General features: G+C 67.6%; 61 protein-coding genes and 1 pseudogene (1 of these 62 only partly in view). 9 read left to right on the top strand and 53 right to left on the bottom strand.

Going from position 1 to position 54933, the window contains the following annotated elements:
* The 10 genes from WC326_13450 to WC326_13405 all read right to left on the bottom strand — a co-directional run.
* On the bottom strand, positions 1-370 hold the 5' portion of the coding sequence (locus tag WC326_13450; protein MFA7332069.1) for an SPOR domain-containing protein. It extends 929 nt beyond the left edge of the window; only the first 370 of its 1299 coding nucleotides appear in the window; the start codon lies at positions 368-370; its stop codon lies off the left edge, out of view.
* 12 nt (positions 371-382) lie between these two features.
* Positions 383-2332, bottom strand: coding sequence for a transglycosylase domain-containing protein (locus tag WC326_13445; GenBank protein ID MFA7332068.1), 1950 nt, complete (start codon positions 2330-2332; stop codon positions 383-385).
* Positions 2329-3084: a hypothetical protein gene (locus WC326_13440; protein MFA7332067.1), complete on the bottom strand. Its 756-nt coding sequence runs from the start codon at positions 3082-3084 to the stop codon at positions 2329-2331. The genes WC326_13445 and WC326_13440 overlap by 4 nt, the downstream gene beginning before the upstream one ends.
* Positions 3085-3177: 93 nt before the next feature.
* Positions 3178-3507, bottom strand: coding sequence for a DUF2442 domain-containing protein (locus WC326_13435; GenBank protein ID MFA7332066.1), 330 nt, complete (start codon positions 3505-3507; stop codon positions 3178-3180).
* 27 nt (positions 3508-3534) lie between these two features.
* Positions 3535-4425, bottom strand: coding sequence for a DUF58 domain-containing protein (locus WC326_13430; GenBank protein MFA7332065.1), 891 nt, complete (start codon positions 4423-4425; stop codon positions 3535-3537).
* A gap of 1 nt (position 4426) precedes the next feature.
* Positions 4427-5398, bottom strand: a complete 972-nt coding sequence (locus WC326_13425; GenBank protein MFA7332064.1) for an AAA family ATPase — start codon at positions 5396-5398, stop codon at positions 4427-4429.
* 17 nt (positions 5399-5415) lie between these two features.
* A complete protein-coding gene (gene yihA / locus WC326_13420; GenBank protein ID MFA7332063.1) occupies positions 5416-6018 on the bottom strand; it encodes a ribosome biogenesis GTP-binding protein YihA/YsxC in 603 nt (200 codons plus the stop codon).
* Positions 6019-6174: 156 nt separating this feature from the next.
* Complete coding sequence (locus WC326_13415) at positions 6175-9870, bottom strand: AAA family ATPase (GenBank protein MFA7332062.1); 3696 nt, start codon at positions 9868-9870, stop codon at positions 6175-6177.
* Positions 9867-10607 (bottom strand): 2,3-diphosphoglycerate-dependent phosphoglycerate mutase, encoded by a 741-nt coding sequence (gene gpmA, locus WC326_13410; GenBank protein MFA7332061.1) that lies wholly within the window; start codon positions 10605-10607, stop codon positions 9867-9869. The genes WC326_13415 and gpmA overlap by 4 nt, the downstream gene beginning before the upstream one ends.
* Positions 10608-10621: 14 nt before the next feature.
* Positions 10622-11989: an NAD-dependent succinate-semialdehyde dehydrogenase gene (locus WC326_13405; protein ID MFA7332060.1), complete on the bottom strand. Its 1368-nt coding sequence runs from the start codon at positions 11987-11989 to the stop codon at positions 10622-10624.
* A 186-nt stretch (positions 11990-12175) separates the two neighbouring features.
* Here WC326_13405 and WC326_13400 point away from each other — a divergent pair, with 186 nt between their 5' ends.
* Genes WC326_13400 through WC326_13375 form a run of 6 tightly spaced genes read left to right on the top strand, consistent with a single transcriptional unit; the run spans position 12176 to position 18541 of the window.
* On the top strand, positions 12176-12664 hold the full coding sequence (locus WC326_13400; protein MFA7332059.1) for a cytochrome c: 489 nt from the start codon (positions 12176-12178) through the stop codon (positions 12662-12664).
* Between the two features lie 23 nt (positions 12665-12687).
* A complete protein-coding gene (nosZ, locus tag WC326_13395) occupies positions 12688-14661 on the top strand; it encodes a Sec-dependent nitrous-oxide reductase (protein ID MFA7332058.1) in 1974 nt (657 codons plus the stop codon).
* 55 nt (positions 14662-14716) lie between these two features.
* Complete coding sequence (locus WC326_13390) at positions 14717-15772, top strand: nitrous oxide reductase accessory protein NosL (GenBank protein ID MFA7332057.1); 1056 nt, start codon at positions 14717-14719, stop codon at positions 15770-15772.
* Between the two features lie 41 nt (positions 15773-15813).
* Positions 15814-17025 (top strand): nitrous oxide reductase family maturation protein NosD, encoded by a 1212-nt coding sequence (locus WC326_13385; GenBank protein MFA7332056.1) that lies wholly within the window; start codon positions 15814-15816, stop codon positions 17023-17025.
* Positions 17022-17759, top strand: coding sequence for an ABC transporter ATP-binding protein (locus WC326_13380; GenBank protein ID MFA7332055.1), 738 nt, complete (start codon positions 17022-17024; stop codon positions 17757-17759). The genes WC326_13385 and WC326_13380 overlap by 4 nt, the downstream gene beginning before the upstream one ends.
* A complete protein-coding gene (locus WC326_13375; GenBank protein ID MFA7332054.1) occupies positions 17756-18541 on the top strand; it encodes an ABC transporter permease subunit in 786 nt (261 codons plus the stop codon). Before WC326_13380 ends, WC326_13375 begins: the two co-directional genes overlap by 4 nt.
* A 3-nt stretch (positions 18542-18544) precedes the next feature.
* On the opposite strand, the gene WC326_13370 is transcribed toward WC326_13375, so the two are convergent.
* Complete coding sequence (locus WC326_13370; GenBank protein ID MFA7332053.1) at positions 18545-19012, bottom strand: hypothetical protein; 468 nt, start codon at positions 19010-19012, stop codon at positions 18545-18547.
* Positions 19013-19088: 76 nt separating this feature from the next.
* Entirely contained in the window at positions 19089-20045 is a 957-nt protein-coding gene (locus WC326_13365; protein MFA7332052.1) for a polysaccharide deacetylase family protein, read from the bottom strand.
* A gap of 103 nt (positions 20046-20148) precedes the next feature.
* Between WC326_13365 and WC326_13360 the strand changes: the two genes are divergently transcribed.
* Positions 20149-20679: a YgjV family protein gene (locus WC326_13360; protein ID MFA7332051.1), complete on the top strand. Its 531-nt coding sequence runs from the start codon at positions 20149-20151 to the stop codon at positions 20677-20679.
* Positions 20680-20694: 15 nt separating this feature from the next.
* Here the strand turns inward: WC326_13360 and WC326_13355 are convergent, their stop codons facing one another.
* The 41 genes and pseudogenes from WC326_13355 to WC326_13155 all read right to left on the bottom strand — a co-directional run bounded on the left by WC326_13355 (position 20695) and on the right by WC326_13155 (position 53888).
* On the bottom strand, positions 20695-21165 hold the full coding sequence (locus WC326_13355; GenBank protein ID MFA7332050.1) for an SET domain-containing protein-lysine N-methyltransferase: 471 nt from the start codon (positions 21163-21165) through the stop codon (positions 20695-20697).
* Between the two features lie 13 nt (positions 21166-21178).
* Positions 21179-21949, bottom strand: coding sequence for a 3'-5' exonuclease (locus tag WC326_13350; protein MFA7332049.1), 771 nt, complete (start codon positions 21947-21949; stop codon positions 21179-21181).
* A gap of 175 nt (positions 21950-22124) precedes the next feature.
* Positions 22125-23981, bottom strand: a complete 1857-nt coding sequence (locus WC326_13345) for a tetratricopeptide repeat protein (protein ID MFA7332048.1) — start codon at positions 23979-23981, stop codon at positions 22125-22127.
* 106 nt (positions 23982-24087) lie between these two features.
* On the bottom strand, positions 24088-25785 hold the full coding sequence (locus tag WC326_13340; GenBank protein MFA7332047.1) for a carbon starvation CstA family protein: 1698 nt from the start codon (positions 25783-25785) through the stop codon (positions 24088-24090).
* 33 nt (positions 25786-25818) lie between these two features.
* Entirely contained in the window at positions 25819-26385 is a 567-nt protein-coding gene (locus WC326_13335) for a hypothetical protein (protein MFA7332046.1), read from the bottom strand.
* Positions 26372-26983 (bottom strand): hypothetical protein, encoded by a 612-nt coding sequence (locus WC326_13330; protein MFA7332045.1) that lies wholly within the window; start codon positions 26981-26983, stop codon positions 26372-26374. The genes WC326_13335 and WC326_13330 overlap by 14 nt, the downstream gene beginning before the upstream one ends.
* A gap of 51 nt (positions 26984-27034) precedes the next feature.
* On the bottom strand, positions 27035-28693 hold the full coding sequence (locus tag WC326_13325) for a hypothetical protein (GenBank protein ID MFA7332044.1): 1659 nt from the start codon (positions 28691-28693) through the stop codon (positions 27035-27037).
* 383 nt (positions 28694-29076) lie between these two features.
* Positions 29077-30120, bottom strand: coding sequence for a hypothetical protein (locus WC326_13320; protein ID MFA7332043.1), 1044 nt, complete (start codon positions 30118-30120; stop codon positions 29077-29079).
* Between the two features lie 97 nt (positions 30121-30217).
* Positions 30218-30619, bottom strand: a complete 402-nt coding sequence (locus tag WC326_13315) for a DUF2177 family protein (GenBank protein ID MFA7332042.1) — start codon at positions 30617-30619, stop codon at positions 30218-30220.
* Positions 30620-30658: 39 nt separating this feature from the next.
* The gene (locus WC326_13310; GenBank protein MFA7332041.1) at positions 30659-31633 is read right to left on the bottom strand and encodes an FAD-dependent oxidoreductase; all 975 of its coding nucleotides are present in this window, start codon (positions 31631-31633) and stop codon (positions 30659-30661) included.
* Between the two features lie 70 nt (positions 31634-31703).
* Positions 31704-32087, bottom strand: coding sequence for a DoxX family protein (locus tag WC326_13305; GenBank protein MFA7332040.1), 384 nt, complete (start codon positions 32085-32087; stop codon positions 31704-31706).
* Between the two features lie 68 nt (positions 32088-32155).
* The gene (gene nhaA / locus WC326_13300) at positions 32156-33370 is read right to left on the bottom strand and encodes a Na+/H+ antiporter NhaA (GenBank protein MFA7332039.1); all 1215 of its coding nucleotides are present in this window, start codon (positions 33368-33370) and stop codon (positions 32156-32158) included.
* Positions 33367-34428: a TerC/Alx family metal homeostasis membrane protein gene (locus WC326_13295; protein MFA7332038.1), complete on the bottom strand. Its 1062-nt coding sequence runs from the start codon at positions 34426-34428 to the stop codon at positions 33367-33369. The genes nhaA and WC326_13295 overlap by 4 nt, the downstream gene beginning before the upstream one ends.
* A 132-nt stretch (positions 34429-34560) precedes the next feature.
* Positions 34561-36102, bottom strand: coding sequence for an SDR family oxidoreductase (locus WC326_13290; protein MFA7332037.1), 1542 nt, complete (start codon positions 36100-36102; stop codon positions 34561-34563).
* Entirely contained in the window at positions 36072-36458 is a 387-nt protein-coding gene (locus tag WC326_13285; GenBank protein MFA7332036.1) for a VOC family protein, read from the bottom strand. The genes WC326_13290 and WC326_13285 overlap by 31 nt, the downstream gene beginning before the upstream one ends.
* 89 nt (positions 36459-36547) lie before the next feature.
* Positions 36548-36982, bottom strand: coding sequence for a VOC family protein (locus tag WC326_13280; protein ID MFA7332035.1), 435 nt, complete (start codon positions 36980-36982; stop codon positions 36548-36550).
* A gap of 49 nt (positions 36983-37031) precedes the next feature.
* Positions 37032-37214, bottom strand: coding sequence for a transcriptional regulator (locus WC326_13275; GenBank protein MFA7332034.1), 183 nt, complete (start codon positions 37212-37214; stop codon positions 37032-37034).
* 90 nt (positions 37215-37304) lie between these two features.
* The gene (locus tag WC326_13270) at positions 37305-37826 is read right to left on the bottom strand and encodes a hypothetical protein (GenBank protein ID MFA7332033.1); all 522 of its coding nucleotides are present in this window, start codon (positions 37824-37826) and stop codon (positions 37305-37307) included.
* A 135-nt stretch (positions 37827-37961) separates the two neighbouring features.
* Positions 37962-38231 (bottom strand): DUF3303 family protein, encoded by a 270-nt coding sequence (locus WC326_13265; protein ID MFA7332032.1) that lies wholly within the window; start codon positions 38229-38231, stop codon positions 37962-37964.
* Positions 38232-38375: 144 nt separating this feature from the next.
* Positions 38376-38690, bottom strand: a complete 315-nt coding sequence (locus tag WC326_13260) for a HigA family addiction module antitoxin (protein ID MFA7332031.1) — start codon at positions 38688-38690, stop codon at positions 38376-38378.
* A 20-nt stretch (positions 38691-38710) separates the two neighbouring features.
* The gene (locus WC326_13255) at positions 38711-38992 is read right to left on the bottom strand and encodes a type II toxin-antitoxin system RelE/ParE family toxin (GenBank protein MFA7332030.1); all 282 of its coding nucleotides are present in this window, start codon (positions 38990-38992) and stop codon (positions 38711-38713) included.
* Between the two features lie 104 nt (positions 38993-39096).
* Positions 39097-39759, bottom strand: coding sequence for a dihydrofolate reductase family protein (locus tag WC326_13250; GenBank protein ID MFA7332029.1), 663 nt, complete (start codon positions 39757-39759; stop codon positions 39097-39099).
* A gap of 179 nt (positions 39760-39938) precedes the next feature.
* Complete coding sequence (locus WC326_13245; GenBank protein MFA7332028.1) at positions 39939-40424, bottom strand: OsmC family protein; 486 nt, start codon at positions 40422-40424, stop codon at positions 39939-39941.
* A 419-nt stretch (positions 40425-40843) separates the two neighbouring features.
* Positions 40844-41794, bottom strand: coding sequence for a two-component regulator propeller domain-containing protein (locus WC326_13240; protein ID MFA7332027.1), 951 nt, complete (start codon positions 41792-41794; stop codon positions 40844-40846).
* 136 nt (positions 41795-41930) lie between these two features.
* A complete protein-coding gene (locus WC326_13235) occupies positions 41931-42209 on the bottom strand; it encodes a type II toxin-antitoxin system RelE/ParE family toxin (GenBank protein ID MFA7332026.1) in 279 nt (92 codons plus the stop codon).
* The gene (locus tag WC326_13230; GenBank protein MFA7332025.1) at positions 42206-42478 is read right to left on the bottom strand and encodes a ribbon-helix-helix protein, CopG family; all 273 of its coding nucleotides are present in this window, start codon (positions 42476-42478) and stop codon (positions 42206-42208) included. Before WC326_13230 ends, WC326_13235 begins: the two co-directional genes overlap by 4 nt.
* Positions 42479-42723: 245 nt before the next feature.
* Positions 42724-43284, bottom strand: a complete 561-nt coding sequence (locus tag WC326_13225) for a hypothetical protein (protein MFA7332024.1) — start codon at positions 43282-43284, stop codon at positions 42724-42726.
* A gap of 148 nt (positions 43285-43432) precedes the next feature.
* Positions 43433-43903, bottom strand: a complete 471-nt coding sequence (locus WC326_13220) for a hypothetical protein (protein MFA7332023.1) — start codon at positions 43901-43903, stop codon at positions 43433-43435.
* A 116-nt stretch (positions 43904-44019) separates the two neighbouring features.
* Positions 44020-44688 carry a DUF2461 domain-containing protein gene (locus WC326_13215; protein ID MFA7332022.1) on the bottom strand — a complete coding sequence of 223 codons (669 nt, stop codon included), beginning with the start codon at positions 44686-44688 and terminating at the stop codon, positions 44020-44022.
* Between the two features lie 41 nt (positions 44689-44729).
* Positions 44730-45332 (bottom strand): cysteine hydrolase, encoded by a 603-nt coding sequence (locus WC326_13210; protein ID MFA7332021.1) that lies wholly within the window; start codon positions 45330-45332, stop codon positions 44730-44732.
* A 41-nt stretch (positions 45333-45373) separates the two neighbouring features.
* On the bottom strand, positions 45374-45781 hold the full coding sequence (locus tag WC326_13205; GenBank protein MFA7332020.1) for a DUF3224 domain-containing protein: 408 nt from the start codon (positions 45779-45781) through the stop codon (positions 45374-45376).
* A 49-nt stretch (positions 45782-45830) separates the two neighbouring features.
* Positions 45831-46664: a tetratricopeptide repeat protein gene (locus tag WC326_13200; GenBank protein ID MFA7332019.1), complete on the bottom strand. Its 834-nt coding sequence runs from the start codon at positions 46662-46664 to the stop codon at positions 45831-45833.
* 66 nt (positions 46665-46730) lie between these two features.
* Positions 46731-47798, bottom strand: coding sequence for a ribosome small subunit-dependent GTPase A (gene rsgA / locus WC326_13195; protein ID MFA7332018.1), 1068 nt, complete (start codon positions 47796-47798; stop codon positions 46731-46733).
* A gap of 14 nt (positions 47799-47812) precedes the next feature.
* A complete protein-coding gene (locus WC326_13190) occupies positions 47813-48250 on the bottom strand; it encodes an SRPBCC domain-containing protein (GenBank protein MFA7332017.1) in 438 nt (145 codons plus the stop codon).
* 183 nt (positions 48251-48433) lie between these two features.
* Complete coding sequence (locus WC326_13185; GenBank protein ID MFA7332016.1) at positions 48434-48985, bottom strand: DUF4256 domain-containing protein; 552 nt, start codon at positions 48983-48985, stop codon at positions 48434-48436.
* Between the two features lie 92 nt (positions 48986-49077).
* The gene (locus WC326_13180; GenBank protein ID MFA7332015.1) at positions 49078-49671 is read right to left on the bottom strand and encodes a dihydrofolate reductase family protein; all 594 of its coding nucleotides are present in this window, start codon (positions 49669-49671) and stop codon (positions 49078-49080) included.
* Positions 49672-49817: 146 nt separating this feature from the next.
* Positions 49818-50303 (bottom strand): VOC family protein, encoded by a 486-nt coding sequence (locus WC326_13175; GenBank protein MFA7332014.1) that lies wholly within the window; start codon positions 50301-50303, stop codon positions 49818-49820.
* 152 nt (positions 50304-50455) lie between these two features.
* A complete protein-coding gene (locus WC326_13170) occupies positions 50456-51841 on the bottom strand; it encodes a hypothetical protein (GenBank protein ID MFA7332013.1) in 1386 nt (461 codons plus the stop codon).
* Between the two features lie 34 nt (positions 51842-51875).
* Positions 51876-52190, bottom strand: a pseudogene (gene sugE / locus WC326_13165) (quaternary ammonium compound efflux SMR transporter SugE).
* Between the two features lie 117 nt (positions 52191-52307).
* A complete protein-coding gene (locus tag WC326_13160; GenBank protein ID MFA7332012.1) occupies positions 52308-53474 on the bottom strand; it encodes a serine hydrolase in 1167 nt (388 codons plus the stop codon).
* 72 nt (positions 53475-53546) lie between these two features.
* Entirely contained in the window at positions 53547-53888 is a 342-nt protein-coding gene (locus WC326_13155) for a transcription initiation protein (protein MFA7332011.1), read from the bottom strand.
* Positions 53889-54096: 208 nt separating this feature from the next.
* Between WC326_13155 and WC326_13150 the strand changes: the two genes are divergently transcribed.
* Both WC326_13150 and WC326_13145 read left to right on the top strand, forming a co-directional pair.
* A complete protein-coding gene (locus tag WC326_13150) occupies positions 54097-54324 on the top strand; it encodes an AbrB/MazE/SpoVT family DNA-binding domain-containing protein (protein MFA7332010.1) in 228 nt (75 codons plus the stop codon).
* 8 nt (positions 54325-54332) lie between these two features.
* Positions 54333-54728, top strand: a complete 396-nt coding sequence (locus WC326_13145) for a type II toxin-antitoxin system death-on-curing family toxin (GenBank protein MFA7332009.1) — start codon at positions 54333-54335, stop codon at positions 54726-54728.
* Positions 54729-54933: the final 205 nt, after the last annotated feature.

Raw genomic sequence — 54933 nt, 5'->3', positions numbered from 1 at the left:
CCGGCGCCGCGCGCCAAGCGTCCAGCAGCCGCTCCTCCCAGCCGGTGCGGGCGGTCCGCGTCAGGCCGGTTTGCTGCTGCAGCAGTTCGTGGAAAGCCGCCAGGCCGGCGGGATCGCGACGGTCCAGCGCCTCCCAGGCCTGGGCCAGCCGATTGGGGTGGCGCGTCCGCGAGCGCTTGAAGAGCAGCAGGGGCGCGGGCAGGGCCAGCACCAGGCCGCCGATCAGGGTCAGCGGACTGCCCCGGACCAGCAGGCTGGGCAGCAGCATGCCCACGAGCAGATAGAGCAGCCAGGCCGCCACCGAATAGGAGAGCAGCACCTTGCCGGCCAGGCGGGCCAGCTCCAGCAGATGATCGATGCGTCCCCTCATGGCGTCACCATCTCAATAGTCAATCGGCCGCAGGGCCAGGCGGATGCCGCCCGGCGTCTCCCGTCCGCTCCAAAGATCCACGTCGTGGAACTCGACGCCCTCCGGAACGGCAAAGGTGCCCTGGCGGCCCAGGATCCCCTCCACCCGCGGCAGGATGCCCTTGAAGACCTTCAGGCCGCCCGTGGCGCCCGTCACGCCGTGCTCGCGCGAGAAGCGCATGGGGTGGTTGTCGCGGTTGCCCACCCAGCTCACGCAGACCAGCCGCGGCATCACGGCGCAGAACCAGCTGTCGCGATAGTCGTCCGTGGTGCCCGTCTTGCCGCCCAGGTCGCCCGAGACCCGCACGGAGAGCAGGTCGCCGCCCGTGCCGTAGCGCACGGCGCCCTTGAGCATGTCCAGCACCAGGTAGCATTCCACCGGATCCAGCGCCTGGCGCTGGCGCGGCTTGTGGCGCATCACCTCGCGTCCGAAACGGTCCACCACCCGGCGCACGGCGTAGGCGTCGGAGCGGATCCCGCGGTTGACGAAGACCGAGTAGGCCTGGGCCAGCTCCAGCGGCCTGACGGGGTAGGCGCCCAGGGCCATGGAGGGCTTGTTCTCCAGCGGCGCCGTGATCCCGGCCAGCCGCGCCGTGCGGATGGTCTCCTTCATGCCCTGCCGAACGGCGGCGTTGGCCACCACCACGTTGAGGCTCTTCATCAGGCTGTAGATGTAGGTCTGGCGCCCGCTCTGGCTGTAGTCCCAGTTGCGCGGCGTCCAGTTCATGTCGCTGAGCTGGTAGCTCTGCACGCTGTCCACCACCAGGTCCAGCGGCGACCAGCCCTCGCGCAGCGTCGAGTAGTAGAAGAAGGGCTTGAAACTGCTGCCCGGCTGGCGATTGGGACTCAGCGCGCAGTTGTAGGAGCTCTTGATGTAGTCGCGGCCGCCCACCAGCGCCAGGATCTCGCCGTTGCGCGGATCCACGGCCACCACCGCCCCGTCCAGCTGGGTGGCGTTGCTGCCCAGGCGCTTCTCCAGATCGGTGCAGAACTCGGTCACCGATTGCTGGGCCACGTCCTGCAGCCGGGCGTCCACGCTGGTGTGGATCTCCAGCCCGGCGTAGGGAATGGTCTCGGGCTCGAGGCCCAGCTTGCGGTACTCGTCCTCCAGGTCGGCCAGGATCCAGTCGCGCAGGTGGCCCGCGTTGTTGCGCTTGCCGGGCTTGACGCGGATCGGGCTGGCCTTGAGCCGCGCCACCTCGTCGCGCTCCAGGTGCCCCGTGCGGCCCAGCCGCGCCAGCACCCAGTTGCGCCGCTCCCGGCAGGCGGCCGGGTTGGAGCGCGGGTTGTAGCGCGTGGGGGCGTTGAGGATCGCCACCAGCGTGGCGGCCTCCACCACCTCCAGGTCGAGGGCGGACTTCTCGAAATACTCCTGGGCCGCGGCCTCCACGCCCATGCTGCCCGCGCCGAAGTCCACCGTGTTGCAGTAGGCCTCCAGGATGTCGTGCTTCTCGTAGCGCGACTCCATCGCCAGCGTGAGCAGCATTTCGCGCAGCTTGCGGTCCACCTTCTTCTCGAAGGAGAAGAACATGTTCTTGGCCAGCTGCTGGGTCAGCGTGGAGCCGCCGCTGCGCCGGCCCGGCAGGAACTGGGAGAGCGCCGCACGCAACAGGGCGGTCTTGTCGATGCCGTGGTGCTCGAGGAAGGCCTCGTCCTCCGTGGCCAGCAGCGCGTTGACGAAGAAGGGCGAGATCTGCTCCAGCGAGACGGGCAGCGAGGAGCCGATCCGGCTCAGCACCAGGCCGTTGCGGTCGAGGATCGTGGTCCGACGGGGCGGCTCCAGGTCGGCCAGTTTCTGCGGCAGGTAGGGCAGCTGGTGCTGCACCAGCGAGGTGTAGACCAGCATGAGGAGCAGGCCCAGACCCAGCACGCCCATCAGCGAATAGAGCGCCAGACGCAGGGAACGCAGCAGGTCGCGGTTCATTCGCGTTCCTCCTCGCCGCTGCGGATGGGCAGCCCCGTGTCCTTGCTGATCACCACGCCGCCCGGGCGCAGCCACTGGGTCTCGCCGCCCGCGCGGAACTCCAGCAGCAGGATCTCGCCCTGCGCCTGCCAGACGCGGCGCACGCTCAGCCCCGGCACCTGGCGCAGCCGACTCAGCAGCTCGCGGTGCTCGGGCACAAGGGCCGACTCCTCCTGGCGGTCGCGCACCTCCGTCAGCGCGGGATCCGCCAGCGCCAGCCCCGTGTCCTGCTCGGCCACCTGGCCCAGCCCCAGCGGCAACAGCTGGATCTGCAGCAGGTCCACCTCCGTGCCGTCCATCCGGTTGCGGGATTCGTCCAGGAAGGAGAAGCGCGCGTGGACGCCGTGCCGGTTGACGGTCACCGCGCGCAGGCCGCGCCGGGTGAGGTCCTCCAGCGCGTCGGGCGCGATCAGCTGGTCCTGCTGCCAGCTGGACAGGCTGCCGTAGAACTCCCGGAAGCGCGCCAGGCCCATGTCCAGCTCGGAGTGGTTCATCAGGTAGATGCGCAGCTGGCTTAAGGTGGCCACCCGGGCGCTCTCCTCGGCCTGCCGCTCCAGCACCGTGGAGCGGCTGACGGCCTGGCTGTCGCTCTCCTGCAGCAGGTCCAGGCGGTCGTGGGCGCGCCCGGTCTCCGGCCGCACGTCGTTGCTGACCTGCAGCCAGCGCCCCAGGATGATCTCGGGCAGCGGGCTCCAGAGCAGCACGATCAGCACGGCGACCCAGGCCCCGTCCCGCAGGAGGCGGCGTGCTTCTGGTTGATTGAAAAGCGACGTCAATTCGTCTCGACCTGTTGTTTCGTCACAAGATCAGCGGGTCGCAGCGCGCGGCTGGCGTGGACGGGTCGTGGACTGTGCCGCTCTCGAGTCGATCCATTTCTGGAAGGAACTCTGGCTCTCACCCGAAGGCCGGCCCTGCAGGATGTTCTCCACGCTTACGCTCTCGTCCAAGTCCACCCAGTGGACCCCGGCACCTTTGGCGATCAGACGCCAATGCGCCCGCTCCTTGACCGTGGCCGCCGCCACCCGGGGATACCAATCGATGGGCAGCAGATTCGTGCGCCCGTCGCTCAACTCCACCTGGATGGCATGCGCAGAGGTCGCCACTTTCAAAATTGTCGGAAGAGTCCGCTCATCCATGGACGTACTCATCCCAGCCCATCCTTCTCAGCCCGCCACGCGCTTGCGCTTGATCAGGTATTCCAGCAGCGCATGGTCCACCTCGCGGCCGGTGCTCAAGGTGGCAAAATCGATGCCCTCGCCCAGACAGCGGCCGCGCAGGCTCTTCACGAAGGCCGCCACGCGCTCGTTGACCTCCTTGGCCACCAGGCGCGGATCGGCGGACAGCTCCTCGCCGCTCTCCAGGTCGCGGAAGCGCCCGCCCTCCAGCCGGCCGAAATCCAGCTCCGCCGGATCCAGCGGCTGCAGGACGATGACTTCGTGGCCCTGGTGGCGGAAGTGCTTCAGGCCGCGGATCAGCGCGCTCTCGTCGTCCAGCAGGTCGCTGATCAGGATCACCAACCCGCGCCGGGTGAGCGACTCGGCCATCCGATGCAGGACGGCCTCCGTGCGCGTGCCGCCGGCGGGCTTCCAGCCCTCCAGTTCCTTCAACAGCAGGCGCAGGTGGCCGCGCGTGCTGCGGGGCGGGATGAGCTTGCGCAGCTCCTCGTCGAACAGGACCAGGCCCACGGCGTCCTGCTGGCGCACCATCAGGTACATCAGGCAGGCGGCCAGGGCCGCGCCCCAGCTGAACTTGCTGAGCAGGCCCGGGCTGCCGAAGCCCATGGACGCGCTGCCGTCCAGCAGGATGTGGCAGCGGAGGTTGGTCTCCTCCTCGTACTGCTTGATCTGGAAGCGCTCGCTGCGCGCGAACAGGCGCCAGTCGATGTGGCGGATCTCGTCGCCCCGCTGGTAGGGGCGGTGCTCGCTGAACTCCACGCTGAAGCCGTGATAGGGCGAGCGGTGCAGGCCGGTGATGAAGCCCTCCACCACGGAGCGCGCCACCAAGTCCAGGCTCTTCAGCTTGCCGATCCGCTCCGGCGTGAGCAGCGTGGCCATCTCAGGCGAGGGTCTCCAGCAGACGCCCGATCAGCGCGTCGCTGGTCACGCCCTCGGCCTCCGCGGCGAAGTTGGTCAGCACGCGATGCCGCAGCACGGGCAGCGCCACGGCGCGCAGATCCTCCAGGTCCGGCGTGGGCCGGCCGTGCAGGATGCCCCGGCACTTGGCACCCAGCACCAGGTACTGGCTGGCGCGCGGGCCGGCGCCCCAGCTCACCTGCTCCTTGATCCAGGCCGGCGCATCGGGATTGCCCGGCCGGGTGCGCGAGGCCAGCCGGACGGCCTGCTCCACCAGGTGGTCGGAGACCGGCGTGCGGCGCACCAGCTCCTGCAGCTGCAGGATCTGCTGGGCGCTGAGCACGGAGCGCGGCAGCTCGCCCGAGGAGCCCGTGGTGGACTTGACGATCTCCAGCTCCTCGGCGAAGCTGGGATAGTCCACGCGCAGCATGAACATGAAGCGGTCCAGCTGGGCCTCGGGCAGGGGATAGGTGCCTTCCTGTTCGATGGGGTTCTGCGTGGCCAGCACGAAGAAGGGCTCCTCCAGCGGGTAGGTGGTCCCGCTCACGGTCACCTCGTGCTCCTGCATGGCCTGCAGCAGGGCGGACTGGGTCTTGGGCGGCGTGCGGTTGATCTCGTCGGCCAGGACGATGTTGGCGAAGATCGGCCCGTGGAAGAAGCGGAAGTGCTTGGCCCGCGAGTTCTGGTCCTCCTCGATCACGTCCGTGCCCGTGATGTCGCCGGGCATCAGGTCCGGCGTGAACTGGATGCGGCTGAATTTCAGCTCCAGCACGCGGGCCAGCGTGGAGATCAGCAGGGTCTTGGCGAGCCCCGGCACGCCCACCACCAGGCCGTGGCCGCGGCAGAGCAGCGTGATCAGCAGATGCTCGATGACCTCGGACTGCCCCACGATGCTGCGGCGGATCTCCTGCAACAGCTGCTCGCGCGCGTCCTGCAGCGCGTGGACGGCCTCCATGCCGCCGGAAAAGTCCCTCACCTGGCGTGTCCTTTCTTCAGCCATGCCCCCAGAAATCCAAGCAGATCGTCGCGCCCGCTCTTGGAGCGCGCGGAACTGGTCAGAATCTGGAGAATCGGCAGGGATTTCAGCTGCTCCTTGAGCGCCTGCAAGGCCGCGTACTGGGCCTGGCGACCCAGTTTGTCGCCCTTGGTCAGCACCACCACCACGGGCACCATGTTGTGGCAGAGCCACTCCAGGCTCTCCAGGTCCTGCTTGGCCGGCCGGTGGCGGATGTCCAGCAGCTGCACCACGATGCGCGAGCGCGGGGTGCGGATGTACTCGTCGATGAGCTTGGCCCAGTCCTGGCGCAGGACCTGGCTGGTCTTGGCGTAGCCGTAGCCCGGCAGATCCACGAAGTAGAGGGTCTCGTTGACCAGGAAGTAGTTGACCAGCCGGGTCTTGCCCGGAGCGGCGCTCACCTTGGCCAGGGCCTTGCGCCCCAGCAGCATGTTGATCAGGCTGGACTTGCCCACGTTGCTGCGCCCGGCGAAGACGATCTCGGGCCAGGGCGGCTCGGGAAGGTGGTTCGCGTTGGCCACGCTGACCAGGAAGTCCGCCTGTTTGATCTCCAACGCCATGGCTGCCGCTCTCCTTGCTCGCCGTTCATAAGTCGTCCCCGGGCCGGCGCAGCGCGCGGCTCGGCCCCGGCCAGGGGCTGCGTGGGTCCGGATCGGGATCGTCGCTGTGCGCTGGAAGATCGGGATCGGCGGGCAGGGAAAGGGCCGCTCGCCGCCTCAGGCCTCCACGGCCAGGTATTCCGCCAGGACGGGCAGCCGCGCCTTGAGCCGGGCCAGGAACTCGCCGCGCAGCTCGTCCTGCCCCTCCAACAGCTTCAGCCGCTGACGGGCCGCATCCATGAAGCGGCGCTCGAAGTGGCCGCGCAGGGGCTCGGTCCAGGCCGCGCCGCCGGGCAGGAAGGAGCCGCGGTACAGGCCCAGGCAGTCGTCCAGGTGCCGTTCCACTTCCGGCGCGCGCCCCTTGCGCTGGGCGTCCTGGGCGCGTGTCCAGGCCCGCTCGAAGTCCAGCGCGTCCACGGACAGGCCCAGATCCTCCGCCACCGCGTAGCCCTGGCGCTCCTGGAAGCGGATGGCCTCGGGACTCTGGGGCAGCAGGGCCTTGCGCAGCCGGCTGATCACCACCCGCAGGCTGGACTCGCTGAGCAGCGGCCGGCCCTCCAGGGTCAGGGCGTCCAGGATCTCGTCGCGCCCGAGGCGCTCCCGCCCCTGCCAGGCCCGGATGGCCAACAGGGCCAGCAGTTCCACGCCCACCCGGGTCTTCAGGGTGGCCGGATCCAGCTCGCGGCCGTCCAGCAGCAGGCGCACGGGGCCCAGCACCTGCAGGCGCAGGCCGCGGCCCGGCGCGCGCTCCTCCTGGTCGGACAGCCAGGTCTCGAGGCGCTCCAGCTCGCGCTCCAGCCGCGCGCGCTCAGCCGGCGACTCGTCGCGGCGAGGTTCGCGCAACTCGGCCAGGGTGTGCCGGACGAAGGCGCAGCGCTCGGACTCCGCCACCTCCAGCCCGGGCAGCCGGAAGGGCCGGCCGTCCTGGGCCAGGTTCGCCAGGGCCCAGGCCCACAGGCAGGCCAGCCGGGGCGGACAGGGGCGGGGGGGCGGCCAGGCCGTCAGCCCGGGCCAGCGCCCCAGCAGGTGCAGGACCAGCTGGCTGCCCGGCTGGGTGGAGAGCTGGCAGCAGGTTTCCAGCAGCGCGGCGGACGCCGCGTGGGAGTCGCCGCGCCGGCAGGCCAGGGCCACGCGGAAGGCGGCGGCCTGGGCCGCGTCCTGTTCCACGTCCGCCAGCCCCTCGGCCACGGCGTCCGCCACGGCGTCCTCGCCCGTCACCAGGGCCAGTTCACCGATCAGGACCTGGAAGCGCACCAGATCGTATTCGCGGCGTTCTCGGGCGGCGGCCACGGCGGGCAGGTAGTCCGCCGCCCGGCGCGCGGGATCGGGACCGTGCAGGTGCGCAAGGGCCCGGTCGCGCATGAGGCAGAAGATCAGCATCTCCACGTCCCCGCGACCCAGCCCGCGATACTGCTCCACCATGGCCTCGCAGGCCGCGGCGGCCACGGCCCAGTCGCCGCCGGTCTCCGCCTGCTGGACGCGCACGTGGGCCCGGCTGTAGCCCAGGGCCAGGTTCAGCTCCGGGGCGCGCTCATCGGCCATGAAGGATTCGGCGCGCTCCAGCAGGCGCGCGGCCACCTCCGTGCGCAGCAGGCGCCACTCGATGCCCAGGGCGGTGAGCACCACGGCCCGCTGGGTGTAGGTGGTGGCCGGCTGTTCCAGCAGGGTGCCCAGCTCTTCCACCAGCCGGGCGGACTCGTCCAGCCGGCGCTGGCGCTTCAGCAGGTTGAGCAGGAAGAGCGCGGCCTCGGCGGCGGGCGTCCAGCAGCGGCGGCGCAGGAAGGAGGCCAGGTTCTCGCGCAGCATGCGCTCGGCTTCGTCGTGGCGTCCGACCAGCGCCAGCACGCGGGCCAGGTAGTCGCGCTGGCGGGCCACGGAGACGCTCGCCATCCGGCGGGCCTGTTCCACCATCGGCTCCTGCCAGGGCTTGAGCAGGGGTTGGCCGGCGAACAGGTGGGCCAGGTTGTGCAGCTCGAAGAAGACGCTCAGCTGCTGCGCGGCGCTGAGCAGACCGGACTTCTCCCGCAGCAGGTTCTCCAGCGCCTGGAACCGTTCGCGGGCGTCGAGCCCGCCGGCGGGCGCGGCCAGACAGCGCAGCACGTCCGCCCAGGCCGCCTGTTCGGGCAATAGGTCCAGGCCCGCCAGGCGCTGGAACTCCGGCGCGGCGTCCTCCCAGTCGGAGTTGGAGTAGCGCCGCTGCAGGCGCGTCAGCAGCAGGGCGGCGCGCTCGGGCTCGCTCAGGTCGCCGCGGGCCTCCATGCGCTCCACCCAGGGCAGCAGGTCCCCGGGACGGTTGAGGATCAGCGAGTGCCGCGGCATGTGCTGCAGGACCAGCAGGCGCGTCGCGGCGTCCAGCCGCTCGAAGTCCGCCTGCTCCAGCCACTCGGCCAGCGCGGCGACCGCGTTGATGGAGAGACTGGCCAGCACGCCCGTGCGGACGGCCAGCGAATAGTCCCCGCGTGATACGGCCAGGTCGCGCAGGTCGCCGGCCAGGCGCAGCTGCAGTTCCAGGTTGGCGTCGTCCTCGGCCAGATCGGAGAGCAGGCCGCGCAGCTGGACAACGGCCTCTTCCCGGGCGGGCAGGTCGGCTGATTCCCGGGCGACGCGCCCCAGCAGCCCGGCCCGCAGCACGCGCTGGTCGCGGTCGGATTCGTCCAGGCCGGCCGCCACCTGGAGCAGGAAGTCCCGGCGCTCGGCGGGTTCCAGCCACTCGCCGGCCAATTCGTTCCAGAGGGAGTGGGCGAACTCCCAGCGGTCGGGATCCGCCTCGTCCGGCAGATGGCGCAGCACGCCCTGGCGCTGCAGCTCCTCCGCCAGCGGTTCCCAGATCCCATCGCGCCCGGGCGCCGCGCGCCGCAACGGCTCCAGGCTGGCCGGCAAGCCCACCGCGCGCAGCCAGGTCAACAGAAAGCGCGCCGCCGGCTGGCGCTCCAGCAGGGGCGCCAGCAATTCGTCCACCAGGCCGCCGCGCAGGAGTCGGGACAGCTCGTCCGGCGCCCCGCAGCGCCAGCCCTCCAGCGTGGCGCGCACCAGGCCGCCGCGGCGCGCGTGGCGCAGCAACAGCACGGCCAGGAAGGGCAGTCCGCCTGATTCGGCCAGCAGCCGCTCCAGCAGCGGCTCCAGGCTCCGAGGCGCCTCGGGGTCCAGCTCGCCGGCCACCAGCTCACGCAGACCTTCCGGATCCAGCGGGCCCACCTCCACGCTCAACAAGCCGGGCACCTCACCCAACAGGCGGCGCCACTCCGCCGCGAAGGGCAGCGCGTCCAGCTCGCGGCAGGCGATGAGCAGGGTCACGCCCAGTTCGTCCAGCGCGGGATGCGCCAGCAGGCCCTCCAGCAGGCTGCGGCTGGTCTCGTCGACGAATTGCAGGTCGTCCAGGATCAGCAGCAGCGGCCGATCCTGGGAGAGGCGGCCCAGCAGCGTGACCAGGCTCTCCAGCACGGGCATGAACTGGAACTGGCCGGGCTCCTGGCGCGCCTCCAGCCGGCCCAGCAGCGCGGGGCTGAGTGCGAACAGCCGGCGCAAGCCGGGCTCTTCGTAGAGGGCCAGCAGGCCGGAGGGCGTGAGTTGGCGGCCCAGCCGCTCCAGCAGACCGCCCAGGGCGCCGCCCGCGGCCCCGTCCCGGCACTGGCAGACGTGGCTCAGCACCAGGATGCCCGGGGACAGGCTTTCCTCCAGCGCCTCCAGCACGCGGCTCTTGCCCACGCCGGCCGGTCCCGTCAGCGCGATCAGGCGTGCCGCGGGATCCTCGACGTGACGCAGGAGCCGCTCCAGCAGTCGGCCGCGTCCGGGCAGGACGACGGCTGGTCTCATCCGGTCTGCTTGGCCACGGCCTCCGCCGCCTTGCGGGCGGCCTCGGCGTCGCCCAGGTAGCGGCTCGAAAGCGGCCGCAGGTCGTCGTCCAGTTCGTAGAGCAGGGGAATGGCCGTGGGGATGTTCAACCCGGTGATCGCCTCGTCGCTGATCCCGTCCAGGTGCTTGACCAGCGCGCGCAGGCTGTTGCCGTGCGCGGCGATGAGCACGCGCTGGCCCGAGCGGATGGCCGGCGCGATCTGGCCGTTCCAGAGCGGCAGGAAGCGCTGGATCGTGTCCTTGAGGGACTCGCAAGCGGGCAGCTCGGCGGCGGGCACGCCCGCGTAGCGCGGGTCGAAGCGCGGATGGCGCGGATCATCCAACTCCAGCGGCGGCGGCGGCGTGTCGAAGGAACGGCGCCAGATCTGCACCTGCTCCTTTCCGTGCCGTTCCACCGTCTCCTTCTTGTCCAGGCCCTGCAGCGCGCCGTAGTGGCGCTCGTTCAGGCGCCAGCTGCGTGTGACGGGAATCCACATCTGATCCATCCCGTCCAGCGTGATCCAGAGCGTGCGGATGGCGCGCTTGAGCACGGAGGTCCAGGCCTGGTCGAAGACGAAGCCCTCCTCTTTCAACAGTTGTCCCGCCGCGGTGGCCTCGCGGATCCCCTCGGGGGAGAGGTCCATGTCCGTCCAGCCCGTGAAGCGGTTTTCCAGGTTCCAGGCGCTTTGCCCGTGGCGCAGCAGCACCAGTTTGTGCATGGGGTTCCTCCCGGTCAGGCGATATAGATCGATTTGCAGTTGACGAATTCGCGCAGACCCTCGTCTGCCAATTCCCGGCCGAAGCCCGAATCGCGGATGCCGCCAAAGGGCAGGCGCGGATCGGAGCGCACCAGCGCGTTGACGAAGACGGCCCCGGCGGGCAGCGCCGCGCGGGCCAGCGCCTCGCCGCGTTCCAGGTCGCGCGTGAACACGGAAGCGCCCAGGCCATAGCGGCTGCGCGCCGCCCAGGCCAGGGCCTCGGTCTCGTCATGCGCCCAGCCGAGCGCGGCCACCGGACCGAACAGCTCCTCGTCGAAGGCCGGCTGGCCCGGCGCGACGTCCGTCAGCACGCTGGCCGGATAGCCGTGGCCCGGCCCTGCCGGGATCGTGCCGCCGCAGAGCAGGCGCGCCCCCGCCGCCACGCTGCGCCGCACCTGGTCGTCCAGCCCCGTCCGCAGATCGGCGCGGGCCAGCGGTCCCAGCCGGCACTCCTCGTCCAGCGGGTCGCCCAGCGCGTGCGCACGCATCTTCTCCAGCACCAGCGGCTCGAAGTCCCGGCGCAGGGCCAGCGGGGCGATGAAGCGCTTGCTGGCGATGCAGCTCTGGCCGTTGTTGATCATCCGGCTGGCCACCAGCGTCGCAGCCGCCAGCTCCAGGTCGGCATCCAACAGGACCACGCCCGGATCGCTGCCACCCAGCTCCAGCACGCACTTCTTCAGGTGCCGGCCCGCCAATTCGGCCACGCGCCGGCCGGCCTGGGTGGAACCGGTCAGGGTCACGGCGGCCACGCGCGGATCGCCGATCAGCTCGGCCACGGCCTCCGGCTCCAGCCGCAGATTGGGCAGCAGGTCCGCCGGCAGCCCGGCTTCGCGCAGCAGCGCGCACAGGTCCTCCGCACAGCCCTGGGTCGTGGGCGCGTGTTTCAGCAGCACGCCGTTCCCCGCCGCCAGCGCCGGCAGCGCGGCCCGCACCACCTGCCAGAGCGGGAAGTTCCAGGGCATGATCGCCAGCACCAGCCCCAGCGGTTGTTGGCAGACAAAACTGCGCCGGGCCTCGGTGGCCACCACCCGGTCCGCCAGCACGCGCGCCGCGTGCCCGGCCAGCCAGCGGCAAACTGTGGCGCATTTGCGCGCCTCGGCCAGGCCCTGGCTCAGCGGCTTGCCCATCTCTTCGGCCATCCGCACGGCCAGCGGCCGGGCCCGCTCCTCCAGCAGATCCCCGGCCCGCTCCAGGATCTCCAGCCGCTCCATCAGGGGACGCGCCGCCCATTCCGGTTGGGCCGCGGCGCTGCGGGCGAGCTGCGCCTCCAACTCCCCGGCCTCGAGCCGGGGCCAGCGGAACAGCTCCCGGCCGGTGAATGGATTGAGGCTGATGAACGACATGCCGGCCCCGGATTTTCTGGGTGCCAATGTAGGATCTCCGAACAGGGCCCACACGTCCACCCAGGTTCGAATCCCCCGCGGAAGCGGGCGATTTTCTAACTACTACCTGTGGGTATTGATTTATTCCACGGCTCCCGTTTAATTAGGACGTCGATGTCCTGATATCACGAATTCGTGGAGAGCCTCATGCGCATTTGCCTGCTGATCCTGGCTGCCGGCCTGGCACTGACCCTGGGCTGCGGTCCGTCTTCCGACCCCCCAGCCGAGTCGGGCACCACAACAACAGCCGATCCCAGCGGCCTCAGCGGCGACGAGCTGGAGAACGGCATCGGGCCTGTCAAGGCGCCCGTGGAGCTGGGAGCCCTGGATCCCGCCCTGGCGGCCAAAGGCCAGCTCATCTTCGAGCAGAAGTGCCTCTCCTGCCACAAGCTCGGGGAGCGCTTCATCGGCCCGGCCCTGGGCGACGTGCTCAGCCGGCGCACGCCCCGCTACGTGCTCAACATGATCCTCAACCCGGACGAGATGGTGAAGCGCCATCCCGAGGCCAAGAAGCTGCTGGCCGAATATCTGGCCCCCATGGCCCAGCAGAACCTCAGTCCGGACGACGCCCGGGCCGTGTTGGAGTACATCCGTTCAGCGGGCAGCACCGGGACCGCCAGCCCGGCCGGCCGCTGAGCCACGTTTACAAGGGAGGATGGATGAATCGCACCTCGATCCGCCGGCGGGCGCTGACGGCCCTCGCCCTGGTGGCCCTGGGCGGGACCGGCCTGCTGTCCCAGTCCTGCGGCAAGTCCGACCGCAACCTGATGGGCGACGCGGACGCCGCGGCCAAGGTCTATGTCGCGCCGGGTTCGCACGACGAGTTCTACCTGTTCTGCTCCGGAGGCTTCAGCGGCAACCTGACCGTCTACGGCCTGCCCTCCGGGCGGCACCTGAAGGACATCGCGGTCTTCTCGCAATACCCGGAAAAGGGCTGGGGCTACGCTGAGGAGACCCTGGCCATGTTCAACACCTCCCACGGCTTCGTGCCCTGGGACGACAGCCACCATCCGGAGCTGTCCCAGACGGACGGCGTGCCCGACGGCCGCTGGCTGTTCATCAACGGCAACAACACGCCGCGTGTGGCCCGCATCGACCTGACCACCTTCGAGACGGCGGAGATCATCGAGATCCCCAATTCCGCCGGCAATCACGGCTCGCCCTTCATCACGCCCAACAGCGAATACGTGGTGGCCTCCACGCGCTTCAGCGTGCCCATTCCCCAGGAAGACGTGGCCATCAAGAGCTACGCGGAGAAGTTCAAGGGCACCATCAGCTACATCAGCGTCGATCCCGCCAACGGCCACATGGCGCTGGCCTTCCAGATCCTCGTGCCGGGGTTCAACTACGACTTGTCACACAGCGGCAAGGGCCCGTCCCACGGCTGGTCCTTCTTCACGTGCTACAACAGCGAGCAGGCCAGCTCGCTGCTGGAGGTGAACGCCTCGCGCAACGACAAGGACTTCGTGGCGGCCGTGAACTGGAAGAAGGCCGAGGAGTACGTGGCCCAGGGCAAGGCGCGGGAGCTGAAGGCCAACTACGTCAGCAACCGGATGGACGAGAAGTCGCGCATCGCCGCCAGCGTGACACACAACTCGGTCAAGGTTCTGGACCCCGCCGATTGCCCGGGGTTGATCTATTACCTGCCGACGCCCAAGTCGCCCCACGGCGTGGACGTGGACCCCTCTGGCGAGTACATCGTGGCGGGCGGCAAGCTGGCCACCGTCATCCCCGTCCACTCCTTCAAAAAGATGCTGGCCGCCATCGAGTCCAAGGCCTTCGACGGCGAGATCGACGGCATCCCCGTGCTCAAGTACGACGCGGTCATCGCCGGCGAGGTCAAGGATCCCGGCCTGGGCCCGCTGCACACCGAGTTCGACGGGCAGGGCTACGCCTACACCTCGTCCTTCATCAGCTCCGAGATCGTCAAGTGGAAGATCGGCAGCTGGGATGTGGTGGACCGCATCCCCACCTACTACTCCATCGGCCACCTTTGCATCCCGGGCGGGGACAGCGCCAAGCCCTGGGGCAAGTACGTCGTCGCGCTCAACAAGATCACCAAGGACCGCTACCTGCCCACCGGGCCGGAGCTGGCGCAGTCGGCGCAGCTGATCGACATCAGCGGCGACAAGATGAAGCTGCTGCTCGATTTCCCGACCATCGGCGAGCCGCACTACGCCCAGGCTCTCCCCGCCGAGCTGCTCAAGGAAAAGAGCGTGCGCTTCTTCAAGATCGAGGAGAACACGCACCCCCAGGCCACCAAGTCGGAGAAGGACGCGCGCGTGGAGCGCAAGGGTCGCGAGGTCCACGTCTACATGACCTCCGCGCGCAGCCACTTCGCGCCGGACAACATCGAGGGCGTGCGGGTGGGCGACACCGTGCTCTGGCACGTGACCAACCTGGAGCAGGACTGGGACGTGCCCCACGGCTTCGCCGTGCTGGGCGCCCACAACTCCGAGCTGCTGATCATGCCCGGCGAGACCCGCACCCTGCGCTGGGAGCCCACGGCCGCCGGCGTCTATCCCTTCTATTGCACCGACTTCTGCTCCGCGCTCCATCAGGAGATGCAGGGCTACATCCGCGTCTCCCCGGCCGGCTCCGCCACGGAGCTGGCCTGGAGTCTCGGCAACTGAGCGGCGGCGCGACGGGGGTCTGCGGACCCCCGTCCGTCCCGCATCGGAGGACCCCATGAACCCCCGCTCCCGGCTGCTGTTCGCGGCCGCCTCGCTGACCCTGCTGCTGGCCCTGCTCTTTCCGCTCTGGACCATCTCGCTCTCCGCCCCCCAGTATCCGGAGGGCATTGGGCTCAAGATCTGGGCGCACCAGATCACGGGCCAGCGCGAGCAGGACCTGCACAACATCAACGGCCTGAACCACTACATCGGGATGAAGACCATCGAGCCGGACAGCATCCCCGAGCTGCGCATCCTGCCCGTGGCGCTGACCGGGATGGCCGCCCTGGGCTTTCTGGGCGCCTGGCTGGGCAGGCGCTGGCTGCTGGGGCTCTGGCTGGGCCTGCTGCTGGCCGGCGGCGCGGCCTCGCTGGTGGACTTCTGGCTGTGGGAGTACGACTACGGCCACAACCTTGATCCCTCCGCCGCCATCCAGGTGCCCGGGATGACTTACCAGCCACCGCTGATCGGCACGCGCCAGCTGCTCAACATGCGCACCACGGCCCTGCCTGGGCTGGGCGCGCTCTCCCTGGGCCTGGGCCTGGGCCTGGGCGTCGCCGCCTGGACCGCCTCACGCCCGGGTCGACCGGCTCCCGGCCCCAGGCCGAATCACGTCCGGATGGCCCTGGTGGCCGGGCTCCTGCTGCTCGGGTTGGTGGGCGGCAGCTGCCAGGCAGGCGTGCGCGAGATCCGCTACCGCCAGGACACCTGCGCGCGCTGCCGGATGATCGTGATGGATTCCCGCTACGGCTGCGAGCTGGTGACCCGGCGCGGCAAGGCGCTGATCTTCGATTCCGTCGAGTGCCTGGCCGCCCACACGCTGGAAGTGCCGGACGACGCCCGGGAGGCCCGCGCCCTGCTGGTCACGCACCACGCCCGACCCGCCCGGCTGGCGGCCGCCGACAGCAGCCTCTACCTGCGCTGCGCCGAACTCCCCAGCCCGATGGGACTGGGCCTCAGCGCCTGCGCCGACCGCCGCGAGGCCGAGGAATTGCGCCGCCTGCACGGCGGCGAACTGCTCAACTGGTCCCAGGTGCTGACCTACGTCCGCGGCGCCTGGAAGATTCCCTGAGCCCGATGGGATCAAGTCTACACCGCACACGGGCCCGCCGGATGCTGGCGCTTCTTCTGCTGCTCTTGTTGGCGCGGGCAGGGGAAAGCCGGATCTGGCGGGCCTCTCCTGCCACGGGCCTTGGCCGGGTGGTGGCCGGGGCCGCCGCGCGGGATACGGTGCGGATCGCGCCCGGGGTGTATCACGAAGACAGCGTGCGCGTGAACCGGCCGCTGACGCTGCTGGCCAGCCCGGGCGCCGTGCTGGACGGCGGCGGAGGCGGACACCTGCTGATCGTGCGGGCCGACGACGTCCTGGTCCGCGGCCTCACCCTGCGCGGGGCGGGCCTCAGCTACCGGGCGGACTACGCCGCTCTGCTGGCGGAAAACGCCGCCGGCCTGGTGGTCGAGGGCTGCCGCTTCGAGGACAACTATTTCGGCATCTACCTGGCGCGCTGCCGGAACTCCCGCCTGGCCGGCAACACGCTGCACGCCCAGGGTGGCCGCGAAACTTCGGCGGGCAACGGCATCCACCTCTGGCACTGCCGCGCGGTGGAGGTCACGGGCAACAGGATCAGCGGGCACCGCGACGGCATCTATCTGGAGTTCGTCCGCCAGGCCCGCCTGCAGGACAACCACAGCCACGCCAACCTGCGCTACGGCCTGCACTTCATGTTCTCGGACTCCTGCCGCTACCAGCGCAACGAGTTCGACGGCAACGGGGCGGGCGTCGCGGTGATGTACTCGCGGCACGTGGAGATGCGCGGCAACGATTTCCACGACAACTGGGGTCCGGCGGCCTACGGCGTGCTGCTGAAGGAGATCAGCGACAGCCAGATCCACGGCAACCGTTTCCGACGCAACACCACGGGCCTGCACGTGGAGGCCTCCAATCGGCTCCACGTCACGGGCAACGAATTCCTGCGCAACGGCTGGGCCTTGCGCCTGCTGGCCAATTCCACCGAAGGCTTGTACGAGGACAACCGTTTCGCGGCCAACGCCTTCGACGTGGCCACCAACGGCCGGCAAAACTTCAGCCGCTTCCGGCGCAACTACTGGGACCGTCACCGCGGCTACGACCTCGACCGCGACGGCTTCGGGGACGCCCCCTTCCGCCCGGTGAGCGTGTTCGCCCACGTGGTGGAGGACCAGGGGCCGGCGCTGGTCCTGCTGCGCAGCCTGTTTGTGGACTTGCTGGATCTGGCCGAGCGCGCCTTTCCCCTGCTGACTCCCATCACCCTGCGGGACGAACAGCCGCGCATGAGGGAGCCATGATCCAGGTGCGCGGGCTGGTCAAGCGCTTCGGCCGGGTGGAGGCGCTCAAGGGTGTCACGCTGGGCTGCCCGCGCGGTTGTGTCACCGCGCTGGTGGGGCCCAATGGCTCCGGCAAGACCACGCTGATGAAAATCCTGCTGGGGCTGGTGCGACCGGACGCGGGCGAGGTCCTGGTCAACGGCCGCTCCGTGGCCGGGGACCCCGCCGCGCGGCTGGACATCGGCTACATGCCGCAGCTGCCGCACTACCCCGACAACCTGAGCGTGGACGAGCTGCTGGAGCTGATCCTGGGCGTGCGCGCTGCCGCGGCGGGCGGCGTTCCCGGCGCCAGCTGGGCGAACGAACCCACCCTGCCCGACACGGTCTTCGACCTGGCCGCCGTGCACGACCGCCGGCTGCGCGGGCTCTCCGGCGGCACGCTGCAGCGCGTGGGCGCGGAACTGGCCTGGCGCAGCGGCGCGCCGCTGCTGGTCCTGGACGAGCCCACCGCCGGCCTGGACCCGCTGGCCAGCAGCCACCTGAAGGACCGCCTGCTGGCGGACCGCCGCCAGGGCCGCACGGTGCTGGTGAGTTCCCATGTCCTGGCCGACCTGCAGGAGCTGGCCGACCACGTGGTCTTCCTGCTGGAGGGACGGGTGCGCTACCAGGGTTCGTTGGGCGAGTTGCTCGAGCTGACGGGCGAGCCGCGCCTTGAGCGGGCGGTGGCGGCCCTGATGCGGAGGACGGACGCGTGACACAGGCCGGAATCATCCTGCGTTCCGCCCTGCGCGACGGCCTGCGCAGCCGCATCGTCTACGGCTTCGGCGCTTTCTTCCTGTTCGCTGGCTGGATGATGGTGCGCCTGGGCGGCGCCGGCGACAAGGCCCTGCTCAGCCTGCTCAGCCTCAGTCTGGCCCTGGTGCCACTGGTAAGCTTGGTCTACGGCGCCAGTTATCTCTACCAGTCACGGCGCTTCATCGAGCTGCTGCTGGCCCAACCCGTCCCGCGGCGCACGCTTTTCCTGGGCCTCTACGCGGGACTCAGCCTGCCGCTGACCCTGGCCTGGCTGCTGGGCTGCCTGCTGCCCCTGCTCTCCGCGGGCCGCGGCCTGGACGTCCCCGGCCTGCTGCTGCTGCTCGGGGCGGGATCCGCGCTCTGCCTGGTCTTCTGCGCCCTGGCCTTCTGGATCGCCGTCCGGGTGGAGAACCGCCTGCGCGGGCTGGGGTTGGCCATCGTGCTCTGGCTGCTGCTGGCGGTGGCCTACGACGGTCTGGTGCTCATGCTGGGCTATCTGCTGGCGGACTGGCCGCTGGAGGGCCCGGTGCTGGCCCTCTGCCTGGCCAACCCCATCGACCTGGCGCGCGTGCTGGTGCTGCTGCACTTCGACCTGGGCGCCATGATGGGCTACACGGGCGCGGTCTTCCAGCTCTTCTTCCAGGGTCCGCTGGGCATGGGGCTGGCGGCCCTCACCCTGCTGCTCTGGATCCTGCTGCCGCTCTGGCTGGCCTGGCGCGCCTTCTCCCGCCGGGATTTCTGAGCTCTACTTGAACCAGAACCGCACGCCCAGCGCGCCGTTCAGGCCCGCTTCGGTGTCGGGAATCAGGTCCACCACGGGCACGAGCTCCAGGAAGATGTCCAGCTGCGTGTCCGGCGGATACCAGGACACGCCCAGCGGGACGCGCACGCCCAGCTTGTCCTTGCCGTCGTCGCCGGAGCCCTCGCGCAGCCGCAGGCGGCCGCCCAGTCCGTAGTAGAAGGGCAGGCGGCCCTTGATGCCGCTGTCCGCAAGCAGGCCGAAGTTGTGGATGAGGTAGTCGGCGTGCACCTGCAGGTCGGTGTCGCCGCTCAGGCTGTAGGCCAGGCCCAGATCCACGGCGTGGGTCTTGTCCAGCCAGCTCTTGGCGGTCAGCCCGCTGGGCTCGCCCACCATCACGCCCAGGCCCAGCAGTTCGGCCTGGGCCAGACCGGCGCCCGCCAACAGCAGGGCCGCAAAACGCAGGAAGTTCATCGTTCGTCCTCTTCTAAGTTGACTCCAACCTGGGGCCGGACCGGCCAGCCGCCTGTGACACAGCGCACAGCGGGCATCACAGTCCGGCGGCCGCCCGCACCCAGTCCGGGGCTTCGGGCATCTCGCCCGGCTCCTGCCCGCGGCTGAGCGCCCAGCGCTCCAGCCAGGACATGCCACGCTTGCCGATGTAGGTGTCGGGCAGCGCATAAGCGGAATCCTTCAACGCTTCATCCAGCCCGATGATCCCGTACCCCCGCCGCCGAAACATCCCCGCCAGCGGACCCAGCCGCTCGGCGTTCAGCCAGTTGGCGTGCAGGAGCAGCACTTGGGCGGGCTCGCGGCCCAGCGTGCGCCGGGCCTGCTCCTCGAAATGGACCACCACGCCCTCCATGTAGCGCAGATAGTCCGCGGCGATGGAGTCCATGGCCGCCGAATCCCGGCGTTCCCGGGCCAGATCGTAGGCGCGGGCGTGCACGTACTCGTCGTTGTCGAGAGTCACGGGCGCCACCCGGAAGCCGTGCTCCGCCAGGAAACCCTCGAAAGCCGCCTTGCTGGCGGAGTCCGGCCCGGTGTTGAGGTAGGGGTGGCGGAACCAGTGCAGGGGCCGGCCGTGCCTCTGGCAGAGTCCGCGCAGGATCCGTTCGCCCGCCAGCACGTCCAACTGCATGCTGTCCAGCGGCGTCTTCCAGAACCAGCGGTGCGAGCGCGTGTGGTTGCCCAGCTCCAGGCCCGCCGCCAGCCAGGGCTCCAGCAGCGCGGCTCCGGCGGCCGCGTCCAGCCCCAGGTCCGCCAGCTTGCCTTCGTTGACGAAGCCCACGGCCGGGATGCCCTCCGCCGCGATCCGCCCCACCAGGGCCGTGGTCAGGGCCTGCGTGTTCTCCAGCCCACGGGGCCGGGCTGCCGGCAGGTCGTCGAAGGTGAAGGCCACTTGGCGGACGGGGTCCGCGACCGGTGCCGGCCCGGCGCTCCAGGCCAGGCCGCCCAGCCCGAGCACCGTCATGAACCCCAGCAGATTGCGTAGAAACCCGCCCATTTCTTCCTCCGTGGACAGGGCGACACGGCCCGGATTGGGCCGCCGCCCGTCATTGCCGACATTGCCCGCGCCGGAACACACACTCAGCCGATGGGACCACACCTTGAACCTGGCGGACACGCCACCCATCGCCATGCTGCTGGGTCTGACGGGCGTGGCGCTCAATCTGCTCTGGCCCCTTCTGCGCGGCCGGCGCAAGATGCTGGTCCTCCAGGCCCTCTCCGGCCTCTGCTTCCTGCTGCATTACGCGCTGATCGAGGCCTGGACGGGCAGCCTGATGAACGGCCTGGCCACCCTGCAGGCCCTGGCGGCCATCCCGCTGGGCACCCGGCCGGGCTTCCGCGTGGCCTACCTGCTCACCCTGCCCGCCATCGCCCTGGGACTGGCGCTGACCTGGATGGGCTGGCCCAGCGTGTTCGCCTCGCTGGGCATGGCCGGGATTAGCCTGGGCCGCTACCAGACCCGCGTCCTGCCCTTCCGCCTGATTCTCCTGCTCACGATTCCCTTCTGGACCGGACACAACCTGCTGGTGGGCTCGCTGCCGGGCCTGCTCTCCGACGCCCTGGTGAGCGTCAGCAGCCTGGTGGGTTTGTGGATTCTGGTGCGGGAACGTCGCGCCGCCGCCGCGGCCTGATCCGACCCGGGCCGCTCAGCCGCGCCGCGTCCGCCGGGGGGCCAGCAGCGTGCCCCGGCAGCCGGGGGCGCCGCAGCGGCAGGGATAGCGGGCCTCCACTTCCTTCGTGCGCGGCCCCGTCCGTGACAGGCGGTAGTCGTAGCACAGCTCCTCGCCGGGCTGGATGGTGCGCAGGGTGCAGATGAAGATCCGCCCCTCCAGGTTCAGCGCCTCGCAGTTGGGCTCGCAGGAGTGGTTGAAGAAGCGCGCGTCGCTGCCGTCCACGCCGCCGTCGATGACGGTCCGGCGATCCACCGTGAACAGCAGCACGTGGGCCGACTCGTCGCGCTCGTCGTCGTAGCGGCGGACGGATTCGGCGGGCGAGATGCGCTCCCCGGTGTATTCCAGCACGTGCATGCCGCGCCGCAGGCGGCGCAGGGCGAAGATCCCGCGCCCGGCGATGGGCGAGTCGCGCACTTCGATGGGGGGTCGGGCAGGTCGGGGCATGCGTCCTCCCGGCTCAGCTCTCGTCCGCCGGAGTGCCCGCCGCGCTCCGCCGACGGCGGCGGAAGCGGTGCCGGGACGGCGGCTTGGGAACGGGGATCTCCACCGGAGGCGGAGGCGGCGTCCCCAGCTCGTGATACACCCGGGCGGCGGCGTAGGCGTCGTTGGCGGCGTAGAGCAGCTGGCGCTCCGAGAGCCGCGGCTCGCCCCAGTTGGACGTGGTCATGCGCCGCGACTTGTGGAACTGCTGCCCGAAGACAATGGCCACGGCGTTCTTCACGCCCAGGGAGCGGCCGTAGCCCCGGCGCCGGAAGATTTCGTCCAGATCCAGCACGGCCTGCGGACGGCAGCCCAGCCGGGCCTCCAGCTGCGTCAGGTCCGTGTCCAGGCCAAAGCCCACCTTCAGCAGGTCCGGCCGGGCCAGCAGCGCGCGCACGGCCTCCAGGCACTCGGCGCGCTTCAATTGGAAGAGGAAGGCCCCCTCCAGCGTGGCGAACTGCACCAGGTGCGGACCGCTGGAGCTCTCGCCCCGGGCGAAGGTCGGCTTGGACTCCGTGTCGAAGCCCAACCACGCGTGCCGGCTCAACTCCGCCAAGGCGGCATGGGCCTCTTCGGGCGTGGCGGGAACCCGCACCTCGTCCATCTGGAGACCCACGAAGGGCTCCAGCTGGGCCAGTTCCTCGCGGGTGGGACGGCACCAGTCCTCGCCGACACTTGGCGACGGCGGGACCGCCGCGGCGGCTGTCCGGGCTGGCTGGGGGGTGGAATGGGGTGCGGCGTGCTCCAAAACCTGCTCCAAAGGGGCCGGACGATCCGGCGTTCCGCGGGTGAGAGTCCCCGCCATCGGCTCAAGGCGTGGGTCATCTTAGGGATCGGCGTGGGGGATGTCCAGCGCACCACCGGCCCCGGAGGCTCCGGCCGCGCCGCGGGCCGCTTTGACAGCGGGCGGACGGCCACCGCGCTCAGCGGGCCTCGTCCTCCTCGTCCGGCGCCAGCTCCGGATAGAGCTTGCGCATGCAGCCCGGACAGAGGCCGTGGCTGAATTCCGCTTCCGTGTGGTCCTTGATGTAGTCGGCAACGTTGTGCCAGAAGCCCGCGTCGTCGCGGATGTTCTTGCAGCTGGCGCAGATGGGCACCAAGCCCTTCAGGGTCTTCACCTGGGCCAGGGCCGCTTCCGCCGCCTGCTTGGCCTCGTGCAGCTCCTCGAACAGGCGCGCGTTGTGGATGGCGATGGCCGCCTGCTGGGCCAGCGCCACCAGCACGCCCAGGTCCTGGGGGTCGAACTCGCCGCTGCCGCGACGCTCCCGCCAGACCAGCAGGGTGCCCAGCGACTCGTCGCCCAGGCCCAGGGCCGCCGCCGCCATGGCGTAGTCCGCCGGGCGTTCCCCTTCGTGCTCGTTGGTGTCGGCCAGCACCAGGATCCGCGCGTCCTCGCCGGGATGGTTCACCACTTCCGCCCGGCCGTCGCGGCAGACCGCCCCGGCCAGCGAGCCCTCCAGCGGCACCACCAGACCCGAGAGCTCCTGCACGTGCCGGCCCGACACGGCGATGGCCCGCAGGGACACGCCGTCGGGCTGCAGCAGGTAGATGACCGAATCGCCGGCGCGCATCAACTCCCGGCTGCGCTCGTTGATCCGCTCCAGCACGGTCTGCAGGTCCAGCGAGGCCGTGATCTCGCGCCCCATGGCGGCCAGGCCCTCCATTTCCAGGGCCTTGCGCCGCTGGCCCTCGGCCTCCCGGCGCTGGACTTCGGTCTCGTGGAGGATCTGCAGGTTCTTCACGCGCTCCTGCTCGGCCGCGCTGAGGACCTGGTTCTTCAGCTCCAGGTGGCGGCGCAGTTCGGCCAGGGCCTCCGGAATGCGTCCCTGCCGCTCCAGCGCCTCGGCGCGCAGCTCGTGGCAGGTCACGCGCTCCGGATCCATGTTCTGCCGGTCCAGCATGGGCTGCACGTCGTCCAGCTGGGCCAGCGCGGCCTCCGGCTCGCCTGCGGCCAGCAGCAGGCGCGCCAGATTGAGCTGGGCGGGGGCCAGGTTGCGCAGATCGTGGTTTTCGCGGGCCTTGCGGATGGCGTCCACCAGCAGCGGCCGGGCCTCTTCCAGCTGGCCGCAGCGCAGCAGCAGGCCACCCAGCGTGTCCAGCACCATCAGTTCCATCCCCGGCCGGCCCAGGCCCCGGGCGATTTCCAGCGCGTGGCGCGCCCAGTTCAGCGCCTCCTCTTCCTCGCCCTCCCGCGGAAACATGGCCAGGTTGTTGTAGATGAAACACTCGCCCTGCAGGTCGCCCAGTTCGCGATGCATGGCCAGGGCCTGCTGGAACAGCCGGTGCGCCGTGGCCAGATCCCCAGTGGAGCAGCAGATCAGCGCCATGTTGTTGAGGTTGCTCGCCTCGCCCGGCCGATTGCCCTCCTGCAGGCAGATCTGGTACAACTGCTGGAAACAGCCCAGGGCCTCGGAATAGCGCCCCATCAGGGCCTGGGCCCGGCCGGAGTTGCTCAGGATGATCTTCGAGTACTTGCTCCACGTGGGCAGGTGTTCGAACCGCCGGGCCTCGCCGGCCGCCGCCAGACAGGCGGGCAGCTCGCCGCGCTTGTAGTGCAGTTCGGCCTGCCAGGCGCACTCTTGTAGCCGCAGCTCGTCGTCCAGCACGGGCGCGGCCAGCGCGAACGCGTGTTCCATCTGTTCGCAGGCGCTGGTCGGATCGGCGCGCATGACGGCCCAGGCTTCATTCAGCAGGGTTTGGACTTGCTGCCGCAGCGTGGCGGCGTCCTCAACCGGAAGCGGGGTCGCCGGTTCGGAATTGGGCGGGGGGGTGGAATCCATGCTGCCTTTCCTGACGCTGGACGGCGCTGCGCGGACCTGCCGAACACGGCTGGAACATAGGGATCGCGCCCCATCAAACGGGGGAGTCCCGGACGGGCGCGGGGGTTCAGGCGGCGGACGCCGCACCCGGGGCCAGGGCCGGCGGCCGGGCCCGGCGCAGGGCGCTCCAGGCCTCCACCAGCAGCCACACGGCCAGCACCAGCAGCACGCTGCCCATCACGCCGCTGATCACCACGTCCGCCGTCATGCTCGTGCCCGCAGCCAGGGCGCGCGCGAAAGGCAGGATCTGGGTCACCAGCGCCCAGAGCGTCATCCCCAGCATGAAGGCCATCGGCAGCAGCGTGTAGATGGCGTTGCGCCCGGAGCGCATCAGCCAGACGCTCACCGCCAGCAGGGTCAGGCTGGCCAGCAGCTGGTTGGAAGTGCCGAAGATCGGCCAGGCCGCCACGTAGCCCTTCTCCTTCGTCAGCATCAGGAAGACCAGCGGCAGCAGCAGGGTCAGGCCCGTGGCCAGCAGGGCGCCGCGCGCGCTCTGCCAGCCAAACAGCTCCTGCAGGATGTAGCGCGCCAGCCGCGTGCAGACGTCCAGCGTGTCGTAGACGAAGGTCGAGAAGGCCAGCAGGGCGAAAGAGAGCGCCAGGTGGAAACTCACGCCCACGTGGCCCAGGTAGCCGGCGATGCCCTTGGCGAAAATCAGGCTGGGCTCGGCCTTCAGCGCCTCGTCGCCGGGCGCCAGGATCATCACCGTGGCCAGCGCCAGCACGGCCACCAGGCCCTCCAGCAGCATGGCGCCGTAGCCCACGGCCTTGGTGTCCGATTGCTGGCGGATCTGCTTGGACGTGGTGCCGCTGCTGATGATCCCGTGGAAGCCCGAGCACGCGCCGCAGGCCACCGTGATGAAGAGGATCGGGAAGAGCAGCTTGCCGTTGAACGCGCTGGCCAGGCCGTCCAGGTTGAGCGCCGGATACTGCGCGGGCTGACCGCCGAACAGCGTGCCCAGCAGGGCCACGCCCATCACCAGGTAGAGGAACCAGCCGCCCAGATAGCCGCGCGGCTGCAAAAGCAGCCACATGGGCAGCAGCGACGCCACCAGGCAGTAGGCCAGCAGGATCAGCTCCCACTGCTTGACGCTGATACCCAGCAGCGCGGTACTCAGACCCTCTGGCAGCTGCGTGCCCAGCCAGATGGTGAGCAGCACCAGCGGGATGAACAGCGCCGTGGTCCAGGTCAGGTTGGTCTTGAAGCGGTAGAGCAGCACGCCCATGGCCAGCCCCAGCAGCAGGTAGAGGCCGCTGCTGACGGCCACGCCCGGGCCGAAGGCCGCGTCCGCCGTGACGCTGGCGAAAGTCTGGGCCGTGATGTCCGTGAAGGCGATGATCACGTAGTCCAGGGCCATCCACACGAAGACCAGGAAGAGGATCTGCGAGGTGCGCGACATGTGCGTGCGCACGATTTCGCCGATGGAGGCTGCCTTGTTCTTCACGCTGGCCACCAGGCTGGTGAAGTCGTGCACGCCGCCGATGAACACGCTGCCGATCAGGATCCACAAGAGCGCGGGCAGCCAGCCGAACCAGATCCCCGCCAGGATCGGCCCCACGATGGGCCCGGCGGCGCTGATGGCCGAGAAGTGCTGGCCCAGCAGCATGGAGCGCTCCGCCGGCACGAAGTCCACGCCGTCGTTGAGCTCGCAGGCCGGCGTGATCTGACTATCGTCCAGGGACAGGTAGCGGGCCAGGAAGCGGCCGTAGGTCCAGTAGGCCACGGCCAGCACCACGACGGAAACAAGCAGCACGGTGACGATCATTGGGAGCCTCGCGGAATGACAAGTGGCGGCAAACTAGCAAGCCACGGGCGGGTCCGGAGTGGGCCGCGGCCGGTACGCCAGCTGGCCCAAGGTCAGCGCCAGCCGCACCCCGCTGATACCGGTCTGCAGCCAGCCCAGCAGCTGCATGTCGGCGTGTCCGGTCCGCAGAATCTGCACGCCCACGAAGAGCAGAAAGGCCCAGGACGCGGCTTCCAGCAGGAGATGGGAGAGAAGCCGTCCGACGGCGCGCAGCCGCAGCCAGCGGCTCCAAGGCAGGCGGGGCAGACGCTCCCAGCTCTGCGACGAGCTGCGGAAGTGCCATTGCGTGCCCAGCGCCGCGCCGCTCACGCCCGTGAGCAGGAGAGCCATGGACCACGCGTACCAGTGCTGGAGATAGCAGACCAATCCACCCAACAGAACGATGGCGGAGGGACCGAATATCAGCAGTGATACACGGTTCCAGTCCCGCAGCAGCCAGTCCTCCGCCCCGGGATCCGGAATCACCCGCGGGCGGGAGAGGATGCCCAGCGGAAAGAACAGTCGGCGGCCGGACTCGTCCTGGATCACCAGGTGCTGGCGGAGCTGCTTAAGACTGCTCATGGATGCCTCCTGTCACGTCACGTATGCTTCCGTCAGCTGGTTCGTCCGCCGCCGGCAGCGGCTGCGGCTCCCGGCGCGCCAGCCACAACAGGCGCCACTGGATGGCCGCGATCGGCGCCCCGAACAGAACGAGCAGGGCACCGACTTCCCAAATTTCCGATTGCGTGGCAAGGAACAAGCCCACCGGCACGACCAGCAATGTGCCCACCAGGGCACCTTTGATCGTGGCGGGAGCGGTCTGGCGGGCCCGCAAGCGCATGTGACGGCGCAGAGACAGACGCGGGACCCGCTGCCAGGTTCGCAGATCGCCGGCCAGCCACAGCCGGCGGGCGACCAGGGTCACCAGCGCCGGCGACACGAAGAGAAACAAGAAACCGAGGAGAGGTGAACGCCAGATCAGCATCCCGCCGATGACGTAGAACGGCAGAGGGAGCAGGACATCCCACCACCTCCCAGGCAGGCGGCGCAGCAGCCAGTTCTCTGCGTCCCGGTCGGGAGCAACCCAGGGCCGCAGGCAGGGGCCAAAGAGCAGAAAGAGCCGCCGGCCCTGCTCATCGCGCAGAAAGAAGCGTTGACGATTGATCTCCATCGGTCGCATGGCTAATCCAGCTCCCCTTCGTGTGACACGCCGCCCGGCGGCGGGCCGCCGCTACTTCAGAAAGAGCACGCGCCTCGTCTGCGTCCCGGCCGCGCTGCGGGCTGTCACGAAGTAGAGCCCGCTGGGCCGGGCGCCGGGTTCCCAGCGGAACTCGTGCCGGCCGGCGGGCAGGGCGCCGCGCTGCAGGACGGCCACTTCGCATCCGCCCAGATCCAGCACGCGCAGCTCCAGCTCGCCGGCCTGGGCCAGCTCCACCGTGATGGTGGTGACGGGATTGAAGGGGTTGGGCGCGGGATCGTCCAAGCGAAAACCCTGCGGACGATCACCGGCGGCCAGCCCGGCAAAGCGCAGCTCCCAGAGGCAGCCCTCCCCGCCCGTGTTCCAGGTCCGCCCGCCGTCGCTGACCTCGAAGTGCAGCTCCTCATCCACGCCCAGGGCCGCCGGATTGACGCCGCTGGCCTGCCCGGCCCACTGGTCGGCGTTCACCGTGCCGCTCCAGCGGGACTGGCCGTTGATCCAGAGCGAGACCGTCAGCGGATGGCCCGCCCCGTTGAGCAGGTTCAGGCCCACGTCGCCGGCGTTCCAGTCCACCATGTAGCCGCCGAAGGCGCCGGGCAGGTGGCCCAGCTCCTCCACCAGCCCGCAGGCGGAGGCCTCGCCGTGGAAGATCTCCACCCCCACCACGTCGGCGCTCAGCGGCAGGAGCTCGCAGCCGGAGCCCGGATCCACGGTGCAGAGGAAGTGGCCGGGCAGCGGATCCAGGGTCAACATCACGCTCACCACCTGGGATTCGCCGGCGGCCAGGCTGTAGCCGGGGTTGAGCAGGCTCAGGTTGGGACAGTCCCCGCCGCCCTGGGCCAGGCCCTCCAGCACGCCGCCGCCCACATTGGTGATGGTGAATTGACCCGTGTAGAGGCCGCCGCCCAGCTGGGCGCCCAGCTCCAGCGCGGCGGGTTCCACCAAACACTGCGGGGCTTCTTCGCCACCCAGGAAGGCGGCGCCGCCCGTGTTGTGGTGGGCGGGGTAGGGCTGGGTGAAGGGCGTCCAGGGTCCGCCCGCTTCCAGGTCCCAGGCGTAACACGCAATGCCCTCGTCCCCGCGCGTGGCCCCCACGTAGACCACGCCGTTGCCCACGGCCAGGGCGCGGCCCTGCCCGTTCTCGGCGGGAATCATCCCGGCGATGGGCACGATGGCCCCGCTGGCCGGATCGATGGAGCACAGCCCGCCGGGCGAGCCGTACTCGTCGTAGCCGTAGAGCAGGCCGTCCGCCGGGTTGAAGTCCAGCCCGAAGAAGCGCCGGCCGGAAGGCGCCAGGTTCACCACCAGCGCAGCCGCGCCCGTGGCCGGATTGATGGAGTAGATGCCCATCGGACTGGCGAAGTTGGCGAAGCCGTAGAGCGTGTCGTTGCCGTAGCCCAGCCCGTGCAGGTCCACGGCGCTGGTGCAGAGGTCCTGGGTGGCCCCGCTCAGCGGGTCGTAGCGGTACACGTGGGACGTGAAAGGCCCGTTGCAGATGTAGAGCGCGCCGTCCGGCGCGGCGGCCATGCCGTTCACCTCGAAGCCCGGGTGGTTGGTCCAGTTCACGGCAGGAAAGCCCGCCAGGTCCGTGGATTTGACGCTGAGGCCGGCCTCTTCCAACCCCAGCCACAACTCGCCGCGGGCGCCGCCGGTCGCGCCGGCCAAGAGCAACAGAACGATGAGCGAGCGCATGGCTTCCTCCCGGATGATGGGCGTGGTGTGACGGGGATGGTGACGATCCATGATATGACTGTGTAGATGATTCAGCCTTGTTCCTACAGTTGCTTGCGACGCACGCCCCCATCCCGACCTTCCCCCGCCTTGCGGGGGAAGGCGCTTTGCCTGTCCGATTCCTTCATGCAACATGACGAGATGAGATGGTGTGCGTGCGACACCTTCCCCCGCAAGGCGGGGGAAGGTCGGGATGGGGGCGTACTCCGAAGGATTCACTGTGTTCACTGGCGGAGTTTTCTAAGCGAGCATGATCCATGATACCAGCTGCCGGACGGAGATTCACGCCTGTGTGTCACCGGGTCTTCCCGTCCCGTCCGCGGAAGAGCCGCGTGGCGCAGGGCTCAGGGCTGCCACCCGTCGCAGGTGGAATAGAGATCCATGCTGGCAGCCGCCTCGTCCACCCGTTCCTGCTTGACGAGGACATATTCCTCGCCGACTCCGATGGTGTAACAGGGCCGCTCCAGCTCCACCAGACCATTGAGTCGCGGGTTGTCCGGATCCTCGATGTCGAACTCGTAGAGCCGGTAGCGGGGCTGGATGCCCAGTTCGGCCCTGCCCACCGCATAGAGTCGCGTGCCGGACACGCGGAAGTCGCTCAGACTGTAGGGTGATGTGATACAAGTGCCGCCCGCGACGGGATGGGCGGGATCCCGCAAATCCAGCGCCCGCAGCGCGTAGAGCCCGTCCACATCGTCGAGCAGGTACACGCGCTCCTGGGCTAGGGCGAACTCGCCCCCGTAGGTGTCGGCCGTTCCCAGCAGAACCGGGGATTGCGGATCCGAGATGTCATAGACCGCCAGGTCCTGCTCCCAATCCTGGCTCAAAGCGTAGAGGCGATCGCCGGAAAGTTGCAGGCTCCTGAACCAGACGTGCAGACTGGGATCCCCGTTGGGAATCAGCGCCAGCCGCGCCGGCGCCTGGGGATCCGCCACATCCAGCAGCCAGATGCCTTGCTCGTCCAGGGCGGCGGCCACCAGGTCGCCTTCCATGTCCAACGCCCGCAGTCCGGCGACGCTGTCCATCACTGCGCCCTCCTGTAGGCCCCCCGCGTCCGTCCAGCTGAAGAGTTGGAATCCCCTGTAGCCCCCGGCCACGCCCCGTTGGCCGGAGGTCGCCAAGAGGTTGCAGTCAATCAACCACAACTGGCCCAGCAGGACCGGGCTTCCTGACGCAAGGCCCAGCTGCAGCAGCCGGTTGCCCGCCCCGCAGAGGAAGCCGCTTCCGTCCCATTGGATCGAGTTGGCGTAGATGTTCTCGAAGGTGCCCGTCTGGCTCAGGCAGAAGGTCGACGAATCGTCGTCCTTGCTTTCGCAGCCCAGGGACAGGCACCAGATCAGGGCAGACAGACTGAGTGTCAGATAGGTGGAACGGGGTAGGCGGGACATGGACGGCTCCTGGCTTGGGATGGCTGTGCACAGTCTCGCTGTACAACATACACCCAGGCTGGGCGCCACACAATCCCGAATACGATGCGGCCAACGTTCAGCGGGCCGCCGTGCCGATCAAGTAGCCCACGGCGCTCACGCTGGCCGTCAGCACCGCGCCCCAGGCCAGATCCACCACGGTCAGGGCCACCGGCCAGTCCTTCAGCACGGCCTGGCTGGTCAGGTCGAAGGCCGCGTAGCTCACCAGCCCGAAGAAGGCGCCGCGCAGCAGGGTGGACTTCAGCGAGCCCGCGGCCAGCCCCGGCTGGACCACGAAGACCAGGACGCCCGCCACGAAGAGCAGGTAGAAGAGCAGGGCGGCTGTCCAGTTGGGGCTGTCGGCCATCAGAAAGCCGATCTGCCGCCGGTAGAAGCCCTTGGCCAGCACGCCCAGCCAGAGCAGGTCCAGCACGAGGAAGGCGGCGAAGGTGCCCGCATAGAGTTTGGCGAGTTGCAGCATCGTGGAATCCCGTCTCGTTGTGTCGACACCTGGGCTTCTTCAATCCGGGCGGACAGCGCCGCCCAGTTCCAGCAGGCGGGCCGCGGCCGCCCACCCGCTGCGGGCGGCGTCCTCCACCCGCGGTCCGGCAAAGGCGTCGCCGGCCAGCAGCAGCGGCGGGGATTCGCAGAGCAGGACGCAGGGCTGGTCGTGGATGGTGACGGGCCGGCTGTAGCGCCAGACGTGGAGCTGCTGCTCCAGCACGCGCCCGCCCAGCCAGGGCTCCGCGGCAGACAGCAGCTCGCGGGCCGCCGCCTCCCGGTCGCCGTCCAGGTGCTGACGGCTGAAGGCCGGGCCGGCCTGCAGGGTCAGGGCGGGAACGGTCGACACCCCCTTTTGCTGCCCGTCCACCAGGCGCGCCAGCGGACCCTCGTCCCACTCCAGCAGGCCCGGGGGCGGCACCCGGCTGGGGCCGTCCAGCCGGACCATCAGCACCAGGCCCGGTTCGTAGTCGATGTCCGTCAGCGTCAGCCGCAGGTGCGGATCCAGCGGGACATCACCCGCCGCCAGCAGGGCCAACGACTGCGGCAGGGGCGCCGTGAGCAGCACGGCCCCGGCCCGCACGCTCGGGCCGTCCTCGAGCTCCACGCTCCAGCCGCCCGCCGTCCTGCGCAGCGCCGTGACACGGGCCTCCAGCCGCAGATCCAAGCCGGCGGCCAGCTGTTTGGCGGGCGCGGTCATGGCCGGCTCGCCGCGCCAGAGCAGCAGCTCCCGGTCCTCCCCCGCGCCGCCATGCCGCCAGGGCCGGACGACGCCGCCGCCGCTCCACGCCCGCAGCAGGGCCGCGAAGCGCGGGCCGCGGGCCGTGAGGTGGTTCGCCCCGTGTTCGAACACCGCGCCGCCGAAGCGCCGGCTGGCCATGCGTCCGCCCACGCCCCGGCCCTTGTCCAGCACCAGGACCGTCTGCCCCGCTTCAGACAACTGGCGGGCGGCGGCCAGTCCCGTCATCCCCGCGCCGATCACCACGGTCGTCATTGGCCAGCCCGCTCCCTTGTATCACAGTCGATCCGCGGCCGCCGCGCCCCACCTTGTCCGGGTTCGGGAGTCAGGCCTTGTCCACACCCCAGCGACCGGCGCCCCGGCAGGCGATAAACAGGAAGAGGAAGCTGTAGAGCAGAGCCAGCTCGCCCTCGTTGACGCCGGGCAACAGGCCGGCCCCCAGCTGGAGTTTCCAGTGGAACTGCGTGTAGGCCACGGCCATGGTGCCGCTGGCCAGGAAGGCCGCCCAGCGCGTCTGCCAACCGATCAGGATGGCCAGGCCGGTCAGCAGTTCGATCAGTCCGCCGATCCAGAGCTGCGAGCCCAGCGGCGGCTGGAATTCGCTCAGCAGGCCCAGCACTTTTTGCGCGCCGTGGAAGGCGAACATGAAGCCCGCCACCATGCGCAGCAGGCTGTAGACAGGCTCCGAGTAGCGCGTCAGTTCCTTCATCGTCGGTCCTCCCGTTGATTTCACGTGGTGTGGCCGGTGGAATCGGATCCCCGGCACTCAGGCGCGGCTCAGACCGGCGCCGACCGATCCTTGGGCGGCAGCAGGCCGCGCAGCAGGGCGTAGCCCGCCAGGCCGGAGAGCAGCGAGCCCAGCAGGATGCCCAGCCGCTCCAGTCCGAAGAAGCCGGCCTCTCCCTGCTCAAAGGCCAGCGAGGCGATGAACAGGCTCATGGTGAATCCAATGCCGCAGAGCACGGCGACGCCGTAGAGCGCGCGCCAGGTCACGCCACCCGGCAGGGCCGCCAGCCCCAGCCGGACCGCAAGGAAGGAGAAGAACCAGACGCCCGCCTGTTTGCCCAGGAAGAGTCCAGCCACGATGCCCAGCGGCACCGGGTGCCCCAGCTGGGAGAGCGAGAACCCGCGCAGATCCAGCCCGGCGTTGGCGAAGGCGAAGAGCGGCAGCACGCCGAAGGCCACCCAGGGGTGCAGGGCGTGCTCCAGCCGCCGCAGGGGCGCCGCCTCGGGCCGGTCCTTGGACCCCAGCGGGATGAACAGGGCCAGGGCCACGCCGGCCAGTGTGGCGTGCACGCCCGACTTGAGCACGGCCAGCCAGAGCAGGGCTCCCAGCAGCAAGTAGGGCAGGGGCGTGCGCACGTCGTAACGATTCAGCGCCGCCAGGCCCAGCAGGCAGAGCGCGGCCAGCCCCAAGGCCAGGGCGGACAGCTCGGCGGTGTAGAAGAGCGCGATCACCACCACAGCGCCCAGGTCGTCGAAGATGGCCACGCTGAGCAGGAAGGCCTTGAGTCCCGCCGGCACGCGGCTCCCCAACAGCGAGAGCACGCCCAGCGCGAAGGCGATGTCCGTGGCCATGGGAATGGCCCAGCCCTGCCGGGCCACTGGGTCGTGCGCGTTCAGCCACAGGAAGAGCAGCGCCGGCACGATCATCCCGCCCAGGGCCGCCCAGCCGGCCAAGCTGGCCTGGCGCAGACTGGCCAGGTGGCCCTCCCGGGCTTCCCGCTTCAGCTCCAGCCCCACCAGCAGAAAGAAGACGGCCATCAGCCCGTCGTTGATCCAGAGCAGCAGCGGCTTGTCCAGCGCCAGCGGCCCCAGTTCAAGTGAGACGGGCAGCAGCAGGAAGGACTGGTAGGCCCCGGCCAGTGGCGAGTTGGCCGCCAGCAGGGCCAGCGCGGCCGCGGCCATCAACAACAGGCCGCCCGCCGCCTCCAGGCGAAAGAAGGCCAGCAGGGCGCTCTCGCCCGTCGGCGTGGGAGCGGCCGGCTTCATGCGGCGCTTCTGCGGTTGGCCCACCACGACGCGGCCACGCCGCCCGCCAGAATGGAGAGCACCAGCGGCAACAGGTAGAAGTTGAAGGAGGCGCCCAGCCAGGCCTTCAGCTGCCCGGCCGCCAGCATCTTGCCGCCCACCACCACCAGCACCAGCGCCAGCGAGACCTTCAGGTAGCGGAAGCGGTGGATCATCCCGGCCAGCGCGAAGTAGAGCGAGCGCAGCCCCAGCATGGCGAACACGTTGCTGGTGAAGACCAGGAAGGGGTCGGCCGTGATGGCGAAGATGGCGGGGATGGAGTCAACGGCGAAGATCAGGTCTGTGGCCTCCACCAGGATCAGCGCCAGCATCAGCGGCGTGATCAGCCAGGTGCCCGCCGCCGCGGCCTCCAGCACGCGGTCCGGCGCGGAGGTCTGCCCGGGCAGCTCGCCCTCCCGGGCCGCCGGGCTGCCGGCCCGCACCAGGAAGTGCTCACCGTGGTAGCGCTCGGTGACGGGCAGCAGGCGGCGCGTCCAGCGCACCAGCACGTTCTGGTTGGGGTCCGTGGCCTCGGCCTTCACCAGCAGCATCTTCAACCCGGTGAGCAGCAGGAAGACGCCGAACACGTAAAGGATCCAGTGGAAGTCGGCGATGAGCCGGGCACCCAGCGCGATCATCGCGCCGCGCATGGCCAGCGCCCCCAGCACGCCCCAGAACAGCACACGGTGCTGGTAGATGGTGGGCACGGCGAAAGCGCCGAAGATCATGGCGATGACGAAGACGTTGTCCACGCTGAGGGACTTTTCCACCACGTAGCCCGTGAGGTACTTGAGCACGGCGGTGGAGCCGTCGTTGACCACGCCGTCCACGGCGTCCGGCACCAGGCCCAGGCCCAGCCAGTGCTGCTCGTAGCCGAAGTAGACGAACACCGTGAACAACAGGCCCAGCGCCACCCAGACCGCCGTCCAGCCCAGCGCCTCGCGCACGCTGACCTCGTGGGCCTTGCGATGGAACACGCCCAGGTCCAGCGCCAGCATGGCCAGCACGAACGCGATGAACCCCAGCCAGATCCAAATCATGTTCACTCCCGATTGCCCATTGTCGAACCTTGGGTCAATTTAGAACCAATCTGGTCTCATAGACAAGAGCGTGCCCCAGGAATCGGGGCTGTTTGCACTGAAGAATCTACCGGCGCGGCGCCGCTGGACCGGTCAGGCCGGGGGCGCGGTGGATGACTCCGGCGGGGGCGGCGGCCCGGCGCGCCGGGCGATCTGGTCGATCAATCCGCTGAAGATCAACCCGTGCAGCGGATACAGGCCGTACCAGTACAGCCAGCCCGCCAGGCCCTTGGGCGCGAAGAAGGCCGTCTGGGTCAGCAGCGTCTGCCCGTCGTCGCGCCGGGTGGCGCTGAACTGCAGCCAGGCCTTGCCCGGCACCTTCATCTCCGCCCGCAGGCGCAGCAGGCGCCCGGGTTCCACGGCCTCCACGCGCCAGAAATCCAGCGCGTCGCCCACCCGCAGCTCGTCCGGATCCCGGCGGCCCCGGCGCACGCCCACGCCGCCCAGCAGCCGGTCCAGGAAGCCGCGCAGCTCCCAGGCCCAGTTCATGTAGAGCCAGCCGCGCCGACCGCCCAGTCCCGCAAAGACCCGGTAGAGCTCCGCCGGCGGGGCGGACACCACTCGTTGCCGGTGTTCGACGACCATCCCCTCGTGCGTGGTCAGGGTCACGGGCGGCACGTCGCCCTGGCTGGTGCTCAGGGCGTCGCTCCAGGCGGTCTCCACCCGGCTTGCCTCCAGCCGGGCCAGGGCCCGCTCCACGGTGGTGCGGTAGCCCACCGGCCGGATCGCCGGAAACAGATCCCGGGCCGCGCCGTCGTGGACGACGCTTTCGTTGCGCAGGCCTTCGATGAGCGGTCGCGCGATGGCGGCGGGGATGGGGGTCACCAGGTTCACCCAGTAGGAGGAGAGGCGCGGGGTCAGCACCGGCACGGAGATCATCCAGCGCCGCAGGCCGCGGACCTCGGCGTAGATCGACATCATCTCGCCGTAACTGACCACCTCCGCGCCGCCGATCTCGAGGATCCGGCCGCTGCTCTCCGGCACGCGCAGCGCCTCGGCCAGATACTCCAGCACTTCGCGGATGCCCACGGGCTGCGTGCGGACCGAGACCCAGCGCGGGCAGATCATCACCGGCACGCGCTCCGTCAGGTAACGGATCATCTCGAAGGAGAGGCCGCCGGACCCCACGATGACGCCGGCGCGGAACTCGGTGACCGGAACCCCCGCCGCGCGCAGGGCGTCGCCCGTCTGCTGGCGCGAGCGCAGGTGCTCCGAGAGGCCGGACGCGGCGCCGGCCAGCCCGCCCAGGTAAAGGATCCGCCCGACGCCCGCCACCCGGGCGGCCGCGCCGAAGTGCGTGGCGGCGTCCAGATCGCGCTGGTGGAAATCCGCGCCGCCCGCCAGGCTGTGCACCAGATAGTAGGCGGCGGACACGCCCTGCATGGCCTCGGTCAGGCTCTCCGGTTGCAACACGTCGCCGGTCACGATTTCCACGGCGGATTGCCAGGGCCGGCCCTGCAGGCGGGCGGGATCGCGCACCAGACAGCGGACCCGCTGGCCCGCCTCCAGCAGACGCGGGACCAGCCGCCCGCCGATGTAGCCCGTGGCCCCCGTGACCAGCACGGGCGCGGCGGCGCTTTCGGCGCGCCCACCGGGGAGGAGGCTCACGCGGCGGGCGGAGCGGGCGGCTGCCACAGCTCCACCCGGTGGCCTTCCGGGTCCATCACCCAGCCGAACAGACCGTACTCCGACTCCTCCACGCGCTCGTCCACCTGGCAACCCTCGGCGCGCAGGGTCTCCAGCAGCGCGCGCAGGTCGCGCACCACGTAGTTGACCATGAAACGGGCCGGGCTGGGATCGAAGTAGTTGGACGACTCCGCGAACACGCTCCAGACCGTCATGCCCGGCAGGCCGTCTGGCCGCTGCCACGGGAAGGCCAGCCCGCCCCACTCTTCAATCTGCAATCCCAGGTGTTCGCGATACCAGGCCTTTAGCGCGTCGGGGTCGCGGGCCTTGAGGAAGATCCCGCCGATGCCCAGCACTCGTTCCATCATGCCTCCCCGCTTGGGTGACACCCCCGGGCCGACCTGCGGATGCGCGGCCACCCCGGCCCGTGGGCGGAACGGGGTTGCAAGCCGGCTCAGCAGTGGGGGTGCGGATTGTGGACGACTTCGTACTTCAGTCCGTCCGGGTCCTTGACGAAGACAGCGTAGTAGTCCGGGCCGTGTTGGGGCCAGAGCCCCGGTCCCCCCACCAGCGGCAGGCCGGCGGCGATCAGCGCCGCGGCGACCCGATCCACCTCGGCGCGGGATTCCGCCTGGAAGGCCAAATGGTGCAGGGAGCCCGGCCGGCGCCGCTGGACGCGCGCCCCACGCAGGACCGCCCGGGGCGAGTTGATGGCAAAGGCCAGGCGCGGGTGTCGATACTCCACCACCTCGAACTCGTGCTCCGGGACGCTGGCACGGGTTTTCAATTCCACGTGGAAGCCCACCAAGCCAAGTAGCAGATCGTAGAAGGGGATGGCGTTGTCCAGGTCGTCCACGGTGACCTGCACGTGATCGATGACCGGCGTCATGGCGTGATGCTCCTCCTTGGCAAACCGCCCCCCGCGCGGCGACGAAGCGCTACTTGGCCGGTTCGTAGTAGCAGTTCTTGGGCGAGACCACCTGGCCGGACTTCTTCAGCGCGGCGATGATCTTGCCCACGTCCTTGGGATCCATGCCGATGGCCGCGGCCACGTCCCCGCCCTTGACGGGCTTGCCCGCCTGCCGCATGGCTTCCAGCACCGCTTGTTCCTTGGCGTCCATTTCGTTCTCCCGCTTGATTGAAATCGTATTCCGCTCGGCGCAAAAATGTGGCATGCCACCGCGACGAGGCGGCGGCGACTCGTCTGGCTGTCATCTTCCGCCGAACTGCAGCGCCAGATTCACCGAGGAGAAGGAGATCTCGGAATTGTAGCAGCCATGCAGATCCAGCCCCAGGCCCACCAATCCAGCCGGGTTCCAGAACAATTGAAGGTTGGCGAGTGCGCCGGTCGTCAGGAATTTGTCCCGTGGCACCGTTCCCGAACTCGTGAATTCGCCAAAGCCATAGAAGCCGCTGACCCGGCCGATTCCGCAAAAGCCCGACAGACTGAAGGCGCCCCTTCCCCACGATCTTCCCAGCAGCAGGCCGGCACTCGTCCCTGATTCATCCGGTTCGCCGCCCAACAATTGGAAGGTCTCGTTGTGCACGTAGCCCAGTTGATAGGTGAGGGTCTTCCCCGGTTTAACGTTGAGATTGATGGAGTTGGCGACTCCCGGATCGCCGGCTCCGACGCCCAGATTGAGCCAGACCGGCCGGTCCCGCTCGCCGGCCCAGGCATTTGCAGCAAGGGCCAGACCGAGACAAGCCAAACCAACCGCTGGTCGTCCGCGCATGTCGGCTTCTCCTGGTTACGCGGAGCGGGGCCTGCCCAACTTTGGGCACCGCGGACAACTCCAAGTCCGCCGCAGACCCTGCCCGCTCCTCCGTTTGATCCCTGCCCAACCCACACAACATCGAGGCTTCTGGTGCTAGCGCTCCAACACGCGCGCTGCCGCCTCCGGCGAGGTGAGCACCGGAATGACTTCAAAATCAACCAGATCCGCCCAGGCCCGCATCCACTCCTCCAGCCGGGCGCGATCCGGGCTCTCCATCACTTGGTAGCAGCGCGTGAGATCCTCCGTCACCCAGCTGTTGACGTACTGCAGTTCCGGGGGCGCCAGCCGCCCCTGCTCACGGAATCTCGCATAGACGGGCTGGGGATCGCCCCCGCAGAAGTGCTCGATGATCATGAACAGCATGGCAGCCTTTGGGTTGGACCAGCTGTGGCCGCCGCGGATCAGCCAGGCAGCCAAGTCCGACGGACTTCTTTAAAGGTCATTCCGAATTGCGGCGCTTGCCTTCTTCAGACAACGCCATTGTATTCCTCATGACTCAACGTGCGGTTAGGACGCCCTCAGTGGAGAGATTTGCATTACGCTGGACTTTACCGCTCGCGCCGCTTCCCACAGGTCGACGGCACGTTGAGCATTCAGCCAAAACTCTGGCGAGTTTCCAAACAGGCGCGACAGCCGTAATGCCATTTCAGGACTCACGGCTCGCCGCTCTCTCAGCAGCTCATTGACGGTCTGCCTGGAAACACCCAATAAGGCAGCCAATGACGCCGTGGTCAGTTTAAAATCCGGCAAGAAGTCTTCGCGAAGCATCTCGCCTGGATGTATTGGTTTAATAGTGCGTGCTTGGTCATTCAAGAGACTCATTCTTCTTTCCTCATTTAAGTCTAATGATAATCTACCAGCTCTACACCGAAAGCATCTCCATCCACAAAGCGAAAACAAATTCTCCATTGGTCGTTGATTGAGATTGCAAACTGTCCCTGACGATCTCCGCCTAATGCAGGTAATCTATTACTTGGTGGGGCGTTAAGATCTTCTATTCTGGTTGCATGATCGATGTATTCCAACCTGCGAAGTGCCCGCCTCACAAGATCCACGGGCAGGCGCTTGTTGGTGCCATTTGCGTACAGGTCGCGAGTTGTCTTGTCCGCAAACGTTTTGATCATGGCCAATGATAACTTGTCACGTGACGCTTGTCAACGGGTCGGCGGTTGATCCGCCAAGGCCCGGTTCAGCGGCGGCGCAACGCGCCGTCCGTTGCAACCGGCGGTCAGGCGTCCGCGCGCTCCGGCAGCCGCAGGACGACGTGCGTGGCCTTCTCCGACGGGGCGTACTCGACGCACTGGTAGCCCAGCGCCCGCAGATCCACCCCTTCGAACAGCCGTTCGCCGCCGCCGAGCAGGACGGGGGCGATGGCGATGTGCAGTTCATCAATGAGGCGCTCGCGCAGCGCCTGCTGGATGGTGTTCGCCCCGCCACCGATGCGCACGTCCAGCCCGCCGGCCGCCGCGCGGGCCCGCTCCAGCGCCTCTCGCAGGCCGCCCGTGACGAAGTGGAAGGTCGTGCCGCCCTCCATCTCGATGGGTGGACGGGCGTGATGAGTCAGGATGAAGACCGGCACGTGATAGGGCGGATTGTCTCCCCACCAGCCTTTCCAGCTCAGGTCCGTCCAGGGCCCCCGAGAGGGGCTGAACATGTTGCGCCCGAGGATCCAGGCCCCCACCTGCTTGAAGCCGCGGGCGGCGAAGTCATCGTCAACCCCGGTCGTGCCACCCTCCTTCCCGAACAAGGATTGTTGCAGCGTGCGGGTGGGAAACAGCCACTGGTGCAGGTCCGTCCCGCCTACGCCGAGGGGATTGTTGATGTCTTGATTGGGACCTGCTCCGTAGCCATCCAGGGAGATGGTGAAGCTCTCAACACGGACTCGTGTCATCTATTGTCTCCGTTTGGACAGCTACGCGGCGCTTCTACCTGCGAACAGGAAGTGGGCAACGCCACGCCCGTCCATGACCCAAGCGCCTCTACCCTCGACGCTAACAGCGGCACGACCCAGCGCCTCGCCCACGTCGGCAAGCGCTCCGGGGCGGCCATCCAATGCAACGGCCCGATCCCTCATGACAGTTCTCCCGCTGCTGGAACGACAGGCTCACAGCGCACATCCGTCTTGACCGAATTGGCGATGTAGCACTGGCTGTGGGCTTCCTCGTGTAATGCAATGATTTGTTCCTTGGTCGGAAGTCGCTCGCCGACAAAGTCCACCATTGGGTGAAGCGTCACGCTGAGCATGGCGGCGTTGCCGGACGCGGCCTTGCCCATCACTCCAACAGCCCTATCGCGATAGCTATCAACTATATAGCCGCGCGCGGCAGCGATCGACAGAAGCCACAGCATGTGGCAGCTGGCCAGGCTGGCCACGAAGGCTTCTTCGGGATCGACGGCCGCTACTTCCGATAGCAGGACTGGAACCAGGTGCGGGGACGAAGATGCTGGCACGTCAACGCCGCCATCGAATTGCCAGCGATGACGGCGGCTATAGCGATTGTCACTGAAGACCGCACCATCTCGCGCCCATACGACCTCCATCTCATACTCGGACATGCATTCTCCTTGTCGGCCAGACGGAGGCTACGGCCGCGACGCGCCTGGCGCGGCGCTTGCCCTTCTCCATCGTCGCTGGTTTTAATTCCGAATGCAGGCGCCGCGACAGGCGCAATGTCGGCTCCAAGCAGTATTGGGCAGCCATTTTACCCTCGTCCGCGCGAGGAGTACTGCTTCTACGTCACTTGGAACCGCGGCCCAAAGCGCATCACTTATTGCACGCTGGGAATCAGCGCCGACATCATACGCCCGTTTGCGTCACTTGCAGACATGCTGTTTTCATTGAACCGACTAGCGCCACGGCCCGCTGCGCGTGACGGCAAGCATGCCGTCGCCGGAGAGCCGGAACAGTCCGCCATAGCCGCCGAACCACAGCCGCCCATCGCGGCCCTGGTGCGTGCATTGGATCGCGTTGCTGGTCAGCCCATTGGCCTCATTGTAGCGCCGGAAGGTCTTGCCGTTGAAACGTTCTCGACGGGAAACCAGATCTCACCGGCCCGATCCAGGAAGAGGTCCCACACTTCCGTGCCTTGGACACCGTCGGCGTCGGTGACGGCGGTGAACGTCTCTCCCTCCAGGTAGCAGACGCCGTTGTGGTGCGTCGCAAACCAGACGCGGCCATTCCGGTCCTCGAGGATGCTGTTGACGATGTCGTTCGCCAGGCCGTCGGCCTCGTTGTAGTTGCGCAGCGATCTGCCGTCGTAGACGTACGCCCCGCCGTTGGTGCCGAACCACAGGCGGCCGGCCCGATCCTCGGTGATGCTTCGAACCATGCGCGCGCTGGTCACGCCAACCGTTGGATCCGGCTCGGCCTCCGGCAGCTCGAAGGGCGTGAAGCGGGCTCCGTCAAACCGGCACACTCCCTGCAGCGTACCCACCCACAGGTCGCCACGACGGTCGAAGGCCAGGCACCAGACGTCGTCGCTGACCAGCCCGTCGCGCACCGTGTAGTTCGTGAATGACGCGCCGTCGAACTTCGTCAGACCGCCTTCCGTCCCGAACCAAAGGCTGCCGTCGGCACCCTCGACGATCCCGCGCACCGCGACGCCACCAAAGCCCTGCGGGAGCGAGAAGTACTCGAGGGCCTTGCCATTCCAACGTGCAACGCCATCGCCGTTGGTCCCGAGCCACAAGTGACCCCGGCGGTCCTCGTGGATGCGGCGCACAAACTGGCTGATCGGGTCAGCGGGTGGCGCAGCGGGCGCGACAGCAATGGGTTGGTTTGCACCGGTCTGGATCGCGGTCGAGAGGTCCCCGGACGGCTTGATGCACGCGCTGGCGATGACGAGCAAGGTCAACGCGAACGCGACCAAGGCGCCACGGGTAAGGGTGGCGCACAGGGGGGTACGAATAGCGGTGCCGTGCTTCATCGGTCTCCCCAACATGAGCTTCAGCCGCGACGCGCCGGCGCGGCGCTTGCCCATTCCCTACCAGCGTTTCTTATCCCTTCCGACTGCAATCGACGTGAACGGCGCAGGCGTCGGTTGTATGCAGGTTGAGGTGCCGTCATCGGTTTTCGTAGTGATGCCAAATTCGTAGTATGATCAGCACTTCGCCGCGAGGGACATAGCGCACCACATAGTCACCAAACACCATGTCTCGTATAGAATTTGGTTCAGGCGCTAAGGCGACGGAGTGTCCCATTTCAGGATACTGCAGAAGTGCATCAATTCGCTTAACCAGCTCTTCCGCAATTCTAGCCGCGATAGTCGGGTTCTTTTCTTCGATGAATGACCGTAATCGAATGAGGTCATTCACCGCATTTGTTGAGTAAATCAGCCTCATTGACCGACTCGCGGAGGGACGATCTCATTTTTCGTTCCCCAGCTGCGTAACCAAGTATGAACGGCATCACCCGAGATCAATTGTCCATTCGCAACGGATTCCATTGCGTCCAGTGTTTCGTTCCAGCGGATTTGTTCCAGTTCCTGACGTTCGATGAACTCTTTGAGTGCTTGGTTGATCAACCAGCTTTTGCTCCGCTGGAGCTTGTCGGATAAGGCATCAAGCGTCTCCTCGACATCCTGACCCAGCCTCACGGTTGTAACACTCATGGACGCCTCCAAACTTTTGGCGACATTGTAATACAAGGCAATCGCCTCGACAAGCCCTCGAGATATCTGGATACTTGCACCTAACGGTGGCTTCAGCCGCGACGCGCCTGGCGCGGCGCTTGCCGTTCTCCATCGTCGTTGATTTCAATTCCGAATGCAAGCGCCGTGACAGGCGCATAGTCGGCTGCAAGTGTTAGAAAGGTCTTGGTAGAATACTGAACGATGCGTTCACTTCTGTTATCAGATCACCTGTCGCTTCCTAAATGAATTGACAGCTGCAAAGAGGAGAATGTCAGCTCTGTGTTCAAGCAGACATTTGCTTGTAGACCTAATCCAAATGTCATTGTAGGTTTCCAGAACAGCTGAGCGTTACTCACAAGACCCACAACCGAGTACGGCTCTTGTGAGTAGTTTCCACCACCTAAGTATCCTCCACCGCCAAGGTAATCATCGCCACGATGGAAACCGTTGACCACTCCTAAACCAAAAAACCCCGCTGCCGTGAAAATACTCGGCTGTGTTCTAGCACCGACTAAGAGACTAACACTAGTAACGGATTCTTCCGGTGTCCCACCAATGAGTTGAAATGTAGAGTTATGGACTAGACCAAGTTGGCAGATCGGCCAGTGTTTTGATTGCCAATTTGCACTGATAGAACTAGAAAAACTAGGATAACCTCCACCAACTCCAGCATTAACCCAGAATCTCGTGTCGTCTGAATGTTCATACCAATAATCGGACCGTGCATAGGCTGCAGGTGACTTGAGTAACCACACTGCGATGAATAGCGGAAATGCACATTTCATTTTCGGCTCATCAATCTTGTTGATGACTCTTTCTAACGGTGACTTCAGCCGCGACGCGCCTGGCGCGGCGCTTGCCCTTTACCTTACTGACGTATTTTCCATCCGAATGCAAGTGACGTGACAGGCGCAAAGTCTGCTGCAAGCGGTGTTATATGGCGTCTGGGACGCCCAATTCTCTCATTCTGACAGCTGAGATTCGTTCATTCTCGGGCTGATAAATGCCAAGACAGTCTTTTATTTTCTGCGCTCTAACCAAGTTAATTGTTGCCATATTTAACAATTCAGTCTTTTGAAATCCGTTAGACAATGCAATTAGTTGTTTTGAGGCGTTATAAATGTCGTCATTGTTTGGCAAATTGAACAAAAACATTGTGAGGGTACGAAACGGGACAAGATACAACCTAGAGACCAGTTGACAAGAAAGATTGCGCAACTGCCTTGATGCTGATGTTTCTACATCTAAGCTAGCCACTCCGGGATTTGCATAAAACTGCGCTAGCTCAATAAGCGAATGAGCAATCTCGGCTATGCACTTTTTCATATCTTGAACTGGATCGATCACAAGTTTAACTAGGATCTGTCCGATGACAAATGTCGTTACACCGATAAAGATGATCATTGCGGCTTCCACTTTCACGCCTTCAAGTTAGGTCGGTCAAGTTTAGTGTTTCGCTGAATTCGAGTCCATACAACATCCAACTCGGCCGTTTCCCACCCACCATTTGCCCCGCCCGTTCAAATCCCGTTGGCGGTCAGCCAGTCCAGGAAGGGCCGCAGGGCGCGGCAGCCGCGGATCAGCTGGGCGGCCAGGTCTGGCGCGCACATTTGCTCGTCGCTCAGGTAGCGCACGGCCAGCACCTGCTTCAGCCGCAGCGTGGCGATCTCCGGATGCGCCGGATCCCAGCCGCGCGGCGCGGTTTTGAGGCGCTCGCCCACGATCTCGCCGAATATCTCGGTGAAGACCTTGCCGCCCGTGGCCTTGCGGAAGGCGGCGGGATCCTGGGCCACGGCCCGGCGGAAGCTGTCCAGTTGCGCCGGACTGGGATCGTGCAGGCCGCCTCCCAATAGCGAGCGGCCACCAGGTTCCAGGTGGAAAAAGTAGCCGTGGGCGGTGGCACGCCAGCCGCCCGGCGCCACCAGCGCCGCCAGGTTGGTCTTGTAGGGCGACTTGTCCTTGGAGAAGCGCACGTCGCGATGCAGGCGCGCCACGCAGTCCCGTGCCGCCAGCTCGCCCAGTCCGTCGGCCTGGCGGAAGGCGGTGATGACCTGTCCGATCAGGCCCTCGAAAGCGCCGCGGGCGGCTTCGTAATCAGATCGATGCGCCTCGAACCAGTCGCGTTGATTGTGCCGGGCCAGTTCGTCCAGGAAGAGCAGGGCCGGGCGCAAGTCGGGGGTGGCAGGCATTTCGTTCTCCCAATTGACTGTGGCACGGTCCTGTGGCACGCTCAGGCCGCCGGCGTCGGGGCCGCAGCCACGATTCCGCCGCCCGGGCTGGCGAAGTCCAGCGCCCCGGCTGCCAGCGTGCGGTTCACGCGGCCCGGATAGCTCAGCCAGGTCAGCGCGAGGTTCAATTCGCGGACCAGGTGCGCCGCCTCGATCACCATGCCATCCTCGAATGTGCCGCTGGCGGTGCTGTGGGCGTCCTCGACGAGGGTCAGATCGTAGCCGCGCTCCAGTGCGCCATAGGCCGTGGCCCGGATGCACCAGTTGCTGGAGGCGCCGGCCAGCACCAGCTGCGTGATGCCCAGTTCGGCCAACCGCTCTTCCAGCACCGTCTCCTCGAAGGCGGAGTTGAAGTGCTTGTGGATCAACACTTCGTCGCTTGCGGGCCGCAGTTCCGGCACCCAGCGCCAGTCCGCGCTGTCGCGCACCAGCTCCTCGTCCTCGTGCTGCACCCAGATGACCGGCACGCCCGCCGCCCGGGCCCGCTCCACGGCGAGGGCCACGTTGCCGATGACCCGCGCCGCCTCCCAGGCCCGGCGCATCACGCCCACTTGCACGTCCACGATCAACAGGGCGCTGCGCGCGCCATCCCGAACGGTTGCCATCTGCGCCTCCTGATTTGTCCCGTGACCGGCGGTCGCCCCGCTCAGGCCGGGTCCGCCGGCAGCGTGTAGGTGAAGAGGTAGCGGTGTTGGCCGTCCGTGATGAGGATCTGGAAATCCCCGGCCAGGCCCGTCAGTTCGCCCGTGCCGGAGTCCGGCACCACCGTGACCGACAGACTGGATTGCCCACCTTGCATGCGGCCCGAGTGCTGCAGCACGAAGCTGCCGCGCCGGCCCTCCAGCACGCCTTCCACCTGCTCCAGCGCCACGTAACTGGCCGAACCCTTGACCGCGGACCGCGCGCTGAGCATCTGTCCGTGCGTGGTGGCCACCAGATCCCCCGTGATGGTCTTGTCGATGGACATGCGGCCCAAGATGGAGCCATCCGCTTGCCCTTCAACGGGTAGCGGCTGCAGCTTGACCTCAAACTCGCCCTTGGCGCTGCGATTCATGCTGATTCCCTTCGATTAGCCCGTTGGGGCCGGCGCACGGCGGCGGATCTCATTGGCCGGCGGTCTTGTGCTTCTCTTCATAGTGCCGGGCCCGCGCCTCGTCCCCCGTGGCTCGGTAGAGCAGGGCCAGCTCTTCATACACATAGGGATCGGGCTCCTGGTCGGCGTCCCAGGCGCGCTCCAGTTCCAGCTGGAGCTCCAGCGCCTCGGCGTATCTCTGCTGGGCGCGATAGGTCCAGGCGATCATCCAGTCGGCGATCCGGACGTTGCGGACCCGGCCCGTGCGCTCGTGGGCGGCTCGCGAGAGCCGGAACTGCTTGAGGGCCTCCTCGTAGTCGCCCTGCAGATGCCGCGCGTAGCCAAGGTTGTTGCGTAGCGAGGCTTCCCAGCCCTTGGCCTCCGGCTGCTCGGACGCTTCCATATAGGCAACGGCGCGCTCGTTCCACTCCAGCTGCTGCGCGGGCTCCGTGTCCACGCAGGGCAGCATGTGCAGGGCGTCGATGGCCAGAAAGTCCAGCCGGGCCTGGGCCGCCAATTCATGGGCCTTGAGGTAGTGCGCACGGGCCGCCGCCAGCGCCTCGGGGCCCAGGGCTTCCGGCGGATGGGCGGTGGAGGCCAAGCTGCGGCCCAGTTCCAGGAAGTAGCGGACCTGCGCCTCGGGCGCGGCCCCGTCCAGCTTCGCCTCCACCTCTGCCAGCACTGTTCGCGCCCGCTCGAAATTCCGCCGCAACCCGTGGCTGCGCGCGATCTGGGTCTGCAGGATGAGCTGTTCGTCGGCGCCGGCCTCCGCCAGGGCCGCCACGAAGCGCTGCTCGCTCAGTTCCGGTTTGCCGTAATCCCAGAGCGCGTTGATGTTCAAGGCCATCCTGGCTCGCTTTCTCATGGATGAATCCCGACCGCCGGTCGGTGTCTGGTGCCTTGTATCAAGATAGGCCGGGCATGCCCGCGGCTACTTGCCCAAGTCCTTCTTGGCCGTTTTGAGGAACTTGCCGAAGTCGCGGTCCTTCTTGCGTTTCTCGGCATAGGACAGTTGGTGAAACTCGGACTCGTCCTTGAGCTTGCGGTAGTGCTCGACGTGCGAGGCGCTAAGTGCGCCCGCCTCCAGCGCCTCGCGCACCGCGCAGCCGGGTTCGCTCGCGTGCGTGCAGTTCCGGAAGCGGCAGGCCGGCGTCAGTTCCACGACGTCGGAGAAGCGCTCCGCGATCCCGCTCTCCGCCCCCAGCAAGCCGAACTCGCGCATGCCCGGGTTGTCGATGACCAGCGCGCCGCCCTCGATGACGACCAGTTCCCGCCGGACGGTGGTGTGCCGGCCTTCGCCCGTGGCGCTGACGCCCCGGGTCAGCAGGGCCTCGTGCCCGATCAACTGGTTGATGAGCGTGCTCTTGCCCACGCCTGACGACCCGACAAAGCAGTAGGTCCTGGCCGCCTGCAGCGTCTTCCGCAGCGGCTCCAGACCCTCGCCCGTCACGTTGCTCAGGCAGAGCAGCGGCGCCGTGACGCCCGCCGCGCGGATCTCCGCCTGCTGGGCCGCCAGCACCTCCGGCTCCACCAGATCCGTCTTGGTCAGCAGGACGCAGGGCTCGGCTCCGCCCTCCCGGATCATTACCAGGTAGCGCTCCAGCCGCCGCAGGTTGAAGTCGAAGTGGCAGGACTGGACGATGATCACGCTGTCCACGTTGGCCGCGATCATCTGAAAGTCAACCGAGTCCCCGGCCACCTTGCGTCGCAGGGCGGTCCGGCGCTCCAGTCGGGACTGCACCAGTCCCAGGTCTTCCGTCGGCGATTTCTCCACCCGCACCCAGTCGCCGACGCAGGGCAATTCCTGGGGCTGCGCGTGCCGGTGGAGATAGCTGCCCGCCAGTTTGCCCCGGAAGCTCCCGCCGGCGTCCATCAGCAGCAGGAGGTCGCGATCCACCGCCGCCACCCGGGCCAGGCTTCCCGCGCCCCCCGCGTCCGCGCGGTCTGCGAACCATTGATCCCAGCCCAGCCGGGCCAGTTCCGTGTGTTGGGTATCCATCAATCTGCAGTTCCTCAAACAGTGGAGGCGGCGCCGCGGCGCAGCTCGAGCTCCAGCCGATCCAGGTTTTCCTCGTTGGCCCCTTCCAGAAACTCCCGCAGCCGCTCCGCGAACTCGTGATCCTCGAACTCGGCGACCCAGCCCAGCCGGGTCCCCGTCGCGCTGGGCTCCAGAGCGAGGGTCAGCTCAAAGTGCGGCAGGTTGAGGTGCTGGATCTTGACCAAGGCATTGGGGATGATCTCCAGGAAGGCGGCTTCATTGACATAGTCCTTCCCGTCGGGGCCGTGCATGGTGAAGCGCCAGGCTCCGCCAGCCTGGAACTCGAAGACCTGAAAGGTATTGGTGAACCCGGCCGGACCCCACCAGCGCGCCAGCCGCGCCGGCTCCCGGATAGCGTCGAACAAGGCCTCCGGCGCGGCGGCCAGTTCTCGCGTGGTGTGAAACGTGGACACAGCGGTCTCCTGATGTTTGTTCTCACTGGATTGTCGCTGAGGCATCCCTCGGGACGACCCTGCAGCGGGAGACTCGGTATCGCTCCACCGGCGCCGCCCAGTCATTCCTGCCAGGATCACGCCGCGATCCACTCCGGTCGCCGCCCAAGCCGCCGCGTGTCGCGGGGTGCCTGATTCGATCCACTAGACTCGCAGGGATCCGCGGAACCCCCGGGCAGCATAATAGGATTGAGCGCCATTGTGATACACGAAGATCGTGTTGTACCGGCGATCACAGAACAGGGCGCCGCCCAGTTTCCGGATCTCGGCCGGGGTTCGCACCCAGCTGGACGTTTTGTTATCAAAGCTGCCGAGCTGCTGCAGGGCGCGATACTCCGCCTCCGTCAGTAAGTCGATTCCCATGGCCGCCGCCATCTCCACGGCGCTGTTCTCAGGGCGATTCTCCTTCCGGGACTCCAGCCCTTCCCGGTCGTAGCAGACGCTGCGTCTCCCCTGGGGACTCTCCGGCGCGCAATCGCAGAAGATCAGCTCTCCCGTCTGAACGTCCTGGCCCACCACGTCGGGCTCGCCTCCCGTGTTCTCCATTTCAAGCAGCGCGCGCAGCTTGTGCGAATGGGACTCCAGCCGGGCAAGAACGTGCGTCCATTCCACGCCCTGATGGCGGCCTGCATGCTGCTCGAAGCGGCGCTCCAGCGTCCCGAGCAGCGCTTCCGCTTGTGTGTTCGTCAACTCCATAAGTGATTATCCTTTATGCCGTTTCGCACGCGTGTCGCCCCGCCCCAACGGGAGCTCGGACGGCCACGCCGGCGCTGGATAGGCCATGACGCTCAGCGCGCGGCCCGGTCTGTCGCGCTGCGCTCATAGGTGGCAGAAAGGACCCCCGAAGGGGTGACCGTGCTTTCCCGCAGACGGAACTCCAGCGGAATCGTACCGGCGGCAAACAGCCGCTTGCCCACTCCCAAGGTCAGGGGGTAGATCAGCAACCAGAACGCATCGAGCAAATCGTGCTTCAGCAGGGTTTGAACCAGATTGGTGCTGCCCCACACGTGCAAGTCCGGCCCTGGCTGGCGCTTGAGCGCTTCAATCTGCGTGACGATGTCGCCACTCAGTACGGTGGTGGGATGCCAGCTGCCCGAGGTGACGCTGTTCGAGGCGACGTACTTCGTCGCCCGGTTGGCATTCGGCCACGCGTCCGGGTGTTGGGGCCAGTACGGGGCCCAGATGTCATAGGTTTTACGACCCAATAGCAGGTCAAAGGGCGAGTTCATTTGCCCACGCAGGCGGTCTCCAAGGATCGGATCTGAGTACTTGCGGATCCACCCGCCCAGCGCGAACCCGCCGCTTGGATCCTCGTCCGGACCGCCCGGCCCCTGAATGACCCCGTCGAGCGAGAGGTGCTCATGGACGATGATTCGACGCAACCAAGAGTCCTTTCCACCTGCGCACCAAGCACTTTCAGCTGCGGTCGGGATCGAACGGACCCTCGCGGTCACTCCGGTTCATCTCCGGGTTGCGAAGCGTTGCCGGCTCGCGCGGAGTCCACCTTGTCCCTGGCATGCCTGAGTTCTCAACCCCGATACGCGGCCTCGATGGCGGCGACGTCGATCTTCTTCATCTGCATCATCGCTTCGAAGGCCCGCTTGGCGGCAGCGGGATCGGTGCTGGTGAAGGCCTTGGTCAGGGCGATGGGAGTGATTTGCCAGGACAAGCCCCACTTGTCTTTGCACCAGCCGCACTCGCTCTCCTGGCCGCCGTTGCCGACGATGGCGCTCCAATAGCGGTCCGTTTCCGCCTGGTCCACCGTGGCGATCTGAAACGAGAAGGCCTCGCTGTGCTTGAAGGCCGGTCCGCCGTTCAGGCCCAGGCACGGGATGCCCAGCACGGTGAACTCGACGGTCAGCACGTCTCCCTGTTGCCCGGACGGAAAGTCCCCGGGCGCGCGGTGCACGGCGTCAACGGACGAATCCGGAAAGGTCTGGGCGTAGAACCGCGCCGCTTCCTCCGCGTCGCCGTCGTACCACAGGCAGATGGTGTTCTTGGCGGGATTCGGCATTTCTCGTTCCCTCTCTTCAAAAAGTCAGGTCATCGTGGCCGGGCGACCCACGCCGCAGGCAGTTGCCAAGCCCCACGTGTCCGCGCGTAGAAGACTTATTCGGTCCAAATTGTAGCGACAGGCAGCAGCATTGACAAGTGAAATCTCCCGGCTCACGACCCCACGCGCACCGTGATCACCTCGCCGCGGCGCTGGGCACTCGCGCCCTTGAAGGCCAGCGTCAACCCCTCGGCCTTCAACGTGACCGTGCCCTGCGCGCGACTCAGCTCCGGCTCCGGGAGACCCGTCAACTCGACGACGCGGATGCCGTTGAAGAGCGGGTGCGGACCGCTTCCGTCCGTCAACGCCGCGTGGTTCAGGACCTCCAGCCGCCCGCTGGAATTGCCCAGACACAGGTAGCGGGTGTGCAGGATGCGCGTACCCCCGACCCGCTCGACGTTCAGCGGGTCGAAGCCCTGCGGCCAGAGCGGTTCGCCGCCCACCACTTCGATCACGAGTTTCCAGCCGGGCCTTTCCTCGAAGCGGGCGAGCTGCCGCTCCCGCTCCTGCGACAGCCGCGCCACATCCGCGCTGGCCTGCCGTTCCGCCTCTGCCACATCCGCCGCCGCGAACTCGCACACGCTACCCGTTCCAAGCCGCGCGGCCAACGCTTCATCCAGCGTCTGGTCGTCGTTGGCATTGAAGGCAGCGGGCCAGCCGGGCTGGAACCGGTCCAGCAGAAGCGCCAGGGCCGCACCCGTCGTGTACGCGCGCCGGCGCAGCTGGGTTGGGCCGAACTCCTCGGGCGGGATCTCCAGCGCCTGCCGGCCGGCGGCTCGCATCTCGACGTAGGTGGCCAACCCCTCGTTCAGCTCCGTTCCGCGCTCATAGGCGGAGTAGACAGAGTCCATCCGGGCATAGCGCTGCCCGCGCATCGCCAGCGCCTGGCGCGCCCAACACGCCATCTCCGCCTCGTCGTCAGCCGCCAGCGCCCGCCGCAGCGCGTCGGTCTCCAATCGCCGCTGGGCCAGCAGCTCGACGGAATCCGTCGGGTAGGTGAAGAGATCGGCCTCGTTGCCCATCCAGCCCGGGTGCCGCTCGCGCTGAAAGACGTGGAAGCTTTCGTGGATCGCGACGGCCGCCAGGTTTAGCGGCAGTGCTTCGGCCGGTGCTTGCCCAACCATGAGAGTCGCGGACGGGACGCCGCCGATCGTGGCGCTCGAGTTGGCCGTGATTGCCTCGAAGCGCCCTGCCTGGACGAAGGCGCCAGGCGCGTCGCTCGAGTCTTGCACGAAGCCGGCGGGAGGGGCGGGATGACGGAACAGGGTTGTGCGTTCCCCGTCGAAAATGGCCAGCGGGACGGCCAGAGGATCGAAACCCGGCCAAAGCCCGCCCTGTTCGGCGCTCGCCCTGGCCATGCGCTGGACTTCCTGCTCGATGACAAGGGCCAGATTCCCCGCGCCCGGTGGCTGTTCCAGCGCCCGGCCAAGGGCTGGAAGGAAGAGCGCACCAAGCAGGAGGCTAGTCCAATATTTGTGTAGTGATAAGGACTTCCACATCTGCACCTCCCGGCCCTGAACCGGCATTCCCTTGTGGTGTCGCCAGCTTGAGACCAATGATACCCGCGATGATGAGGGCCACGCTGATGAGTCGCGGAGCGCTCACCGGTTCGCCAAACAGCACGATTCCAAGCATCACCGTGCCCACCGCCCCCACCCCCACCCACACGCTGTAGGCGGTACCCACGGGAAGCGACTTCATGCCGATGCCAAGAAGCAACAGGCTGATGACCATTGCCAGCACAGTCCACAGCGTAGGCCACAAGCGGGTGAAACCATCGGTGTACTTCAGACCGATGGCCCAACCAACCTCGAACAACCCCGCGACAACCAGAATGACCCAGGCCATTTGTCTTCCCTCTCGAGTTGTGGGGGCATCCCTGAGCGGCGCAAACCTGGTCGGCGGTTCAAATCCCCAGCACCGGTTGGCGCGGGCGCCAGAGCCATCAGCCACCGGGCGGGGAGATCAGCTCGCCAGATTGGAGCCATTGACAACAGCCGCGAGCACGCGGTCAATCGCCGCCTCCGCGCTGAGGCTCTGACTTTCTGGAAGAACATTCCAGCCGGTGAATACGAGGACGAGATCCTGTTCTGGTACGAGGATCATGTGCTGACCCCCGAATCCCGCGCCACCAACCGCAACCCGGCCGTACTTGCCATACGGGTAGAGCCACCACAAGTAGCCGTACTTCACGCCGTCGTCCGAGACCATCGCGCTGGCGGTCAGGGAAGCCTGCACCCATTCCGCAGAAATGATCGGCTTGCCTTCCCACTCGCCGCCCCGAAGGACCAGATAGGCGATCTTCGCGACGTCGCGCGGTTCCAGGTAGAGGCCGCCCTCCGTGTCGGCGAGCCCGGTGGGCGTTCGCTTCCAGAAGTGGCTGCGGATGCCCAGCGGCGTAAAGAGATGCTGGACGGCGTATTCCTCGATATCCCGGCCGGTTGCCGCACGGAACACGTGCGAAAGCAGCTGCGCGGCGCCGCTGTTGTATTGGAACCCTTGGCCGGGCTCCTGGGACATCGGCCGGTCGATCGCGAACTGCACCCAGTCGAACGACGCCTCCATGCGACACGCCGCGTTGTCCGGATCGGCGAACGGCAGGTCTTCATTCCAAGCAAATCCCGCCGTCATCGTCAGCAGGTGCCTGAGCGTCACGCGGCGCTTGCGGTCGTCCACGTGGGCAAGCTGCGCCCCGTTGAAGAACTCCAGCAGCGGCGTGTCGAGCGACGGGAATTCACGCCGGGCAGAGGCGACGCCGATCAAAATGGACGTGATCGTTTTGGTCACGGACTGCAGCGTGTGCAGCTCGCCGCGGCGGTGGAAGGGATGCCACCAGGAATTGAAGTAGTTGTAGGGACCCGCTGGATCGTGGGCGTTCAGCGCGCTTGGTGTCCTGGCTTCCTGGGCGTAGATGACGCCGTAGTCGTGCGGATACGCGCGCTCGCAGGCGATCTTTCCGTGGCGGATGACGAGCATGCTGTCCACGTACCCGTACGTGCCGGCGGCAAGATCAGCGTCGAAGGCCGCCAGGATCTTGGGATCAAGTCCAACGGCGGCTGGAGTCGCCACGGGCCAGGTCTTCGTCGGCCAGGGCGTTTGTGCCGCGCTGGACGGAGCCGTCAACGGATCCATGAGATCGACCCCCGTGACACAGGCTTCGCAGGCTGGGGTCCTCCCGCAGGCCGGGCAACACGGGTGCCGCCGTCAGGACTGCGGGTCGAACCCGAAGACTCGCAGTTCCTGCTCGCAGCGACAGGCCTTGGCAAGGCGCGCCGCCCACGCGATGGCCTCCGCGCGCGACGGCAGTTCCAACACGGTAAAGCCGCCGTCCAGCGCGGGCGCCCAAGGATAGCCGCCCGTTGCCGTTGTCCCGTCAGCCGAGACGAGAATGGGCGGCACCGCTTCATCAATTCCGCCGGCGAAGACGTACACCCCGGCGGCTTTCGCCTCTTCAATCACCGCATGTGCGTCGTGACCCACCGCTTCCCATTCGCCTTCGGGCACAACCATTGCCGCGCTGGGAAAGGAGATCAAGTACTTGGCCATGGTGTTCTTTCTAAGAATCAATGGTGGTCGTGAAGCTTGCGTTCGGCCCACCGGGGTCGTCAGCCGCGACGCGCCTGGCGCGGCGCTGGCCTTCTCTCACCGATGCTTCCTGTCTCTTCCCTGCAGGCTGTGTTTGGCGATCTCCTTCGCTTGATCGTAAGTAGCACAAGTGTTACACTTGGCCACCAAGTCGAAGGAGGCCCATCCCATGGTCAAGGAAGTTGCAGCTCGTCGGGTCGGCGGCTCCATTGGCACAACCCTGCCCAAAGACATGGCAGAGCGCCTGCACATCGAGCCAGGTGACCGCTTGTTTGCCATTGAAACAGAAGGGGGAATTCTGCTGACGCCGTTTGATCCCGTCGCCCAGAAGGCCCTCGCGATTGCGGCAGAGGCGGCAAAGCAGTTCCGCGGCGCACTGCAAGAGCTTGCCAAGTAGAGGCATCCATGCAAGAACCGGTGTGGATTCCCAGGTTGGTGATTGATGCGATTCATGTCGACCAGATCCGGGAGCATGGCGGCCTCGCCGGGATTCGTGATACGGATCTACTTGAATCTGCGCTGGCGCGGCCCAAGCAGAAGTGGGCTTACGATCAAAATACGGACTTGGCGGCGCTGGCCGCAGCCTACTGCTTCGGAATTGCGAAAAATCACCCGTTCCAAGACGGCAACAAGCGCGTCGGCCTTCTCGCCTTGATCATCTTTCTGGGCCTCAACGACCAGACTTTTCTGTGCGGCGACGAAAGCGTCGTGACAACGATTATTGGCCTTGCCTCGGGCCAGATCAGTGAAGAGGCGCTTTCGGCATGGATTCGCGCTAACGCGACTTCCTCGCCCCGCTGATTCGTCTAACGGTGGCTTCAGCCGCGACGCGCCTGGCGCGGCGCTTGCTGTTTCCATCTGCCTTTGATTTCAATTCCGAATCCAAGCGCCGTGACAGGCGCAAAGTCGGCTGCAAGCAATGATCTTCATAGAGGTCTCCTCCCTGCACGCATCACCCGATACGTGCGGGGTACACCATCCCGGAAAGGAGGAGACCATGCGATTC

The sequence above is a fragment of the Candidatus Delongbacteria bacterium genome (assembly GCA_041675285.1).
Classification (GTDB): domain Bacteria; phylum CAIWAD01; class CAIWAD01; order CAIWAD01; family CAIWAD01; genus CAIWAD01.
This window is presented reverse-complemented; position numbering and strand designations above follow the sequence as displayed.

Bases quoted from the DNA above. Each gene is read 5' to 3' on its own strand.
- WC326_13435 (MFA7332066.1), bottom strand. From the start codon at position 3,507: ATGGATGAGCGGACTCTTCCGACAATTTTGAAAGTGGCGACCTCTGCG.
- WC326_13150 (MFA7332010.1), top strand. From the start codon at position 54,097: ATGGTCAAGGAAGTTGCAGCTCGTCGGGTCGGCGGCTCCATTGGCACA.
- WC326_13345 (MFA7332048.1), bottom strand. From the start codon at position 23,981: ATGGATTCCACCCCCCCGCCCAATTCCGAACCGGCGACCCCGCTTCCG.
- WC326_13175 (MFA7332014.1), bottom strand. From the start codon at position 50,303: ATGCCGAATCCCGCCAAGAACACCATCTGCCTGTGGTACGACGGCGAC.
- WC326_13230 (MFA7332025.1), bottom strand. From the start codon at position 42,478: ATGAGTGTTACAACCGTGAGGCTGGGTCAGGATGTCGAGGAGACGCTT.
- WC326_13215 (MFA7332022.1), bottom strand. From the start codon at position 44,688: ATGCCTGCCACCCCCGACTTGCGCCCGGCCCTGCTCTTCCTGGACGAA.
- WC326_13235 (MFA7332026.1), bottom strand. From the start codon at position 42,209: ATGAGGCTGATTTACTCAACAAATGCGGTGAATGACCTCATTCGATTA.
- WC326_13260 (MFA7332031.1), bottom strand. From the start codon at position 38,690: ATGAGTCTCTTGAATGACCAAGCACGCACTATTAAACCAATACATCCA.
- WC326_13310 (MFA7332041.1), bottom strand. From the start codon at position 31,633: ATGACGACCGTGGTGATCGGCGCGGGGATGACGGGACTGGCCGCCGCC.
- WC326_13265 (MFA7332032.1), bottom strand. From the start codon at position 38,231: ATGCTGTTCATGATCATCGAGCACTTCTGCGGGGGCGATCCCCAGCCC.
- WC326_13305 (MFA7332040.1), bottom strand. From the start codon at position 32,087: ATGAAGGAACTGACGCGCTACTCGGAGCCTGTCTACAGCCTGCTGCGC.
- WC326_13145 (MFA7332009.1), top strand. From the start codon at position 54,333: ATGCAAGAACCGGTGTGGATTCCCAGGTTGGTGATTGATGCGATTCAT.
- nosZ (MFA7332058.1), top strand. From the start codon at position 12,688: ATGAATCGCACCTCGATCCGCCGGCGGGCGCTGACGGCCCTCGCCCTG.
- WC326_13160 (MFA7332012.1), bottom strand. From the start codon at position 53,474: ATGGATCCGTTGACGGCTCCGTCCAGCGCGGCACAAACGCCCTGGCCG.
- WC326_13385 (MFA7332056.1), top strand. From the start codon at position 15,814: ATGCTGGCGCTTCTTCTGCTGCTCTTGTTGGCGCGGGCAGGGGAAAGC.
- WC326_13220 (MFA7332023.1), bottom strand. From the start codon at position 43,903: ATGATCATCTTTATCGGTGTAACGACATTTGTCATCGGACAGATCCTA.
- WC326_13415 (MFA7332062.1), bottom strand. From the start codon at position 9,870: ATGAGACCAGCCGTCGTCCTGCCCGGACGCGGCCGACTGCTGGAGCGG.
- WC326_13270 (MFA7332033.1), bottom strand. From the start codon at position 37,826: ATGCGCGGACGACCAGCGGTTGGTTTGGCTTGTCTCGGTCTGGCCCTT.
- WC326_13280 (MFA7332035.1), bottom strand. From the start codon at position 36,982: ATGACGCCGGTCATCGATCACGTGCAGGTCACCGTGGACGACCTGGAC.
- WC326_13430 (MFA7332065.1), bottom strand. From the start codon at position 4,425: ATGGCCACGCTGCTCACGCCGGAGCGGATCGGCAAGCTGAAGAGCCTG.
- WC326_13340 (MFA7332047.1), bottom strand. From the start codon at position 25,785: ATGATCGTCACCGTGCTGCTTGTTTCCGTCGTGGTGCTGGCCGTGGCC.
- WC326_13245 (MFA7332028.1), bottom strand. From the start codon at position 40,424: ATGTCCGAGTATGAGATGGAGGTCGTATGGGCGCGAGATGGTGCGGTC.
- WC326_13225 (MFA7332024.1), bottom strand. From the start codon at position 43,284: ATGAAATGTGCATTTCCGCTATTCATCGCAGTGTGGTTACTCAAGTCA.
- WC326_13320 (MFA7332043.1), bottom strand. From the start codon at position 30,120: ATGTCCCGCCTACCCCGTTCCACCTATCTGACACTCAGTCTGTCTGCC.
- WC326_13325 (MFA7332044.1), bottom strand. From the start codon at position 28,693: ATGCGCTCGCTCATCGTTCTGTTGCTCTTGGCCGGCGCGACCGGCGGC.
- WC326_13285 (MFA7332036.1), bottom strand. From the start codon at position 36,458: ATGGAACGAGTGCTGGGCATCGGCGGGATCTTCCTCAAGGCCCGCGAC.
- WC326_13185 (MFA7332016.1), bottom strand. From the start codon at position 48,985: ATGGAGTTGACGAACACACAAGCGGAAGCGCTGCTCGGGACGCTGGAG.
- WC326_13250 (MFA7332029.1), bottom strand. From the start codon at position 39,759: ATGACACGAGTCCGTGTTGAGAGCTTCACCATCTCCCTGGATGGCTAC.
- WC326_13425 (MFA7332064.1), bottom strand. From the start codon at position 5,398: ATGGAGGCCGTCCACGCGCTGCAGGACGCGCGCGAGCAGCTGTTGCAG.
- yihA (MFA7332063.1), bottom strand. From the start codon at position 6,018: ATGGCGTTGGAGATCAAACAGGCGGACTTCCTGGTCAGCGTGGCCAAC.
- nhaA (MFA7332039.1), bottom strand. From the start codon at position 33,370: ATGAAGCCGGCCGCTCCCACGCCGACGGGCGAGAGCGCCCTGCTGGCC.
- WC326_13335 (MFA7332046.1), bottom strand. From the start codon at position 26,385: ATGAGCAGTCTTAAGCAGCTCCGCCAGCACCTGGTGATCCAGGACGAG.
- WC326_13370 (MFA7332053.1), bottom strand. From the start codon at position 19,012: ATGAACTTCCTGCGTTTTGCGGCCCTGCTGTTGGCGGGCGCCGGTCTG.
- WC326_13315 (MFA7332042.1), bottom strand. From the start codon at position 30,619: ATGCTGCAACTCGCCAAACTCTATGCGGGCACCTTCGCCGCCTTCCTC.
- WC326_13405 (MFA7332060.1), bottom strand. From the start codon at position 11,989: ATGTCGTTCATCAGCCTCAATCCATTCACCGGCCGGGAGCTGTTCCGC.
- WC326_13365 (MFA7332052.1), bottom strand. From the start codon at position 20,045: ATGGGCGGGTTTCTACGCAATCTGCTGGGGTTCATGACGGTGCTCGGG.
- rsgA (MFA7332018.1), bottom strand. From the start codon at position 47,798: ATGGATACCCAACACACGGAACTGGCCCGGCTGGGCTGGGATCAATGG.
- WC326_13205 (MFA7332020.1), bottom strand. From the start codon at position 45,781: ATGAATCGCAGCGCCAAGGGCGAGTTTGAGGTCAAGCTGCAGCCGCTA.
- WC326_13445 (MFA7332068.1), bottom strand. From the start codon at position 2,332: ATGAACCGCGACCTGCTGCGTTCCCTGCGTCTGGCGCTCTATTCGCTG.
- WC326_13240 (MFA7332027.1), bottom strand. From the start codon at position 41,794: ATGAAGCACGGCACCGCTATTCGTACCCCCCTGTGCGCCACCCTTACC.
- WC326_13170 (MFA7332013.1), bottom strand. From the start codon at position 51,841: ATGTGGAAGTCCTTATCACTACACAAATATTGGACTAGCCTCCTGCTT.
- WC326_13275 (MFA7332034.1), bottom strand. From the start codon at position 37,214: ATGGACGCCAAGGAACAAGCGGTGCTGGAAGCCATGCGGCAGGCGGGC.
- WC326_13210 (MFA7332021.1), bottom strand. From the start codon at position 45,332: ATGGCAACCGTTCGGGATGGCGCGCGCAGCGCCCTGTTGATCGTGGAC.
- WC326_13400 (MFA7332059.1), top strand. From the start codon at position 12,176: ATGCGCATTTGCCTGCTGATCCTGGCTGCCGGCCTGGCACTGACCCTG.
- WC326_13390 (MFA7332057.1), top strand. From the start codon at position 14,717: ATGAACCCCCGCTCCCGGCTGCTGTTCGCGGCCGCCTCGCTGACCCTG.
- WC326_13200 (MFA7332019.1), bottom strand. From the start codon at position 46,664: ATGAGAAAGCGAGCCAGGATGGCCTTGAACATCAACGCGCTCTGGGAT.
- WC326_13255 (MFA7332030.1), bottom strand. From the start codon at position 38,992: ATGATCAAAACGTTTGCGGACAAGACAACTCGCGACCTGTACGCAAAT.
- WC326_13330 (MFA7332045.1), bottom strand. From the start codon at position 26,983: ATGCGACCGATGGAGATCAATCGTCAACGCTTCTTTCTGCGCGATGAG.
- gpmA (MFA7332061.1), bottom strand. From the start codon at position 10,607: ATGCACAAACTGGTGCTGCTGCGCCACGGGCAAAGCGCCTGGAACCTG.
- WC326_13155 (MFA7332011.1), bottom strand. From the start codon at position 53,888: ATGGCCAAGTACTTGATCTCCTTTCCCAGCGCGGCAATGGTTGTGCCC.
- WC326_13355 (MFA7332050.1), bottom strand. From the start codon at position 21,165: ATGCCCCGACCTGCCCGACCCCCCATCGAAGTGCGCGACTCGCCCATC.
- WC326_13380 (MFA7332055.1), top strand. From the start codon at position 17,022: ATGATCCAGGTGCGCGGGCTGGTCAAGCGCTTCGGCCGGGTGGAGGCG.
- WC326_13295 (MFA7332038.1), bottom strand. From the start codon at position 34,428: ATGATTTGGATCTGGCTGGGGTTCATCGCGTTCGTGCTGGCCATGCTG.